The 55,331-nt window shown below is 62.1% G+C and carries 55 protein-coding genes, 2 tRNA genes and 1 pseudogene (2 of these 58 running past the window's edge); 34 read left to right on the top strand and 24 right to left on the bottom strand.

Annotated elements, in window-relative coordinates:
• Both katG and AC0L24_RS27805 read left to right on the top strand, forming a co-directional pair.
• A protein-coding gene (gene katG, locus AC0L24_RS27810) for a catalase/peroxidase HPI (protein WP_127809613.1) crosses the window boundary here: on the top strand, positions 1-203 show its 3' portion. It extends 1,993 nt beyond the left edge of the window; the window shows 203 of its 2,196 coding nt (coding positions 1,994-2,196); its start codon lies beyond the left edge, outside the window; it ends in the stop codon at positions 201-203.
• A gap of 181 nt (positions 204-384) precedes the next feature.
• Positions 385-942: a GNAT family N-acetyltransferase gene (locus AC0L24_RS27805; RefSeq protein WP_127811351.1), complete on the top strand. Its 558-nt coding sequence runs from the start codon at positions 385-387 to the stop codon at positions 940-942.
• A gap of 44 nt (positions 943-986) precedes the next feature.
• On the opposite strand, the gene AC0L24_RS27800 is transcribed toward AC0L24_RS27805, so the two are convergent.
• Complete coding sequence (locus AC0L24_RS27800; RefSeq protein WP_164873808.1) at positions 987-1,235, bottom strand: hypothetical protein; 249 nt, start codon at positions 1,233-1,235, stop codon at positions 987-989.
• Between the two features lie 178 nt (positions 1,236-1,413).
• Positions 1,414-1,830: a MerR family transcriptional regulator gene (locus AC0L24_RS27795; RefSeq protein WP_127396412.1), complete on the bottom strand. Its 417-nt coding sequence runs from the start codon at positions 1,828-1,830 to the stop codon at positions 1,414-1,416.
• A gap of 107 nt (positions 1,831-1,937) precedes the next feature.
• On the opposite strand from AC0L24_RS27795, the gene AC0L24_RS27790 reads away from it, so the two are divergent.
• Complete coding sequence (locus tag AC0L24_RS27790) at positions 1,938-4,112, top strand: heavy metal translocating P-type ATPase (RefSeq protein WP_127809614.1); 2,175 nt, start codon at positions 1,938-1,940, stop codon at positions 4,110-4,112.
• 6 nt (positions 4,113-4,118) lie between these two features.
• Here AC0L24_RS27790 and AC0L24_RS27785 read toward each other — a convergent pair whose 3' ends face one another.
• Together AC0L24_RS27785 and AC0L24_RS27780 are read right to left on the bottom strand one after the other, a co-directional pair.
• Positions 4,119-5,303: an MFS transporter gene (locus tag AC0L24_RS27785; RefSeq protein WP_127809615.1), complete on the bottom strand. Its 1,185-nt coding sequence runs from the start codon at positions 5,301-5,303 to the stop codon at positions 4,119-4,121.
• 146 nt (positions 5,304-5,449) lie between these two features.
• A complete protein-coding gene (locus AC0L24_RS27780; protein WP_127809616.1) occupies positions 5,450-7,114 on the bottom strand; it encodes a Na/Pi cotransporter family protein in 1,665 nt (554 codons plus the stop codon).
• 387 nt (positions 7,115-7,501) lie between these two features.
• Here AC0L24_RS27780 and AC0L24_RS27775 point away from each other — a divergent pair.
• From AC0L24_RS27775 to AC0L24_RS27745, 7 genes and pseudogenes are all read left to right on the top strand, one after another.
• Positions 7,502-7,881: pseudogene (locus tag AC0L24_RS27775) on the top strand (RcnB family protein).
• A 136-nt stretch (positions 7,882-8,017) separates the two neighbouring features.
• Positions 8,018-9,952: a DNA primase gene (gene dnaG / locus AC0L24_RS27770; protein WP_292679765.1), complete on the top strand. Its 1,935-nt coding sequence runs from the start codon at positions 8,018-8,020 to the stop codon at positions 9,950-9,952.
• Positions 9,953-10,373: 421 nt separating this feature from the next.
• Positions 10,374-12,395, top strand: coding sequence for an RNA polymerase sigma factor RpoD (rpoD, locus tag AC0L24_RS27765; protein ID WP_013530149.1), 2,022 nt, complete (start codon positions 10,374-10,376; stop codon positions 12,393-12,395).
• Positions 12,396-12,575: 180 nt separating this feature from the next.
• A complete protein-coding gene (locus AC0L24_RS27760; protein ID WP_127396265.1) occupies positions 12,576-12,869 on the top strand; it encodes a GYD domain-containing protein in 294 nt (97 codons plus the stop codon).
• A gap of 106 nt (positions 12,870-12,975) precedes the next feature.
• Complete coding sequence (locus AC0L24_RS27755; protein WP_127809618.1) at positions 12,976-13,245, top strand: putative hemolysin; 270 nt, start codon at positions 12,976-12,978, stop codon at positions 13,243-13,245.
• A gap of 26 nt (positions 13,246-13,271) precedes the next feature.
• On the top strand, positions 13,272-14,336 hold the full coding sequence (locus AC0L24_RS27750; protein WP_127809619.1) for a DMT family transporter: 1,065 nt from the start codon (positions 13,272-13,274) through the stop codon (positions 14,334-14,336).
• Complete coding sequence (locus tag AC0L24_RS27745) at positions 14,337-14,705, top strand: thiol-disulfide oxidoreductase DCC family protein (protein ID WP_127809620.1); 369 nt, start codon at positions 14,337-14,339, stop codon at positions 14,703-14,705.
• A gap of 66 nt (positions 14,706-14,771) precedes the next feature.
• Here AC0L24_RS27745 and AC0L24_RS27740 read toward each other — a convergent pair whose 3' ends face one another.
• Positions 14,772-15,029: a DUF2798 domain-containing protein gene (locus AC0L24_RS27740; protein WP_127396261.1), complete on the bottom strand. Its 258-nt coding sequence runs from the start codon at positions 15,027-15,029 to the stop codon at positions 14,772-14,774.
• A gap of 269 nt (positions 15,030-15,298) precedes the next feature.
• On the opposite strand from AC0L24_RS27740, the gene AC0L24_RS27735 reads away from it, so the two are divergent.
• Both AC0L24_RS27735 and AC0L24_RS27730 read left to right on the top strand, forming a co-directional pair.
• Positions 15,299-15,988, top strand: a complete 690-nt coding sequence (locus tag AC0L24_RS27735) for a PadR family transcriptional regulator (protein ID WP_127326293.1) — start codon at positions 15,299-15,301, stop codon at positions 15,986-15,988.
• Between the two features lie 112 nt (positions 15,989-16,100).
• A complete protein-coding gene (locus tag AC0L24_RS27730; RefSeq protein WP_127326294.1) occupies positions 16,101-16,400 on the top strand; it encodes an HlyU family transcriptional regulator in 300 nt (99 codons plus the stop codon).
• A gap of 387 nt (positions 16,401-16,787) precedes the next feature.
• Here the strand turns inward: AC0L24_RS27730 and AC0L24_RS27725 are convergent, their stop codons facing one another.
• From AC0L24_RS27725 to AC0L24_RS27710, 4 genes are all read right to left on the bottom strand, one after another.
• Positions 16,788-17,423, bottom strand: coding sequence for an outer-membrane lipoprotein carrier protein LolA (locus AC0L24_RS27725; RefSeq protein ID WP_127396260.1), 636 nt, complete (start codon positions 17,421-17,423; stop codon positions 16,788-16,790).
• Between the two features lie 51 nt (positions 17,424-17,474).
• Complete coding sequence (locus AC0L24_RS27720; protein ID WP_127268100.1) at positions 17,475-17,738, bottom strand: YMGG-like glycine zipper-containing protein; 264 nt, start codon at positions 17,736-17,738, stop codon at positions 17,475-17,477.
• Positions 17,739-18,034: 296 nt separating this feature from the next.
• Complete coding sequence (locus tag AC0L24_RS27715) at positions 18,035-19,237, bottom strand: MFS transporter (RefSeq protein ID WP_128288897.1); 1,203 nt, start codon at positions 19,235-19,237, stop codon at positions 18,035-18,037.
• Positions 19,238-19,361: 124 nt separating this feature from the next.
• Positions 19,362-19,820, bottom strand: coding sequence for an Lrp/AsnC family transcriptional regulator (locus AC0L24_RS27710; protein ID WP_127268102.1), 459 nt, complete (start codon positions 19,818-19,820; stop codon positions 19,362-19,364).
• Positions 19,821-19,990: 170 nt separating this feature from the next.
• Between AC0L24_RS27710 and AC0L24_RS27705 the strand changes: the two genes are divergently transcribed.
• Both AC0L24_RS27705 and AC0L24_RS27700 read left to right on the top strand, forming a co-directional pair.
• The gene (locus AC0L24_RS27705) at positions 19,991-20,725 is read left to right on the top strand and encodes an AzlC family ABC transporter permease (RefSeq protein ID WP_127399415.1); all 735 of its coding nucleotides are present in this window, start codon (positions 19,991-19,993) and stop codon (positions 20,723-20,725) included.
• The gene (locus AC0L24_RS27700) at positions 20,722-21,021 is read left to right on the top strand and encodes an AzlD family protein (RefSeq protein WP_127326299.1); all 300 of its coding nucleotides are present in this window, start codon (positions 20,722-20,724) and stop codon (positions 21,019-21,021) included. Before AC0L24_RS27705 ends, AC0L24_RS27700 begins: the two co-directional genes overlap by 4 nt.
• Positions 21,022-21,041: 20 nt before the next feature.
• On the opposite strand, the gene AC0L24_RS27695 is transcribed toward AC0L24_RS27700, so the two are convergent.
• From AC0L24_RS27695 to AC0L24_RS27685, 3 genes are all read right to left on the bottom strand, one after another.
• The gene (locus AC0L24_RS27695) at positions 21,042-21,335 is read right to left on the bottom strand and encodes a type II toxin-antitoxin system RelE/ParE family toxin (RefSeq protein ID WP_127268105.1); all 294 of its coding nucleotides are present in this window, start codon (positions 21,333-21,335) and stop codon (positions 21,042-21,044) included.
• A gap of 3 nt (positions 21,336-21,338) precedes the next feature.
• Complete coding sequence (locus AC0L24_RS27690; RefSeq protein WP_127256140.1) at positions 21,339-21,578, bottom strand: CopG family ribbon-helix-helix protein; 240 nt, start codon at positions 21,576-21,578, stop codon at positions 21,339-21,341.
• Positions 21,579-21,748: 170 nt separating this feature from the next.
• Positions 21,749-22,384 carry an FMN-dependent NADH-azoreductase gene (locus tag AC0L24_RS27685; RefSeq protein ID WP_127268106.1) on the bottom strand — a complete coding sequence of 212 codons (636 nt, stop codon included), beginning with the start codon at positions 22,382-22,384 and terminating at the stop codon, positions 21,749-21,751.
• 111 nt (positions 22,385-22,495) lie between these two features.
• Between AC0L24_RS27685 and AC0L24_RS27680 the strand changes: the two genes are divergently transcribed.
• Positions 22,496-23,446: a LysR family transcriptional regulator gene (locus AC0L24_RS27680; protein ID WP_127326301.1), complete on the top strand. Its 951-nt coding sequence runs from the start codon at positions 22,496-22,498 to the stop codon at positions 23,444-23,446.
• Here the strand turns inward: AC0L24_RS27680 and AC0L24_RS27675 are convergent.
• Entirely contained in the window at positions 23,385-24,005 is a 621-nt protein-coding gene (locus AC0L24_RS27675) for a TetR/AcrR family transcriptional regulator (RefSeq protein WP_127809622.1), read from the bottom strand. The two genes, AC0L24_RS27680 and AC0L24_RS27675, sit on opposite strands and share 62 nt — an antisense overlap.
• Before the next feature lie 66 nt (positions 24,006-24,071).
• On the opposite strand from AC0L24_RS27675, the gene AC0L24_RS27670 reads away from it, so the two are divergent.
• Entirely contained in the window at positions 24,072-24,497 is a 426-nt protein-coding gene (locus AC0L24_RS27670; protein ID WP_127809623.1) for a VOC family protein, read from the top strand.
• A 130-nt stretch (positions 24,498-24,627) separates the two neighbouring features.
• Positions 24,628-25,731: a helix-turn-helix transcriptional regulator gene (locus AC0L24_RS27665; protein WP_473564424.1), complete on the top strand. Its 1,104-nt coding sequence runs from the start codon at positions 24,628-24,630 to the stop codon at positions 25,729-25,731.
• A 76-nt stretch (positions 25,732-25,807) separates the two neighbouring features.
• Here the strand turns inward: AC0L24_RS27665 and AC0L24_RS27660 are convergent, their stop codons facing one another.
• Positions 25,808-26,755, bottom strand: a complete 948-nt coding sequence (locus AC0L24_RS27660) for a S1C family serine protease (RefSeq protein ID WP_473564423.1) — start codon at positions 26,753-26,755, stop codon at positions 25,808-25,810.
• Positions 26,756-26,923: 168 nt separating this feature from the next.
• Between AC0L24_RS27660 and AC0L24_RS27655 the strand changes: the two genes are divergently transcribed.
• From AC0L24_RS27655 to AC0L24_RS27645, 3 genes are all read left to right on the top strand, one after another.
• Positions 26,924-27,796: a S1C family serine protease gene (locus AC0L24_RS27655; RefSeq protein WP_127271164.1), complete on the top strand. Its 873-nt coding sequence runs from the start codon at positions 26,924-26,926 to the stop codon at positions 27,794-27,796.
• 8 nt (positions 27,797-27,804) lie between these two features.
• Positions 27,805-28,440 (top strand): helix-turn-helix transcriptional regulator, encoded by a 636-nt coding sequence (locus AC0L24_RS27650; RefSeq protein ID WP_473564422.1) that lies wholly within the window; start codon positions 27,805-27,807, stop codon positions 28,438-28,440.
• 110 nt (positions 28,441-28,550) lie between these two features.
• Positions 28,551-29,417: an SDR family oxidoreductase gene (locus AC0L24_RS27645; RefSeq protein WP_127269031.1), complete on the top strand. Its 867-nt coding sequence runs from the start codon at positions 28,551-28,553 to the stop codon at positions 29,415-29,417.
• Positions 29,418-29,542: 125 nt separating this feature from the next.
• Here AC0L24_RS27645 and AC0L24_RS27640 read toward each other — a convergent pair whose 3' ends face one another.
• Both AC0L24_RS27640 and AC0L24_RS27635 read right to left on the bottom strand, forming a co-directional pair.
• Positions 29,543-30,058, bottom strand: coding sequence for a TIGR00645 family protein (locus AC0L24_RS27640; RefSeq protein ID WP_127269030.1), 516 nt, complete (start codon positions 30,056-30,058; stop codon positions 29,543-29,545).
• Positions 30,059-30,363: 305 nt separating this feature from the next.
• Positions 30,364-32,442: an OmpA family protein gene (locus AC0L24_RS27635; protein ID WP_473564420.1), complete on the bottom strand. Its 2,079-nt coding sequence runs from the start codon at positions 32,440-32,442 to the stop codon at positions 30,364-30,366.
• A gap of 197 nt (positions 32,443-32,639) precedes the next feature.
• Here AC0L24_RS27635 and AC0L24_RS27630 point away from each other — a divergent pair, with 197 nt between their 5' ends.
• Both AC0L24_RS27630 and AC0L24_RS27625 read left to right on the top strand, forming a co-directional pair.
• Positions 32,640-33,086, top strand: coding sequence for a YcgN family cysteine cluster protein (locus AC0L24_RS27630; RefSeq protein ID WP_127318366.1), 447 nt, complete (start codon positions 32,640-32,642; stop codon positions 33,084-33,086).
• Between the two features lie 255 nt (positions 33,087-33,341).
• A complete protein-coding gene (locus AC0L24_RS27625; protein ID WP_127326311.1) occupies positions 33,342-33,698 on the top strand; it encodes a hypothetical protein in 357 nt (118 codons plus the stop codon).
• A gap of 213 nt (positions 33,699-33,911) precedes the next feature.
• Here the strand turns inward: AC0L24_RS27625 and AC0L24_RS27620 are convergent, their stop codons facing one another.
• Entirely contained in the window at positions 33,912-34,622 is a 711-nt protein-coding gene (locus AC0L24_RS27620; RefSeq protein WP_127809630.1) for an SIMPL domain-containing protein, read from the bottom strand.
• 135 nt (positions 34,623-34,757) lie between these two features.
• Here AC0L24_RS27620 and AC0L24_RS27615 point away from each other — a divergent pair.
• Positions 34,758-34,833 (top strand) — tRNA-Ile (locus AC0L24_RS27615).
• A gap of 107 nt (positions 34,834-34,940) precedes the next feature.
• On the opposite strand, the gene AC0L24_RS27610 is transcribed toward AC0L24_RS27615, so the two are convergent.
• The 3 genes from AC0L24_RS27610 to AC0L24_RS27600 all read right to left on the bottom strand — a co-directional run bounded on the left by AC0L24_RS27610 (position 34,941) and on the right by AC0L24_RS27600 (position 36,699).
• Positions 34,941-36,131 carry a site-specific integrase gene (locus AC0L24_RS27610; protein WP_473564418.1) on the bottom strand — a complete coding sequence of 397 codons (1,191 nt, stop codon included), beginning with the start codon at positions 36,129-36,131 and terminating at the stop codon, positions 34,941-34,943.
• Between the two features lie 29 nt (positions 36,132-36,160).
• Positions 36,161-36,382 (bottom strand): helix-turn-helix domain-containing protein, encoded by a 222-nt coding sequence (locus tag AC0L24_RS27605; RefSeq protein WP_473564416.1) that lies wholly within the window; start codon positions 36,380-36,382, stop codon positions 36,161-36,163.
• Positions 36,383-36,444: 62 nt separating this feature from the next.
• Positions 36,445-36,699: a helix-turn-helix transcriptional regulator gene (locus AC0L24_RS27600; RefSeq protein ID WP_473564414.1), complete on the bottom strand. Its 255-nt coding sequence runs from the start codon at positions 36,697-36,699 to the stop codon at positions 36,445-36,447.
• A gap of 604 nt (positions 36,700-37,303) precedes the next feature.
• On the opposite strand from AC0L24_RS27600, the gene AC0L24_RS27595 reads away from it, so the two are divergent.
• The 4 genes from AC0L24_RS27595 (at position 37,304) to AC0L24_RS27580 (ending at position 43,002) form a co-directional block, all read left to right on the top strand.
• Positions 37,304-38,389 carry an AAA family ATPase gene (locus AC0L24_RS27595; protein WP_473564412.1) on the top strand — a complete coding sequence of 362 codons (1,086 nt, stop codon included), beginning with the start codon at positions 37,304-37,306 and terminating at the stop codon, positions 38,387-38,389.
• Positions 38,271-40,871 carry a S8 family serine peptidase gene (locus AC0L24_RS27590; protein WP_473564411.1) on the top strand — a complete coding sequence of 867 codons (2,601 nt, stop codon included), beginning with the start codon at positions 38,271-38,273 and terminating at the stop codon, positions 40,869-40,871. Before AC0L24_RS27595 ends, AC0L24_RS27590 begins: the two co-directional genes overlap by 119 nt.
• A gap of 1 nt (position 40,872) precedes the next feature.
• Positions 40,873-41,745 (top strand): hypothetical protein, encoded by an 873-nt coding sequence (locus tag AC0L24_RS27585; protein ID WP_473564410.1) that lies wholly within the window; start codon positions 40,873-40,875, stop codon positions 41,743-41,745.
• Between the two features lie 96 nt (positions 41,746-41,841).
• Positions 41,842-43,002 (top strand): DUF2235 domain-containing protein, encoded by a 1,161-nt coding sequence (locus tag AC0L24_RS27580; protein WP_473564409.1) that lies wholly within the window; start codon positions 41,842-41,844, stop codon positions 43,000-43,002.
• A gap of 80 nt (positions 43,003-43,082) precedes the next feature.
• Here the strand turns inward: AC0L24_RS27580 and AC0L24_RS27575 are convergent, their stop codons facing one another.
• The 3 genes from AC0L24_RS27575 to AC0L24_RS27565 form a co-directional block, all read right to left on the bottom strand.
• The gene (locus tag AC0L24_RS27575) at positions 43,083-44,270 is read right to left on the bottom strand and encodes a tyrosine-type recombinase/integrase (protein WP_473564408.1); all 1,188 of its coding nucleotides are present in this window, start codon (positions 44,268-44,270) and stop codon (positions 43,083-43,085) included.
• A 212-nt stretch (positions 44,271-44,482) separates the two neighbouring features.
• Positions 44,483-44,558 (bottom strand) — tRNA-Phe (locus tag AC0L24_RS27570).
• Positions 44,559-44,877: 319 nt separating this feature from the next.
• On the bottom strand, positions 44,878-45,771 hold the full coding sequence (locus AC0L24_RS27565) for a helix-turn-helix domain-containing protein (RefSeq protein ID WP_024504770.1): 894 nt from the start codon (positions 45,769-45,771) through the stop codon (positions 44,878-44,880).
• Positions 45,772-45,856: 85 nt separating this feature from the next.
• Here AC0L24_RS27565 and AC0L24_RS27560 point away from each other — a divergent pair, with 85 nt between their 5' ends.
• The 5 genes from AC0L24_RS27560 to AC0L24_RS27540 all read left to right on the top strand — a co-directional run bounded on the left by AC0L24_RS27560 (position 45,857) and on the right by AC0L24_RS27540 (position 52,193).
• Positions 45,857-47,128, top strand: a complete 1,272-nt coding sequence (locus AC0L24_RS27560; RefSeq protein WP_127396935.1) for an extracellular solute-binding protein — start codon at positions 45,857-45,859, stop codon at positions 47,126-47,128.
• A 205-nt stretch (positions 47,129-47,333) separates the two neighbouring features.
• On the top strand, positions 47,334-48,194 hold the full coding sequence (locus AC0L24_RS27555; RefSeq protein ID WP_013530184.1) for a carbohydrate ABC transporter permease: 861 nt from the start codon (positions 47,334-47,336) through the stop codon (positions 48,192-48,194).
• Positions 48,191-49,027, top strand: a complete 837-nt coding sequence (locus tag AC0L24_RS27550; RefSeq protein ID WP_127256867.1) for a carbohydrate ABC transporter permease — start codon at positions 48,191-48,193, stop codon at positions 49,025-49,027. Before AC0L24_RS27555 ends, AC0L24_RS27550 begins: the two co-directional genes overlap by 4 nt.
• Before the next feature lie 8 nt (positions 49,028-49,035).
• Positions 49,036-50,130: an ABC transporter ATP-binding protein gene (locus AC0L24_RS27545; RefSeq protein ID WP_127807907.1), complete on the top strand. Its 1,095-nt coding sequence runs from the start codon at positions 49,036-49,038 to the stop codon at positions 50,128-50,130.
• A gap of 35 nt (positions 50,131-50,165) precedes the next feature.
• A complete protein-coding gene (locus tag AC0L24_RS27540; protein WP_292693719.1) occupies positions 50,166-52,193 on the top strand; it encodes an aldo/keto reductase in 2,028 nt (675 codons plus the stop codon).
• Positions 52,194-52,220: 27 nt separating this feature from the next.
• On the opposite strand, the gene AC0L24_RS27535 is transcribed toward AC0L24_RS27540, so the two are convergent.
• Positions 52,221-53,096 carry an AraC family transcriptional regulator gene (locus AC0L24_RS27535; RefSeq protein ID WP_127397671.1) on the bottom strand — a complete coding sequence of 292 codons (876 nt, stop codon included), beginning with the start codon at positions 53,094-53,096 and terminating at the stop codon, positions 52,221-52,223.
• A 247-nt stretch (positions 53,097-53,343) separates the two neighbouring features.
• On the opposite strand from AC0L24_RS27535, the gene melA reads away from it, so the two are divergent.
• Both melA and AC0L24_RS27525 read left to right on the top strand, forming a co-directional pair.
• Positions 53,344-54,810 carry an alpha-glucosidase/alpha-galactosidase gene (gene melA / locus AC0L24_RS27530; RefSeq protein ID WP_127807906.1) on the top strand — a complete coding sequence of 489 codons (1,467 nt, stop codon included), beginning with the start codon at positions 53,344-53,346 and terminating at the stop codon, positions 54,808-54,810.
• A 159-nt stretch (positions 54,811-54,969) separates the two neighbouring features.
• Positions 54,970-55,331 carry the start of an ABC transporter substrate-binding protein gene (locus tag AC0L24_RS27525; RefSeq protein ID WP_127807905.1) on the top strand. The gene runs 1,723 nt beyond the window's last position, so 362 of the gene's 2,085 nt are visible here — the first part of the coding sequence; its start codon is at positions 54,970-54,972; its stop codon lies off the right edge, out of view.

Raw genomic sequence — 55,331 nt, 5'->3', positions numbered from 1 at the left:
ACGAAGTCTACGAGGCGCGTGACCGCAAGACCAAGGCGGTCAAGTGGACCGGCACCCGTGCCGACCTGATCTTCGGCTCGCACGCCCAGCTCCGCGCGCTTGCCGAGGTCTACGGGTCGGCGGACGCCAAGGCGAAATTCACCAGGGATTTCGTCGCGGCATGGACCAAGGTGATGAACGCCGACCGCTTCGACATCGCCTGAGATCGCTAAAGGTGATCCGGCGCGGCCGCGCCGGATCACCGGTCCTCCCAAGGACCCAACGCCAGGGCCGTGTTTCCAGCGATGGGAGCGCGGCCTTGTCGTAAGAGATTGCGCTTTGGTGGACCGTGCCTTCCTGGGCAGGGATGCTATCTTGCCGGTGTCGCGTCTCCGCCAGTGCACCATGATCGAAATCGTCAAACCCGCGCTCGAACATCTGCCGTCCTACAAGGCGGCGCTCGAACGCGGCTGGTCGCCGGACAATGTGCGGCTGATGGAGGCGACGCGCGAGCAGCTCGCGGCCATCGAAAAGGATCCCGTGGCCTTTCTTGCCGACCTCGACGATCCCCAGGCCAAGGGTGGCGCGATCAGTTTGCCAGACGGCAAAAAGGTGCCGCGCCTACCGGGCTTCCGCCGCTGGATCTGGGACGGCGAGGCGTCGGGCTCGATCGGCTTTCGCTGGCAGAAGGGCACGTCGGAATTGCCGCCGCATGTGCTCGGCCATATCGGCTATGCGGTGGTGCCGTGGAAGCGGCGGCGCGGCTACGCCACCGAGGCGCTGCGGCTGATGCTGGACGAGGCGAGGGCGGTCGGCCTGGCTCACGTCGAGATCACCGCCAAGCCGGGCAATCCGGCCTCGCACAAGGTGATCCTGGCCAATGGTGGCAAGCTGGTCGAACGCTTTTTCGAGGATGCTGCCTACGGCGGGGCGGAAAGTTTGCGGTTCAGGATCGAGTTGTAGGGGCGCGGGGCGCCGCGGCCGGAGGGGTGGTTAGTTCTGCAGCATTAGTAATTGTAGGTCTTCACATGCGCCGTCATCGGAGTTCGTCCGGAAGCGCCAATAGCGGCCATCACGTCGAGTAAATCCGATACAATACCATGGCGATGAGCATCACCACGAGCGCGATGAAAATGCGTTCCACCCACCGCATCAGCTTCGACTTCGAGGGGTTGCCCGATATCGCGTTTCCCAATATGTCCCCAAGAAAATGAAGCAAATTGTCCATCGCGTGGTTGGCCTCCGATTTTATACATTTTGCCGTCAGTGATTGTACTGGATCAACCACTTTAACGTTAGCATGTCTGCGAAAAGTCAAAGCAGAAATATGCTCGTTTTTACGTCGCCCAGTGCCGGTGGTTCTGCAGCGCTGCGACTCTCTAAGGTCACTGCACGGAACCCATAAGGCTGCGCCGCGTCGCTCCTTGTTCCGCCTCACCCATGTTCGTCAGCGCACAGCGCGTGATCGGACAGCGCGCGGATGACGTAGCAGTCGCCAACCGTCTTGCCACTGCAGCACGTGGCGATGCGTTCGAGCTCGGCCTCCAGCCGCTTTAGCTGAGTGATCTTCTCCCGTACCGAGATCAATTGTTCTTCGGCGATCCGGTCGGCGTGGCCGCAGGGCTGCTCGGGGTGGCTGCTCAATTCGATCAGCGAGCGGATGTCGTCGACGGCGAAGCCGAGGTCGCGGGCGTGGCGGATGAAGGCCAGCCGCTCCAGTTCCTGCCTGGAATAGCGGCGCTGGTTGCCTTCCGAGCGCTCGGGTGCCGCAACAAGGCCCATCTGCTCGTAGTAGCGGATGGTCGGCACCTTGACCCCGGTTCGGCGCGAGAGATCACCGATCGAAAACATGAAATTTTCCTCTTGAAGCTCTAGTGACTAGAGCAATTACAGTGCTGGACATCAGGATTCAAGACCCATGCGGCGACGCCGCGCGGGCAAGGCAGACAGGTAATGTGGTGACGGCACCCCTCAAGCAGGAAACAATCGGGCAGACACGGTTCAAGATCGGCGGCATGGACTGCGCCTCCTGCGCGGCCAAGATCGATACGGTGGTGCGCCGCCTCGACGGCGTCGCCGATGTCTCGGTTTCAGTGACCGGCGCCAGCATGACGGTCAGCCATGGCGGTTCGCTCAACGATGGCAAGGTGCTGCAGCAGGTGGCGCGGCTCGGCTACGGCATCGTCAAGGCGGAAGGCGGGGCCGATGGGCGTGCTTCAGTGGCCAAGGCACATGACCATGCTGATCATGATCACAGCGATGCCGAGCCGGGGCAGGCGTGGTGGCGCTCCCGCCGGACGGTGTTGACGCTGGCCTGCGCGGCAGCGCTTCTCGCCGCCTATGGCATCGGCCATCTGTTTCCGACGGGCGAGCGCTGGGTGTTCCTGGGCGCGTTGCTGGTCGGCCTGGTGCCGATCGCGCGGCGCGCGCTGATGGCGGCATTGGCCGGCACGCCGTTCTCGATCGAGATGCTGATGACCATAGCGGCGATAGGCGCCGTGATGATCGGCGCCACGGAAGAAGCCGCCGCCGTGGTGGTGCTGTTCCTGATCGGCGAACTTCTGGAAGGTGTCGCCGCCGGCCGCGCGCGGGCGAGCATCCAGGGGCTTGCCGACCTGGTGCCGAAGACAGCTCTGGTCGAGCGGGCAGGCGGCACATCGGAGGTTCCCGCCGAAGATCTCGCGGTCGGCGATGTCATCGTGGTGCGGCCGGGTGACCGCATCCCGGCCGACGGCGAGATCGTCGAGGGGTCGAGCTATATCGACGAGGCGCCGGTGACCGGCGAGAGCACACCGAAGCGCAAGGGTGTCGCTGACGCCGTCTTTGCCGGCACGATCAGCACCGACGGCGTGCTCAAGGTGCGGGTGACGGCGGCCGCGTCCGACAACACCATCGCCCGCATCGTGCGGCTTGTGGAGGAGGCGCAGGAAGCAAAGGCACCGACCGAACGCTTCATCGACCGCTTCTCGCGCACCTACACCCCGGCGGTGCTGGCGGTCGGCGCGCTGGTTGCGCTGTTGCCGCCGCTGCTCATTGGCGGCGACTGGAACGAATGGATCTACAAGGGCCTGGCGATCCTGCTGATCGGTTGCCCCTGCGCGCTCGTCATCTCGACGCCGGCGGCGATAGCCGCAGGTCTTGCGACCGGCGCGCGCCGTGGCCTGTTGATGAAAGGTGGTGCGGTGCTGGAAGGGTTTCGCCGGGTCACGGCGGTGGCCTTCGACAAGACGGGCACGCTGACCGCGGGCAGGCCCGTGGTGACCGACATCATGGCCTATGGCCGCGATGAACGCACCGTGCTGGCGCTGGCGGCGGCGCTCGAGCAGGGTTCCAGCCATCCGCTAGCCATGGCGATCCTCGACAGGGCCAAGGCTGATGGTGCGCCGGTGCCGCCGGCTCTGGCGGCGAAGGCGATCTCGGGCAAAGGTGTCGAGGGCAGCGTCGGTGGCGTCGCCGTCTTCCTCGGCTCCGGTCCAGCGGCGGGCGAACGCGCCGACATGACGCAAGTGCAGCGCCTCGCCGTCGACAGCCTCAACGGGCAGGGCAAGACCGTCTCAGTGCTGGTCGCCGACGGCGTGGTGGCAGGACTGATCGCCATGCGCGACGAGCCGCGGCCGGATGCGGCGGCCGGCATTGCGGCGCTGAAGGCCGAGGGCATCCGCACGATCATGCTGACCGGCGACAATCGCCGCACGGCCGAAGCCATCGCCGCTTCCCTCGGGATCGAGGCGCGGGCGGAGTTGTTGCCTCAGGACAAGCAGCGCATCATCGGTGAATTGCAGCGCGAAGGGCTGAAGGTCGCCAAGGTCGGCGATGGCATCAACGATGCGCCGGCGCTCGCCGCCGCCGACATCGGAATCGCCATTGGCGGCGGCACCGATGTGGCGCTGGAGACGGCGGACGCGGCGATCCTGCATGGCCGCGTCATGGACGTCGCGCGCATGGTAAGACTGTCGCGGGCGGTGATGGCCAATATCGGCCAGAACATCAGCGTTGCGCTCGGGCTGAAGGCGGTGTTCCTGGTCACCACCATTTTGGGCATCACCGGCCTGTGGCCGGCGATCCTGGCCGATACCGGCGCCACGGTGCTGGTCACCGCCAACGCCATGCGCCTGCTGCGCTGGCGCGGGTGAAGTGGTCTATTCCGCCGGAGCCGTCAGCGGCGGCGTGGCGTTGCTGCGCCCTTCCCAGACATAGGATGCCAGCGCCACCGCGACGGCGACCAGCATGGCGATGGCGCCCAGCAGCGGCAGGCTGCGGTAGCCATAGCCGCTGTTCAGCATCGCGGCGCCCAACGACGCGGCCAGCGCGATGCCGACATTGAAGCCGGACGGAATGAGCGACGAGGCGAGGTTCGAGGCGTCCGCCGTCCAGGCCAGGATGCGGGTCTGGATCGGTGTGCCGATGGCGAAGTTGAGGCCGCCCCAGATGACGATCGCCACAACCATCGGCAGGGGATAGGGGCTGACGGCGTAGATGACGGCCAGCGTCACCGCCTGCAAGGCCAGCATGGTGATTAGCGACGGCATCAGCTTCCAGTCGGACAGCTTGCCGCCGAGGAAGACGCCGAGCGTGGCGCCGACGCCGTTGAGCAGCAGCACCCACGGCACCAGGTTCTCGTCGAGCCCGGTGACCTCCAGCAGTGTCGGGGTGATGTAGGTGAACAGGCCGAACTGGCCGATCATCAGCATCAGCATCAGGATCAGCGAAGTCCAGACCTGCTGGCGGGCCAGCACACGGACCTCGCGGGCGAAACCGGCAGGCTTGGCCGATGAGCCGGTGGTGCGCGGCAACAGGGCTGCCATGGCAAGCGTCGCCGCCACGCCGAGCGCGCACATCACCCAGAAGGTGGCGCGCCAGCCCCAGATGTTGCCGATCGCGGTGCCGGCCGGCACGCCGATGACGTTGGAGACGGTGAGGCCGGACAGGATGACGGCGACAGCCATGCCGCGCTGGTCCTCGCGCACGAGACCGACGGCGACGACCATGGCGACGCCGAAATAGGCGCCATGCGCGACCGCCACGGCAATGCGCAACAGTAGCATCGAGGTGAAGTCGGGCGCCAGCGCGCAAGCCGCCTGGCCGATGGTGAAGGCGATGGCGAGGCCGAGCAGCAGGCTCTTGCGCGACAGCGACTTGGTGGCGAGCGCCAGCAGTGGACCGCCGATGGCGATGCCGCAGGCATAGCCGGAGACGAGATAGCCGGCCGAGGGAACCGAGACGCCGAGCCCCTCCGCCACTTGCGGCAGCACGCCGGCAATGACGAATTCAGTGGTGCCGAAAGCAAAGGCGGCGATGAACAGGGCGATGAGCGGAAGCGACATGGGGGAAGCCTTAGCTGGAAGGGCCTCAAACCACGGATGGGCGTCGCGGGCAATCCAGAAATTTTTGTCGCTGGTTTAGGTTTTCTTGAGTGGGGCGAGGCGGTGAAGCGCCAATCTCCCTCACGAGGGGGGAGATCGGCTGCTTCTCAGCTCGCCTTCAACCTGGATCCAGTCAGCAGACCGCGCTCTTCGAGCACCGGATAGGCCATCGAGGCCAGCAGCGAATTGATCTGCTTCAGGTCGCGGATGGTGTCGAGATGGATCGAGCTGGTCTCGACGCTCTTGGCAGTGCCGTCGCGCAGGCGCACGAAATGGCTGGCGCTGGTTTCTTTTTCGCGGTCGCGAAGCCGGTCTTTTTCCAGCACCAACTGGCGCGCGGTCTCGGGATCGCGCGACACCAGAACGTTGAAGGCAAGCCGCGCATTGGCCAGCACCGAGCTATGGAAGGCGCACAGCTCGGCCCAGCCCTCGTCGGTGAATTCCAGTCCGCGCTCGAACTTCTTTTTCACATGCACCAGCATGTTGCGCACGATGATGTCGCCGACCTGCTCCAGCTTGACGCAGGCGCCGATCAGCTCTTGGCAGCGCAGCGCCTCGTCCTCGGTCAGCGCGTTCCTGGTCAACTTGGCGAGGTAGAGCTTGATCGCGGCGTGCTTGCGGTCGACGCGGTCGTCGAGTGCGGCCAGCGCTTTAATCTTGTCGGCGTCGGCGCTTTCATAGAGTTCGATGATGCGCTTGAGCATGATCTCGATCGTCTCGCAGACCCGCACCACCTCGCGGGTGGCATTGGCCAGCGCCTGGCTCGGCACGTCGAGCGCGCTTTCGTTGAGCGCGGACAGCTCGACGATGTCAAGCGAGGCGGCCGGCACGGGCTTGGTGCCAAGTGCGACGATCTTCTCCGAAGCGCGGTAGACGAACCCTGCCAGCGGCAGGCCGGCGAGCAGGACCAGCACGTTGAACAGGATGTGCGCATTGACGATCTGGTCCGCCGCCGTCGAACCGAGAAAGGCGAAGTGCGGCCTGAAGATCATGACCAGGATCAGCATGACAAGCGAGCCAAGCCCGCGCATCAGGAGATTGCCGATCGGTACGACGCGCACTTCGGGGCTTGACGAGCGGGTCAGCATCGGCGCGATGATCGAGGAGCCGAGGTTGACGCCGAGGATAAGAACGACGCCGAGTTCAGGCGTGATCAGGCCGCGGCCTGCCAGCGTCGCCATCAACAGCACCGCCGCGATGCTCGACTGGAACAGCCAGGTGATCAGCGCCGCCAGCAGATAGGCGGTGATGGAATCGGTCGAGAAGTAGTTGATGATGACCGGCATGAGCTGGCTGTTGCGCAGCGGCTCAGACGCCTGTCCGATCATCTCCAGCGACAGGATCAAAAGGCCGATGCCGACCAGAATGCGGCCGGTCTGGCGCCAGTCGCGCCGCTCGGTGGCCATGAACATGACCGTGCCGGTGATCAGGCACAGCGGCACCAGCAAGGTGAGGTCGAAGGTCAGCAGCTTGACCACCAGTGCAGAGCCGATCTCGGCGCCGCGCACTGCCAATTGGCCCGCGGCGCCCGAGACGATGCCGGAGCCGGCGAAGGAGCCGACCAGCAGCGTGACGGCGGTGGAGCTTTGCAGGGCGATCGCAAGGCCGGTGCCGGCCAGCACCGCCATGATCGGATTGCGCATGGTGGCGCGCAGGCGATGGCGCAGCACGTCGCCATAGGCGCGTTCGACGCCGGTCTTCACCATGCGGGTGGCAAACAGCATCAGCGCCACGGCGCCGGCCAGATGCAGAAGGACGACGGACCCGCTCATTTCGTCCCCCGCATGCAAACAGGATGCGCGTCCTGTTTGGCGTGGCGATCAGAAGGGAAAACGAGGGTACGAATCATGTTCATGGCGGTGGCTTATAATAGCTCGAATATTTTAGCCGGATAATAAAATCTTGTCGATTTCAAGGGCCGTTGCCGCGCGACGGGCGGTGTCGGAAAATGGACGGACGCGCAAATGGTTGCATTGCTGGGCGGGCGCGAAGCAACGGATAGGCCAAGTTGGCAGCGCGACCGGCTCCTGCCTTTGCGATTATGTTCAGCACTATTCGGTAAATAGAGGAAATCATTACACAATTGTGATGCAGGCGTTCAGTTTCGGTTCATCGGTGGCCCGCTATTCCTCTGGCATCGACAACCAAGGAGACTTCTCTTGAAACGCATTGTCCTTTCCGCACTCGCTTTCTCGATGCTGGCCGCTACGTCCCTCACCGGCCAAGCCGCACCGCTGAACGCACCGAACGCTCCGCAGTCGAACTACAGCCAGGTCGACTGGCAAAAGCCCACCAACAGGGATGTCAAGAAGCGCTTCATCCAGAAGCGCGTCCTCCATAAGAAGGTCATCGCAAAGCGCAACAACTGGCGCAACGGCCACAAATATTCAGGCTGGAACAGCACCAGCCGATCCGCGACTACGGCCGCTATGGCCTGCATCGTCCCGGCCGCGGCCAGGAATGGATCCGCGTCGGCAACGACTATGTGTTGGTCGGTGTGCTCTCCGGCGTCATTTTCGGCGCGCTTGCCGCGCACTGATCGCTCCCCAGGCGGATATTGGAAAGAGGCGGCCCGCAACGGCCGCCTCTTTTGCCTGTGGAAACCGGGTATGGCCCGCATTAAGGGTCGTCGGATTTCGCGGGTATGATTATATAATCGGGAAACGAGTTCCCCGATGCGCTTTCCACCCGCCTTCCTCGACGAGATACGCGACCGCGTGCCGATTTCATCGGTTATCGGCCAGCGCGTCGCGTGGGATCGCAAGAAGACCAACGCGCCACGCGGCGACTATTGGGCGTGCTGCCCGTTTCATGGCGAGAAGAGCCCATCCTTCCACTGCGAGGACAAAAAGGGCCGCTACCACTGTTTCGGCTGTTCTGTTTCGGGCGATCATTTCAAGTTCCTCACCGAACTCGACGGGATGAGCTTTCCCGAAGCGGTCGAAAAGATCGCCGACATGGCCGGTGTGCCGATGCCGGTTCGCGATGCGCAGGAGGAGCGGCGCGAAAAGGAACGCGCCAGCCTGACCGACGTCATGGAGATGGCCACCGCCTTCTTCCAGGAACGGCTGCAGGGGCCGGAAGGCGCCAAGGCGCGTGCCTATCTGCGCGACCGCGGACTGACGCCGGCGACGCAGCAATCGTTCCGGCTCGGTTTTGCGCCCGACAGCCGCAATGCGCTGAAGGAGCATCTCGCCGCCAAGGGCGTGCCCAAGGCCGACATCGAGGCTTGTGGACTGGTGCGCCACGGTGACGACATCCCGGTTTCCTATGACTGGTTCCGCGACCGCATCATGTTCCCGATTCCGGATTCCCGGGGCAAGATCATCGCCTTCGGCGGCCGTGCTTTGCAGCCGGACGCGCTGGCCAAATACATGAACTCGCCTGACACCGAGCTCTTCCACAAGGGCAATGTGCTCTATAATTTCGCCCGCGCCCGCAAGGCCTTGGCCAAGGGCGGCACGGTCATCGCCGTCGAAGGCTATATGGACGTGATCGCACTGGCGCAGGCCGGCTTCGAGAATGTCGTGGCGCCGCTCGGCACCGCGCTTACCGAGAACCAGCTCGAACTGCTCTGGCGCATGGCGCCGGAGCCGATGCTGTGCTTCGACGGCGACAAGGCCGGGCTGAAGGCAGCGTGGCGGGCCGCCGATATGGCGCTGCCATCTGTGCAGGCCGGCCGTTCGGCGCGCTTCGCGCTGCTGCCGGAAGGCAAGGATCCCGACGATCTGGTCAAGACCGAAGGACCGGATGCTTTTCGTCGCGTGCTGGCCGAGGCGCGGCCGCTGGTCGACCTTTTGTGGATGCGTGAGACGGCGGGCGGCGTCTTCGATACGCCGGAGCGGCGGGCCGAACTCGAGAAGACGCTGCGCGAGCTGACCAGCCGCATCCGCGACGAAAGCCTGCGCTACCACTACCAGCAGGAGATGCGCGAGCGTGTGCTGAGCTTCTTCGGCTCGCAGCGCAGTGGGCGTCAAGGTCGGCAGGACTGGAAACAGGGCCAGGGCAAGACGGCCGCGCCCGGCGGGCAGTTCGCCAAAGGCGGTGGCGGCCGCATTGCGATCACCGAAAGCCTCGGCCAGTCGGCTTTGGTCAAACGCGGCGGCGAGGGGATGTCGGTGCGCGAGGCGACGATCATCGTCGCGTTGATCAACCATCCGGCGCTGATCGACGAGAATTTCGCCCATATCGAGTTCCTCGATCTCGCCAACTCCGACCTGAGGCGGCTGCATGCGGCAATCCTAGATGCGATGGCGCATGACATGGCCAATGACCGGCAGGCGGTGATTGCGACGATCGAACGCGCTGGCTGCGCCGAGATCTGGGAGCGGGCCGTCGGGCTGATCCGGCGGATGCGGCAATGGCCGGCGCTGGAGACCGCCGCCCTTGAAGATGCCCGCGATGCTTTCAGCCAGGCGCTGCACTTGCAGCGCAGCGCGCGCACCTTACATAAGGAACTGAAACAGGCGGAAGCGGCGCTCGCCACCGATCCCACAGACGAAAACTACCGGCATCTGATCGAAATTCAGGCGCAATTCCAGGATGTGCAGGCCACGGAAGCGCTGATCGAAGGGTTTGGCGTCTCCTCGGGCAGGGCTGGGCGAGCTTAGTTGGAGCGAGTGAATTGAGAAAGCGTCGTTGCGCGTCCAAATGGCGCGTAACGGGCTAAGTCGGGTAATTGATTCGCTTTTTTCATGCGAATCATGCGAGAGGCGCTTGACCTTCTGGCAGATTGGCGGAATCAGGACGATTCGAAACGTTAACCCGAACCCGCGTCGACGGGAAATAAGCGATGTGAGGTACTGGTCACTGGACAGGCAGCCCGCCTGCCACAGATATCAGGGTTAATCTGGACTTAATGCATGTCGCCCAAAAGGGGAAACCGATTTGGGCAACGACATACACCAAACGAAACGAGTTGATGCAGTTACTGGCCCGGTGAAGCGCGTTTCATAAGCGAGCGCATCCGATTTGACTGGTCCGACAGCTTACGCGGCTTTGAAGTTCGGCCGCTAGGAGAAGATAAAGACTATGGCGACAAAGGAAAAGGAAGAGGTCGAAACCGAACGCGAAGGCGCCACCGATGGCCCTCTGCTCGACCTTTCCGATGATGCTGTCAAGAAGATGATCAAGGCCGCCAAGAAGCGCGGCTATGTCACCATGGACGAGCTGAATTCGGTGCTGCCCTCAGAGGAAGTGACCTCCGAGCAGATCGAGGACACGATGGCGATGCTGTCCGACATGGGCATCAACGTGGTCGAGGACGACGAGCAGGGCGAGGAGCCCGAGGCCGCCGACACCGCGGCCGATGCCGAGGAAGACGCCAACGAGTTGGCTGAGCAGACCGGCACCGCGGTCGCCGCCACCACCACCAAGAAAGAACCGACCGATCGCACCGACGATCCGGTGCGCATGTATCTGCGCGAGATGGGCTCGGTCGAGCTGTTGTCGCGCGAGGGCGAAATTGCCATCGCCAAGCGCATCGAGGCCGGCCGCGAGACGATGATCGCGGGTCTGTGCGAAAGCCCGCTGACCTTCCAGGCCATCATCATCTGGCGCGACGAACTCAACGAATCCAAGATCCTGCTGCGCGAGATCATCGATCTCGAAGCCACCTATGCCGGCCCCGAGGCCAAGCAGGCGCCGGTGGTCGAGCGCGTCGAGGAAGCCAAGGTCGAGGACAAGCCGCGCCGTTCGCGCGACGACGAAGACGACATCACGAATGTCGGCGCCGATACGCGTGGGCTGACGGATGACGACGACGAAGACGAGGACGAAGCGAGCCTGTCGCTGGCCGCGATGGAAGCGGAACTCCGCCCGCAGGTGATGGAGACGCTCGACGTTATCGCCGACACCTACAAAAAGCTGCGCAAGCTGCAGGACCAGCAGGTCGAGAACCGTCTGGCCGCCGCCGGCACGCTGTCGCCCAGCCAGGACCGCCGGCTGAAGGAGCTCAAGGACCAGCTGATCAAGGCGGTGAAGTCGCTGTCGCTCAACACGGCGCGCATCGAGGCGCTGGTCGAGCAGCTCTACGACATCAACAAGCGCCTGGTGCAGAACGAAGGCAAGCTGCTCAGGCTGGCCGAAAGCTACGGCGTGCGCCGCGAAGAGTTCCTGAAGGAATATCAGGGTTCCGAGCTCGACCCGAACTGGACGCGCTCGATCGGCAATCTGACCTCGCGCGGCTGGAAGGAATTCACCAAGAACGAGAAGGATGCGATCAAGGACCTGCGCGCCGAGATCCAGAACCTCGCCACCGAAACGGCGATCTCGATCCTGGAATTCCGCAAGATCGTCAATCAGGTGCAGAAAGGCGAGCGCGAAGCGGCGATCGCCAAGAAGGAAATGGTCGAAGCCAATCTGCGCCTCGTCATCTCCATCGCCAAGAAATACACCAATCGCGGCCTGCAGTTCCTCGACCTGATCCAGGAAGGCAATATCGGCCTGATGAAGGCGGTCGACAAATTCGAATACCGCCGCGGCTACAAGTTCTCGACCTATGCGACGTGGTGGATCCGGCAGGCGATCACGCGTTCGATCGCCGATCAGGCGCGCACCATCCGTATTCCGGTGCACATGATCGAGACGATCAACAAGATCGTGCGCACCTCGCGCCAGATGCTGCACGAGATCGGCCGCGAACCGACGCCGGAAGAACTGGCCGAAAAGCTTGCCATGCCGCTCGAAAAGGTGCGCAAGGTCTTGAAGATCGCCAAGGAGCCGATCTCGCTCGAAACGCCGGTCGGCGACGAGGAGGATTCGCATCTGGGCGATTTCATCGAGGACAAGATGGCGATCCTGCCGATCGACGCGGCGATCCAGGCCAATCTGCGCGAGACCACCACGCGCGTGCTGGCCTCGCTGACGCCGCGCGAGGAGCGCGTGCTCAGAATGCGCTTCGGTATCGGCATGAACACCGACCACACGCTGGAAGAAGTCGGCCAGCAGTTCTCGGTCACCCGCGAGCGTATCCGCCAGATCGAAGCCAAGGCGCTGCGCAAGCTCAAGCACCCGAGCAGGTCGCGCAAGCTGCGCAGCTTCCTGGATAGCTGAGACTTACCGATGCAAAAAGTTCAAGGGCGCCGATGGCGCCCTTTTTTGTTGTGGGACGCACTCTTGCGGGCGAGGCCCTTCGGGAGGATAATTCGGTGTCGGATGCATTTTCTGGGCGACAACCCGGATGCCCGCCCCGGCGAAGCCGCCGTGCTCCGTGGCCCCGGAGGGAGGTGTGCCATGACAAGCTACATCGTGCTGATGAACTGGACGGAGCAAGGTGCCAGGAACATACGCGAGTCACCGAAGCGGCTCGACGCCGCCAGGAGGCAACTGGGAGACATGGGCGGATCGTTCAAGACGTTCTACCTGACCATGGGCGAATACGATATGGTGGCGGTGGTCGAAGCGCCCGACGACGCGGTGCTGGCGCGCTTCTCGCTGATGCTGGCGGCAGCGGGCAATGTCAGGACGCGGACGCTGAAGGCCTTTCCCGAATTAGCCTACCGCGAGATCATCACCTCGCTCGGGTGAAGGAATCGGCAGGGTTTCTCGAAGTCGCTGGTTGGTGCCGGCCTGGTGGCGCTTTGCCGCAAGACGGGGCGCTTCGCCGTGATAGAATGTGGCCGGGGAGATCGCGATGAAGAAGGTTTCGATATTGGTCGCCAGCTTTGCCGCTTTGTCGTCGCTGCCGTTTTCCGCCGGCGCCAGTGCGCAAAAACCGGTCGGCATGGCCAATCCGGCATCCGTCCATTGTGTCGATATCGGCGGGCGCCTGGTGATCAGGAAGGACAAGGCCGGTAATGAATATGGATTCTGCGGCTTGCCCAATGGGCGCCTTTGCGAGGAGTGGGCGCTGTTTCGCGACAACAAGTGCATCGGGCCGAAGGCGGCCATGCGCCGCAAGTGACACACCTGCCATCATAGGGTGAGATCATGTCCGAACCGCATTCCCATTCGCATCTGTGGCCCGGCGTGCCACTCGCGCTTGGCTCGGCCGCCCTGTTCGGGGCGACGCCGCCGCTCAGCAAGCTGCTGCTCAATGGCGTCAATCCCTTCATGCTGGCCGGCCTGCTCTATCTCGGTGCCGGTCTTGGCCTCGCTTTGTACCGCCTGCTTCGGGGCAGGCAGGCCGCGGCCGGGGAGGCGCAACTGACCGCTGGGGATATTCCCTGGCTGGCGCTGGCGATCGGCATGGGCGGCGTTATCGCGCCGGTGCTGCTGCTGTTCGGATTGACCCTCAACACGGCGTCCAGTTCGGCGCTGCTGCTCAACCTGGAAGGGCTGGCGACGATGGCGATCGCCTGGCTCGTCTATCGCGAGAATGTCGACCGGCGCCTGCTTTTTGGCGCCTTCGCCATTCTGGCGGGTGCCATTCTTCTGTCGTGGCAAGGTGAGGGCGTCGCCTTCAACCGTGGCGCCCTGATGGTGGCAGGGGCTTGTCTGGCCTGGGGGATCGACAACAATTTCACGCGCAGGATCTCCGCCACCGACCCGGTGGTGATCGCCATGCTCAAAGGGCTGGTGGCGGGTGTCGTCAATGTCGGGCTGGCGCTTGCCGGCGGGGCCTTGTTTCCCCCGGCGTCGGTCATTGCAGCGACCGCCGCAGTCGGTTTCTTCGGCATCGGGGTCAGCCTGGTGATGTTCATCGTGGCGCTGCGTCATCTGGGCACCGCGCGGACAGGGGCCTATTACTCGCTCGCTCCCTTCATCGGCGCGTTGCTGGCAATCGCCATCCTGGGTGACGCCGTCACGCTCAAGCTGGCTGTCGCCGGACTTCTGATGGGCGTTGGCCTGTGGCTGCATCTGTCGGAACACCATGAGCACGAGCACGATCATGAGGAACTGGAACACGAGCACAGCCATTTGCATGACGAGCACCACCAGCACCATCATGACGGGCCGGTGAGCGAGCCGCATTCGCACTGGCACCGGCATGCCCCGATGCGCCACCGGCATCCGCATTATCCCGACCTGCACCACAGGCATGGCCACGGATAGATGCTGACCGTCTGGTACAACACGCGCTGCCCGGTCTGCGATGCCGGAATCAGCAGGCAGAAGCGGCGGCTGATCGAGGCGGTCAAGGCCGGGCGGATCGAGTTCCGAGATATCAATCTTGAACCGGCAGCGCTTGCCGGACTTGGCGCGTCGCTTGAGGATATCCGCCGCCGGCTGCACGCCACCGATGCGGCGGGCAGGCTGCTGGTCGGCGCCGACGTTGCCATCGCCGTGTGGAAGGTCACGCCGGGCGAAGGCTGGCTGGCGATGGTGTTCGGCAATCCGTTTGTCTTGCCGCTGACACGCTTTGCCTACGACCGCTTCGCCGATCTTCTCTATGCCTGGAACCGCCGCAAGGGCCGCTGGTAGCGGTTCGTCATTGATGACCGCAGGGCAAAAGGTCCGGAGGACATCTCCGGACCTTTTTCGTGCGCGCTATCGGCTGGCCGGCTTGCACAGCGCGCCGACGATGCGGCGCACTATCGGCAGCACCAGCAGCAGCGTCGGAAACGCCACCAGCCACGACAGACCCCAGGCGGTCAGCCAGATGGACGGCAGGTCGGGGTGGAAGCCAAGGCTTTTCAACGTCGAGATCAACGAGACGATGAAGGTCATCAACAGCGACAGCACCAGCGGGCTGAGAACAGCGGCATAGCGCGCAGGCAGTTTCCTGCGCTGATATCTTGCATTCATTTCGGGTGTTCCCTGAAAGTGTCCGGTCCGTCGCATTGGCATCCATTCGCCGGTGGCCGGCAAAATTGCCCGGAAGACCGGGTTGGATGCGTTGCTTGACGTCAGACGCTTACGGAGCAGCCGAGGCGCTCGCCGGCCTTCTAGCGGCACGTTCCAATGAAAGCAAGCCTCTGGCGCCGCATTCAGATACATCGTAAGATATATCTTGACTCCGTCGATTGGCTTGCCTAATTAAGACATATCGTAAGATACAACTCAAGGAGCAATCAATGCACAAACATTTTGGGAACAATCATTTCGGCGAACGGATGTTCATGCACATGGCCGGCAAATTCGGTGGCAGAGGGGGCGGCGGTTTTGGCCCGTTCGGGCAGGGCGGTCGCGGTGGCGGGCGCGGAGGCCCGGGCGACATGTTCCGCGCCGGGCGCATGCTGGCCGACGGCGACCTCAAGCTGATCACGCTGTCGCTGCTGGCCGAGGCACCGCGCCACGGCTACGACATCATCAAGGCCCTGGAGGAGCGCACCAGCGGCATCTACAGCCCGAGCCCGGGCGTGGTCTACCCGACGCTGACCTTCCTGGAAGAGGCCGGCTATGCCGCCTCCGCCGCCGACGGCAACAAGAAGGTGTTTTCGATCACCGAAGCTGGTCAGGCGCATCTCGCCGACAACCGCGAGATGATCGATGGCGTGCTCGACCATCTCGAGCGCTTCGGCCGCAAAATGGCCAAGGCGCGCGACTGGTTCGGCTGGAACGACGAGAGTGAAGAGGGCGGGCGTCGTGGCGGCCGGGGTAGCCGCGGGGATCGTTCGGAAGCGCGCGACGAATTCCGCGCAGTCCGCCACCGACTGCGCGCGGCTCTGGGTGACTTCGTCGACGCCCCGGCCGACAAGCAGGCCGAGGCGATCGCCATCCTCGAAGGCGCCGCCGAGGCGCTGGAAGCGCTGTCGCACAAGTAAGCTTGTCCAGCCGACCGGACGCAGCCCTTGCCCGCTGGGCCAAGGACCGATAGTGAAATTCATCCCGCGTCACTCTACATGGTGCGGGATGAATGCTGTTGGAGGAAGCCCGATGTCTTTTCTGAAGCGTCTTTTCGGCGGTGGTGGCGGCGGAACCCAGGCGGCTGAGCCGACGAGTGCAGCGCCAGCCAAGCAGGTCGAGCACAAGGGCTTCCTGATCAGCGCCACGCCCTACAAGGCGGATGGCCAGTACCAGACGTGCGGCGTCGTCTCCAAGGAGATCGACGGTGTGGTGAAGGAACACAAATTCATCCGCGCAGACCGTTTCGCCGGGCTCGACGATGCCGTCGACATCTCGATCAAAAAGGGCATCCAACTGGTCGACGAGCAGGGCGACCGGATTTTTGGGTAGATCCCAGCAGGGCACTGCCTAACCATGCCGGTCTTTGCACCACGATGGACCTCTCGGTCCGGGTTGACCTACGACCGCCGGCGGATCAACTCGTCCTGGCGGGATCGATCGTCATCAGGCGGGTCCTGGCCTCGATCAGATGCCTTCTCGCGGCCCTTATCCGGCCGCACAATGCCAGATTAAGAGCGACGCCGCCTTCCTCGTCCAGCAAGTCATTCGCGCGCTTCAGAGAGTGCTCAGCTCTCCTTATGCGCAGTCTGGCGTTGGCCGCTTCGATGCTGTGAATTTCAATCATTGTGCCGCGTCCTTTGCGGTTCCGGTCCCTTCACGGATTAAACCGCCGCTGATCATATTGGTTCCGGTGCTGTGACCATTCTGCGGCCGCCGCTATTTCGTTGTGGTGTTGAATTCACGGTTCGCCGCATAATCGATAACGAAGGTGCCCTCGGGAGCGCGAACGCCCTGCTTCACATTTGATATAGTCACCGTTGTGGTAAGTCCCTTCTCGTCGGTGAGGCTCCATCTGCGCAGATCGAGCGATTTTCTGTCGAACACCATGGAGATGTTCGAGTTGCCGAAAGCCGATCTGTCGGCCAGCTTGACGGTAACTTGGGCGCCGTCGTCTCTGATGCTCTTGAGGCGACTGCCGGAGAAGTCGACCTTGTTGTCGAGCAGCAGCTTCAGCGGCGTCTTCGAGAGAGCATAGAGCCGCGATGTCTTCAGTTTCCTGTTGTAAACCACCAGGGATTTACCATCCGCAATCACGCTGATCCCAGATTGGCCAGCATAATTGAACCGGATCTTGCCCGGGCGTTGGAGAAAAAACCTGCCATGTTTTCTTTCCGCCTTCGGGCCCGACTGCACGAAATCCCCTGACATAGATTTCACCGATGAGAAGTGATCGGCAATCGTCTTCGCATCAACCAGCGCGGCCGAAATCGCAATCGTGGACGCGATATTCAACGCGGCAGCGCCGACAGCGGCAAACAAGAAACCCGGCAACTTTTTGATCCGATAGGCCATTCGATTAACCCCAAGCAGACGCGTGATCGAAGGAGATCACGCGTCTTGAGATCAGTAGCCGTCCGGGCACCGCGCGACGTAAACCCGGCCGTACCGATCACGATATCTGCACTGGCCGGCTTCGCTGGCGTGGCCGATGACGGCCCCGGCTATCGCTCCCACCGCACCGCCAACAACCGCCCCTTCCACAGGGTCTCCGGCCACTGCGGCGCCTACGGCCGCGCCACCCAAGCCGCCGACGGCGGCGCCTTGTTCGGTACGGGAGCACGCCGAGAGCGGAATGAGCAGGCTCAAAATGAGCAGCGTCTTTTTCATCGTTTCTCTCCTGAGGCTACTATTAGCCAAAGCTTAAATGCTTAAGAGAGCTTTTCGATCCATCGACCGTTGCCTGCCATTCAAGCCTGGCCGTGGCGGAGCCGCGCGCCTTCGGCTCAAGTGGTACCCTCACTGTGTGGACGGGTGCGCGAAGGTCGCGCTTGGTGCAAACGTGGCCGGGGACTTCCGCACTCGCACAAGGGGGAGCGGATGAAACAGGGGACAGGATCCGCGGCGAACCGAACGGGCCAGGCTGATTGCGCGCCTGGCCAGCAAGGTTTGGAAGTCGACCCGAACTAAGCCGGCTGCAGTTCCCTGCGTGGCAGTGGCGGGAACGCGATGGCGATGCCGACCGCGCCGAGCCCGATAAGAGCCGAGCCGATGAACAGCCAGGAATAGTTGGCGTAGGCATCGAACACCATGCCGCCGGCAAGCGGTCCCAATGCCATGCCGAGGCTGGACAGCATGGTGGCGGCGCCGAACACGGTGCCGAGGATGCGCTGGCCGAAATATTCGCGCGCCAGCACCGCATAGAGCGGCATGACGCCGCCATAGGTGGCACCGAAGATAACGGCCAGCATGTAGAACTGCTCAAGCTGGCTGATCGACAGATAGGCGGCAATGACGATCGCCTGGATCGCCAGGCCCGCGATCAGCACCGGCTTGACGCCCAGCCGGTCGGCCAGCACGCCGTAGAAGAGCCGGCCGCCAAGGCCTGCCAGACCTTCGACACTGTAGATCGAGACCGCTGCCATGGGGGCGACGCCGCACAGCATGGCATAGCTGACCATATGGAAGATCGGTCCGGAATGCGCCGCGCAGCAGGCAAAGAAGGTCAGCCCGAGCACGATGAATTGCGGCGAGCGCAGCGCCTGGCCGACTGTCAGGCCGGCACCTTCGGCAACCGGCGCGGAGCCGGTGTCGACCAGGACGGGCTTCGGCGGCTGGCGCACCAGCAGCACCACCGGCAACAGCAGCACCCAGGCGGTAATGCCGATGTCGAACATGGCGGTGCGCCAGTCATAGGCGGAGATCAACCAGCGGGCGAAGGGCGAGATCGTCATCGGCGCCACGCCCATGCCGGCCGAGACCAGTGAGACGGCAAGGCTGCGGTTGGTGTCGAACCAGCCCGTGGTCAGCGCGATCATCGGCGCGAAAAAGGCGCTTGCCGCGAGACCGACCAGCACGCCATAGGTGATCTGGAAGCTCAGCAGCGAACCGGCGCGGCTGGCCAGCACCAGCGCCAACCCGAGCAGCACCGCGCCGATCATCACGACGATGCGGGCGCCAAAACGGTCCGATATCGCGCCCCAGGCGAAGCCACCAAGGCCCATCACCAGGAAGTTGAGCGTCATGGCGCTGGAAATGCCGGCGCGCGACCAGTTGGTGTCGATCGCCATCGGCTCCAGGAATATCGCCAGCGAAAACATCGTCCCGATGGCGACACAGGACATCAGCGCGCCAGCGGCGACGATGACCCAACGATAGGAAAGGCTCATTCAAATCTCCCATGCCTAAAGGCAGCGCTGCGCGCTGCTTGCACGAAGGACGCCGGCACCGGGTTCGATCCTACAATCCGGTTGCATTTTTTATCCAGTTTGATGTGACGCCGTTTTCGGCAGCTCAGATCGGCAGTTCCGACGTGTATTTGATCGTCTGGCTGGGGACGTCGGTCTTGACGTTCTGCACGCCCTTGATGCGGCTCAGATGCTCCGACTGGAAGCGGCGGTAATCGTCGATGCCGGCCGCCACCACGCGCACCATGGCGTCGCAATCGCCGAGCATCAAATAGCACTCCATCACCTGCGGCAGCTTGGCGACTTCGGTGGCGAAATGCTCGATCGTGTCCTCATCCTGCGTTTTCAGCCAGATGCGGGTGAAGAAGGTGAGGCCCTTGCCGATGCTGCCGGGGTTCAGCACTGCGACGTAGCGATCGATGATGCCGGCTTCCTCCAGCAGCTTCACGCGCCGCAGGCAAGGCGAGGGCGACAGGCCGACCTCTTTGGCCAGATCGTTGTTGGCCATGCGGCCGTCGCGCTGCAGCGCCCGCAGGATCCGCTTGTCGATCTCATCCAGCTTCATGGCTCTAGATTCCATCTATTTTGAAATTAATGGCACTCAATGCCGAACCTAGTTGAAGTACAACAATATTCGCAACCATATTGCTGAGAATTGTGGGTATGTTTGCCGCCAGTGTCATGAGAGTTCAAACGCAGGGCAGCGGCGGCCGCGAGGCGCGCCAGTGGAGACACATGAGCATTTCACAGGCAGTCGAGGCGGCGGGCAATGGTTCGCGATCCGAATTCCGCCGTGGCGTGGCGTCCTGCGCGCCGGTGCTGTTCGGCACCATACCCTATGCGCTGGTGCTCGGCGCCCAGGCCACGCAAAAAGGGCTGAGCACGGTCGAACTGTCCGCGATGACAGGGCTGAATTTCGCCGGCGGTTCGGAATTCGCGGCGATCCAATTGTGGACGTCGCCGCCGCACATCGTGCTCATCGTCGCCATCACCTTCCTGGTCAACAGCCGTCATTTGCTGATGGGTGCGGCACTAGCGCCGTTCCTGCGCCACCTGCCGCGGCGCAAGGTGTTTCCGGCGCTTTTCTTTATGTGCGACGAGAGCTGGGCGCTGGGCCTGGCCGATGCCAGACAGCGCACTGCTGCCGGCATCATGCCGGCCTTCAGCCCGCGCTACTATATGGGCGCGGCGCTGGCGATGTATCTCACCTGGGTGGTCTTCACCACGCTGGGTGCCTTGCTCGGTCCGATGCTCGGCGACGTCGGGGCCTATGGTTTCGACATGGCGTTCCCGGCTGTCTTCCTGGTGCTGATGCGCGGCATGTGGACGGGGATGGCGGCGGCGCGACCCTGGCTGGTCAGCCTGGTCGTGGCGGCACTGGTCTATCTCTTCGTTCCCGGCGCCTGGTATGTCGCCGCGGGCGCCATGTCGGGTCTGGTCGCGGCCTGGCTGATGGCGAGTGATGCATGATCGATGCAACGACCTTTTTCACCATCGTGCTGATGGCCGGCGTCACTTATCTCACGCGCATCGGCGGCTATGTCGTGCTGCGCAACCGTACGCTCAGCGGGCGTGCCACGGCTGTGATGGAAGCTGCGCCCGGTTGCGTGCTGATTGCGGTCATCGCACCGGCCTTCGTGTCGAAGTCCCCGGCGGATATTCTGGCGCTGGCTGTTACGCTGGTGGCCGCCACGCGGCTTTCCATGCTGCCGACTGTGCTGATCGGAGTCGCTTCGGCGGGGTTGCTCAGGCATTTCATCGGCTAGAAAGGCAGCGGCCAGTTGGCTTAGAGGCTCTTTGGCCACTGTTGGGCGGCATGTATGACGGTAAGTATTTCGACGGCATCTTCGCTTACGCGATAGGGGACGATATATGGGATATCGGCCAAAACGAGTTCTCGCGTCGCCTTGATGCGTCCAACGCGACCCATAGCCGGCTGTTCGGTAAGCAACTCCGCTGCGGACAAGATGCGCCCAATGACACGGGCGGCAGCTTCGGGACTGTCTTTCTCGATATGCGCGCCGATTTCGCCAAGCCGACGCAAAGCCCGCTTGGTCCAACGGATTGTCTTGCGGCTCATGGATCAGCCGGCGGGCTTGACGTATTTCCCGATCACGGCGGCCAACTCTTGTTCGCTGGCGAACTCACCGCGCTCGGCCTCGGCCAATCCGGCCTCTATCTCAGCGAGTTGCCACTCTTGACGAGCTACAAAGTCTTCGATGGCCTTGGCGGCCACATAAGAGCGCGAGCGATCGAGCTTTTCGGCAAGTTGGTCGAGCCTGTTTGTCGTGTCGTCGGGGAGGCGTACGGTGAAAGCCGTCATGGTTTCGATCCACTTGGTTCATTGTGATTGTGAGTGAACCAAGGTGGATCGTCAAGTCACACCCAAAGGACTCTGGTCGCTTCGCGCTGTTTACTGTCAGGAAAACAAGCGGGGAGCGCATTGAAAAAGGGCGGGCGCCAAGCGCCTGCCCTCCAATTTAAGTCTTTTCCCTATGCGGCAGCCGCGACACCCTGGCTGGCTGCCACCACGGCATCGACCTTGGCGGTCGCCTTGGCGAGCGCTGCGGTCACCGCGTCAGGACCCATGCCGACGCCTTCGATACGGATGACATCGACATCGGTCATGCCGAGGAAGCCGAGCACGCCGCGCAGGTAGGGAATGGCGTGATCGAACTGCACGGCCGCACCTTCGGAATAGATGCCGCCCGAAGCCAGCACGATATAGACCTTCTTGCCGGTGACGAGACCCTTGGGGCCGTTCTCGCCATAGGAAAAGCTCTTGCCGGAACGAGAGATATGATCGACCCAGGACTTCAGCGTCGAGGAGATGTTGAAGTTGATGAAGCCTGTGGCCAGGATCACGGTGTCGGCAGCAAACAGCTCGTCGAGCACGACATCGGAGACGCCGACGACCTCAGCCTGGCGCGCAGTGCGCGCTTCCGCCGGCACGTAGATGCCGCTCGCGTAGTCGGCGTCGATATGGGGGAGCGGATTGGCGACGAGGTCGCGCACGACGAGCGTGTTCGACGGATCGGCGGCGACGAGCTTTTCAGCGAATTCGGTAGCGATGCGGGTCGAATGGGAGGCGGCGCCGCGCGGGCTCGAAGTGATGAGAAGAATGGACATTTTGGGCTCTCCAGCGGTTGGAATGATTTGTCCCGCCAGATATGGGGCTTTCGATCCATTCAATAAACTGGTATATTTTCTATACGATCCATCTATAAGTTAGATATCACGATGCAGCCCAATCCGACGCTCGATCAACTTCAGATCTTTGTGACAGTCGCCGAAGCCGGCAGCTTCTCGGCCGCCGGCCGCAGGCTCAACCGGGCACAGTCCGTCATCAGCTACGGCATAGCCAATCTCGAGGCGCAGCTGGGGCTGAAACTGTTCGAGCGCGAGGGTACCCGCGAGCCGCAACTGACCGAGATCGGCCGGGCGATGCTGGAGGATGCGCGGCGCATGATCGGCGTGCTGCAGCGCATCCGTTCGCGCGTCGACGGCCATCACCAAGGGCTCGAGGCTGAAGTCGCGCTGTCGGTCGACGCAGCGTTGCCGTCGCCGGTGCTGGTGCGGGTGCTGAAGGCGTTCGAGGCGCAGTTTCCGACCGTGATGCTGCGCCTGCATATCGGTACGCTCGGCCTGATCCCCGATCATGTCGTCAGCGGGCAGGCCGACCTTGGTATTGGCGGCCTGCTGGGCGATGTCGATGTGCATCTCGTGCGCATCGGCTTCATGTCGATCGTGCTGGCCGCCGCGCCCAGCCATCCGCTGGCCCTGCTGCCGAAGCCGGTGGCGATCGAGGATGCGCGCGAACACACGCAGCTTGTCGTCACCGACCAGTCGGAGCGCACCAAGGGGCGCGACTTCGGCGTCTTCGCCTACCGCACCTGGCGGCTGACGGATGTGCGCACCAAGCATATGCTGATGCGCGAGGGGCTGGGCTGGGGCGGGCTGCCGCGCTGGCTGATAGCAGACGACCTGGCGAGTGGCCGGCTGGTCGAAATCGACCTCGAATCCTTCAGGGAGGTGAGTTCGCCGCTGTTTGCCATGCACCGCAACGATCGCAGCCCGAAGCCCGCGGCGGCCTGGCTGATCGACCAGTTCAAGCGCCAGCTCGGCTGCTTCAACGAGTTCGAACCGGGCGAGGTGCCTGAGGAAGAGACAGGCCATCGATCAGTGCCATGAGCACGGCGCGGTAGTCCTGAGCTGACGCACCGGCCTCGATGGCCAGGGCGGCACGATCGAAGGCGGAGCCGAGCAGCGCGGTCAGCGCGTCGGCCGGCAATCTCGTCATCGTCTGCGCCCGCATCGCCGCGACCAGCCCTTCGCGCAGTGAGCGGTTGCCGTGGCGGTTGTCGATCGCGTCCATGGCGGCGCGGCCAAGCACGGCCGGGCCGTCGAGCAGCAGTAGCCGCGTGCGGCCGGGTGCGCGCATCGCAGTGAGATAGGCGTCGGAGCCGGCAATGAGCGCGTCGCGGGCATTGAGCGATGGCGGCGAAGCGCGCTCGATCTCCTCAGCCACCGCCATCGCCTCCTGCTCGACCACGGCGGCAAACAGCGCCTGCTTGTCGGCGAAGTGATGATAGAGCGCGCCGCGCGTCACGCCGGCGGCAGCGACGATCTCCGGCGTGCTGGTCTCGGCATAGGATTTTTCGGTGAACAGCTTTCGTGCCGCGGCAATCAGGTCGGCGCGCGTCGCCTCGGTGCGGTCACGGTTGGAACGACGCGCGGAATCGCGTTGCATACATACAGCCTGTATGTTAATTGAAGTTACATGCAGACTGTATGTTAATCGACGGGAGAAGGAAAGATGAAGACGACGAGCTATTACCCGGTGCTGATGACCGGCGACGTCGCCGGCACGACGGCGTTCTATGTCGAGCATTTTCGCTTCCAGCCGCTATTCGAAAGCGACTGGTATGTGCATCTGCAATCGGTGGAGGACAGAAGAGTCAATCTCGGCATCGTCCAGGGCGATCATGAGACGATCCCGGAAGAGGGGCGAGGCCGCGCGTCGGGCCTGCTGATCAACTTCGAGGTGAGGGACCCGGATGCGGTCTATGAACGGATCGTCGCGGCCGGGCTGCCGATCCTGCGCTCTCTACGCGACGAACCCTTCGGCCAGCGCCATTTCATCACCCGGGATCCCAATGGCGTGCTGATCGACGTCATCAAGCCGATTCCGCCCAGCGAGGCGTTTCTGGCGCAGTACGCGGAGGGGGCGGTGGGCACCTGAACGGTGTTTTCGTGTTGGCTGTTCCCTACGCAATTTATGATCATCCGGTAATGCCAAGCCGAGAAAGTTTTGCTTTCTGAGCAGAGGTGCGATGCAATCATGCGAGTGCAGGTGGCGAGCGGACCATTGAATGACCGAAGATCTTGTCGATCGAATTTATGAAGCGGCGTTCGTCCCCGATTTATGGCCAGACGTCTTCGACAGGTTGAGCGAACTGTCGAACTCGGCCGGAGGCGGTATGGGTTTGTTCGATGATCGGCTGGACCCGATGCTCATCGCGTCGGACCTGGTCCGGCCGATACTGGAGGGCATCTCTGCGGAAGGCGGGTTCAAGAGCAGCAGTGTCTCCCAACTCCTGCTGACGCTGCCCCCACCCTCGGAATTCGTCTACGACGAGGATTACTTCCCCAAGGAGGCGCTCGAGAACAATCGGACGCGGCTCGACCGGACGCTGCCATTGGGAATCGGTGGCGAAGTCGGTACGTTCATACCCCTGCCTACAGGCGAAGTTCTGTTGTTTACGATGGAGCGTTGGCTGACCAATGATCGGCCATCCCGAGACGAATTGGACCAGCTCAACCGCATGAGGCCGCATCTGGCGCGCGCCGGCCTGATTGGTGCGCGCCAGCGGCTGGAACGAGCGCGCGCTACGACTACGGCGCTTGCGGCGATCGGCCTGCCGGCCGCGGTGATGACGAGCAGGGGACGCGTTCTGGCGACCAATCAACTGCTTGACGCTCTGCCCCTTGTGTTCGTGCCGACGGCCCGTGATGGGCTCGCCCTTGCCGATGCCAAGGCAAACAAGTTGTTTCAGCAGGCGATTGCAAGCGGGACTGGTGACGCTGCGTCGGGTCGCTCCGTGCCCATAGCGCCAAGCGAGAATAGCGAGGCCATGATCGTTCACCTCATCCCTCTTCGCCGTCTGGCGCACGAACTTCTCTCAGGCGCCGACATACTGATCGCAGCCACGGCTCTCAACCCGACGAATCTGGTGCCTTCGCCGACCATCCCTACGGGCCTTTTCGACCTCTCGCCGGCCGAGGCGCGATTGGCAGCGGCATTGGCATCGGGGGATAGCCTTGGTGTGGCGGCGACAAGCGCCAACATCACCTATCGCACGGCCAGCACGTATCTTGGTCGTATCTTCGACAAGACAGGCACGCATCATCAGGCGCAACTCGTAGCTCTCCTGAAGGGAGCCTATGTCCCCGTTGCTCCCTCGAAGGGGGAGTGAGCAACGGCGGCCTTAAAGTCTTTCTTTTGATACATGTCGTTGTCCCAGAACCGCGGCACACTTCTGGGCGACTGCACTAGCTTCGCGCAACCGGCATCACCGTCACCTGGCTGACGCCGGTGCGGCGCACCACGGTGCATTGTGTCTCGCGGCCGATGCGCTCGGCGTCGAGCACGCGCACCAGGTCGTCGACGCCGGTGACCGGGCGGCCGTCTATTGCGGCGATGATGTCGCCCTCCTTCAAGCCGGCCTTGGTCGCCGGGCCATCCTTCTCGACGCTGCGCAGCCGCACCGCGGTATTGGTCGACACTTGCGACAGGAGCGCGGCGCGTCGCGGCAGATTGACGGTGTCGGCCGAGACGCCGATGAAGGCGCGGCGCACGCGGCCGAAGCGGATGATCTCGGAAATGACGAAATTGGCGGTGTTGGAGGCAACAGCGAAGGCGATGCCTTGCGCGCCGTGGATCATGGCGGTGTTGACGCCGATGACCTCGCCGGCCGACGACACCAGCGGTCCGCCGGAATTGCCGGGATTGAGCGCTGCGTCGGTCTGGATAACGTCGTCGATCAGCCGGCCGGTGGAGGCGCGCATCGAGCGGCCGAGCGCGGAGACGACGCCGGAGGTGACGGTCCATTCGAAACCGAGCGGGTTGCCGATTGCAATGGCGATCTGGCCGCGCCGCAGCCGCTTGGAATCGCCCAGCGGTGCGACGTCGGCAAAGCTGCCGTCGGCGCGCACCAGCGCGATGTCGGTGTCGGGATCGCGGCCAAGAACACGACCCTCTCTCGAGGCGCCGTCCGGCATCGAGACGCGCACTGTCCTGGCATCGCCGACGACATGGAAGTTGGTGACCACCAGCCCGTCCGGCGCAATGACGAAGCCGGAGCCATGGCCGCCCTGACCGCCAACGCGCTCGATGCGGCAGACGGCCGGACCAATGCGGTCGACAGCGTCGGCAACCGTCGTCGAATAGGCGTCGAGCAGCGTATCATCGGTTTGGAATTTGGCGGCGGCGAGGGCCATGGGAGGGCTCCGTGTGTTCAGGCTTGATCGTGACTATATGTGCGGAGCGGCTGGAACCGCAGCGACCTGACCAGATGGCCAGTCAAACCGGCAACTAGCCGTCAGGCGAGTACCCGCGGACGCGCTGTCGAGCGATATCTGGGGCATGGATGAACCCAGGAGACCATTATGAGCGATTTCAATCTGAGCGCGTTTTCGCAAGCCGTCGCCGATCTCGCCGCCAAGGCCGCGCCGGCGACGGCTGGCTTCGCCACGCATCATCACCGCACGGCAAGCGCCTTCCACTGGCGTGACGGCTATTTCGTCACCGCTGAAGAGGCTGTCGAGGCCGGCGAGGAGATCGATCTGGTGTTGGCCTCGGGGGAAACGGTGAAGGCCGAGCTGGTTGGCCGCGACCCTTCGACCGGTGTTGCCCTGCTGAAGCCGGCGGAGGCCGTCAGCGCCGCGCCGCTGGCCAAGGCCGATGCGGTGCGGCCGGGCAACATCGCCATTGCCATCGGCAGCAGCGACGGTTCGGCTTTGGCTGTTTCGGGCTCGGTGGGCGAAGTCGGCCCGGCCTGGCGCTCGATGCGCGGCGGCACCATCGACCGGCGCATCAATCTTGCCGTCGGCGCCGGCGGCCGTTTCGAGGGCGGCCCGGTTCTCGACGCCAAGGGTGCGCTGATCGGCATGCTGTTGTTTGGACCGCGCCACCGGGCGCTGGTCATGCCTTACGAGACGATCGAGCGGGCGGTCGCGACCTTGCGCGAAAAGGGCCATGTCGCGCGCGGCTATCTCGGCGCCGGCCTGCACCCGGTACGCGACCGCGACGCGCAGGGCGCAATGGTGATGAGCCTCGATGACGAGGGTCCCGCGAAGGCCGCCGGTCTCTCTCTTGGCGATATCATCGTGGCGTGGAACGGTGAGGCGGTGCACGGCCCGCGGGACCTGATCCGCAGGCTCGGACCCGACAGTGCCGGCGCTTCGGTGACGCTCGGTGTCGTGCGCGGCGGCGAACAGCGCGATGTCGTGCTGACAATCGGCGAAAAGCCGCTGAGCTGAGGGCATCCATGGACACGCTCACCAGCGACAGGATCATGCATGACGGTGCCGTCTCGCGGCGGCTGGTGGTGCTGATTGCACTTGGCGATGCGTCACGCGCCGAGCGCCTGGCGGCCTCGCTGGCCGCGAGCGATGACCTGCTGCCGGTCGTGGCCGGCGGTGGAAGAGCCGACGTCGCCATCGTTGACGACAGCATTGCTGATGGCGTGCCGGCGCTCATTCCACGGGTGCTGCTGACCGGACGCGCTGGCGGCGAGCGGCCCGCCGGTGAGGTGCTGGCCGTGATGTCCGCTGGCGCGGACGATTTGTTGATCGCCGCGGCGGCGCGGCTGGCCGCGGCCGGCTATCGCGTCTCGGGCGAGCGCGGAAGCGGACGCCATGAGGATTTCCGTGCCGGCGATGGCGAGCCGTTCGAGGAGGAGGCCTCCGACGAGCATGCCGCCCGCCCAACGCTGTCGCCGCGCGAGGCGGAAGTGTTGGCGCTGCTGGCCGAGGGCGCCCCAAACAAGGTGATCGCGCGGCGGCTGAACATTTCGGTGCACACCGCGAAGTTCCATGTCGCCGCAATCCTGATCAAGCTCGGTGCGGCCAACCGCACCGATGCGATTGCCATTGCGATGCGCCAAGGGTTGGTGCTGGTTTAGTCATAAACCCTACGCTGCGTAACGCGGTGTCCAGCGTGTCGGGTCTTGCGCTGCGGTCGCCCGCCGCGCAAAGGTTTGCGCCTGTTGTGTTGCAAGGGAGGCGCAAGGAAATGTCGCTCAAGGGAAAGACGCTGTTCATCTCCGGCGGGTCGCGCGGCATCGGGCTGGCGATCGCGCTGCGCGCGGCGCGCGACGGCGCCAATGTGACGATCGCGGCCAAGACCGCCGAACCGCATCCGAAGCTGCCGGGCACGATTTATAGCGCTGCCGAAGAGATCGAGCAGGCTGGCGGCAAGGCGCTGCCTGTTTTGTGCGACATCCGCGAGGAGGCGCAGGTGGCCGAGGCGGTCGCCAGGACCGTGGAAAAATTCGGCGGCATCGACATCTGCGTCAACAATGCCAGCGCCATCCAACTCACCGGCACGCTCGAGACCGACATGAAACGCTACGATCTGATGCATCAGATCAACACGCGCGGTACCTTCCTGGTCTCGAAAATGTGCATTCCTCACCTGAAGTTGGCGCAAAATGCTCACATCCTGAATCTGGCGCCGCCGCTCGACATGAAGGCCAAGTGGTTCAGGAACCACGTCGCCTACACGATGGCCAAGTTCGGCATGTCGATGTGCACGCTGGGCATGAGTGCGGAGTTCGCCAAGGACGGCATCGCCGTCAATTCACTGTGGCCGATCTCGACCATCGACACGGCGGCGGTGCGCAATCTGCTCGGCGGCGCGACGGTGGCGGCGATGAGCCGTTTGCCCGACATCATGGCCGACGCCGCGCATGCCATCTTCATGCGCCCGGCGCGCGAGACAACAGGTAATTTCTACATCGACGAGGAGGTGCTGCGCGCCGAGGGCGTCAGCGACTTTTCAGCCTATGCGCCAGGTGCGACAGGGCCTCTGGCCGGTGACTTTTTTGTCCCTGACGAGGTGTTTGCCCGCACGGACAGCAAGATCAAGAGCATCTACTAGATCCGCGTCATTGTGAGCGTCGAGCTAAGCCGTCCGCCGTGGCTGAGCCACGGCAAAGCCTAGTTCAAACAAAGCGATAGTGCGCAAACCCTGCCGGGGTGATTCAAGGTCCGGCAGGCGCTTGCTTACGCCTCATCCTTCTTGCCTTTGCCGAGGCCCATCAGCCGGTCGATATAGGCGAGCATGAGGGCCGAGACGACGAAGGCGAGATGGATGATGGTCAGCCACATCAGCTGGTCGGTCGTGTAGGTCGACGAGTTCAAAAACACCTGCAAAAGGTGGATGGACGAGATGGCGACGATGGTCGAGGCAACCTTGACCTTCAGCGAGCCGACATCGATGGTGCCCAGCCAGTGCACGCCACCCTCCTGGTCGTCGAAGCGGCTGACGAAGTTCTCGTAGCCCGAGATGATGACCATCACCACCAGCGAGGCAACCAGTGCGGCATCGATCAGGCCGAGCATCTTGAGGATAGTGTCGGTGTCACCGAGCGTGAACGCCAGGGTAATGAACTCATAAAGCTTCTTGCCGAATGACAGCGCATAGACGGCCAATGCCAGGGCCAGGCCGATATAGAAAACGACGAGCAACCAGCGTGAAGCGAGAATGATCGATTCGATGGCGAGTTCGAGACGCTTCATGGGATGATTCCGGCTGGTTATCTCTCAGACAATGGCCGTATTCGGCCAGGCCGCCACCGTTTGCAAGACAAAAAACCCCGCCGAACAAGGTCCGGCGGGGTTCAATGCGTCCCGCTGGAGTCGGGACGGGGCAGGGAACGCCCAGCACCGAATCTGGGGTGGCTGGGCCCACGATTCAATGAGCCGTGTCTAATGCCCGTACAATTCTTGTTGAACCCGTCACATCCATCCATCCCCGGCGGTGCCGGGGATGGATGCTTCTCGTGCCGATTCCACAAACCGGGACATGATTTTGAAATCATGACCTAATTGTTGCTGGCCACAGGTGCCACCAGCGAGGTGATGCGGCGAATGCCGACGCGCCGGTTCTCGCGGTTCGGCGCCGACGTATTGACCTTCAGATACTCCTCGCCATAGCCCTGTGTCGTCAGGTTCTCCGGCGGGATGCCGAAGGCGTTGGTCAAGGCCTCGGCCACCGATTCCGCGCGGCGATCGGAAAGAGCCAGGTTAGCCTCCGGTGTGCCGACGGCGTCGGTGTGACCTTCGATCAGGAAGGTCTCGGCAGGGTTCTTCTTCAACAGCTTCTCCATGGCCGTCGCGACGCCCTCGAGCTTCTGCACCTCGGTGTCGGAGATCGAGGCCGAGCCGAATTCGAAGTTGAGCGTGTCGAGATCGACGCGCCGTGCGATGTCGCGCACGCGGGCCGAACGTTTGACCTCGTCGATCGAGTAGAGGCGCTGGACCTTCTCCACCGGTGGCTGTTCGAGGAAGGTGTAGTAGTCGTCCGGATCTTCGACATCCTCGGAGTCCAGAATGTACTCCTCGCGCGGGATTGTCAGCCGCATCGGCGGCAGATCATCGCCGGGATCGCGCCAGTCGCTGTCGTCCTCATAGTGCCGCTCATCGACATAGCTCAGCACATATTCGCGTCCATCCGGCGCAATGCGCGAACGCTGGATCACGTCGCCATAGCGGTTGCGGATGGTGACGATCTGAACACCGTTGTCACGCTCGACGATTTCCCGGGTGCGGTCGCCCGACAGATCCTCATAGTAGACGTTCCTGGCGCCGCGGGTCATGCGCGGGGCGTCATTGCTCTCGACGAATGTCTGGTTGTTGAACTGCAGGATGACGCGGTCGCCGAGTTCCCTGACGACGTCGACGCCTTTCGGACGCCGGCGGTCACGGACGTTCTCATCGGGCGCACGCTCTACGCGCGTGCCCTTTTCCTCGGTCACCGGCGCGATCTTCTCGGGCTTGATCTCCTGTTGTGCGGCCCTGTCGTCGGTGGGCGGCGGACCTTGGTCGATGGGAGCAGCCACCGGCTTGCGGCCCTGATCGCCACCTTGCTGGGCGTTTTGCCCGCCATTCTGCTGCTCGCCATCCTGGGGGACGATCTTGTCGCCCTGCTTGCGGCCGCCCCTGCGCTCGGCGTCCTTCTGGCTGTCCAGGATGGGAGCGGCGTTTGGATCGGCCGGTGCTTCGCCTTGCACCGGGTTTTCGCCCTGTGCCGGTGCTGCCGTCTCACCATTGGCCGGTTGTTCGCCGGTGGCTGGCTGTTCGGCTGTGGCCGGCTGCTCGCCAACAGGTTTCCTGACACGCTTCTTCGTCGTGTCCTGGGGCTGCTCGCCCTGGGCCTGGGGCTGCTCGCCCTGGGTCGCGGGCTGTTCGCCGGCAGGGGCCGTCGCCTCTCCAGCGGGAGCCTCTTTCGGTGCCGGGGCGACTTCAGGTTGGGCCTGCTGGTCCTGCCTGTTCTTCTTGCGCGGCTTGGCCTGCTCGCCGGGCTGGTTGTCGTTGGCCGGTTCCGCCTGGTTGGCCGGCGCCTGCTCGGTTTGCTGCTGCTGGTCGCGCTTCTTCCTGCGCGGCTGCTGTTCCTCGGCTGGCGCTGCCTGTTCGGCCGGCGCCTGCTCGGTTTGCTGCTGCTGGTCGCGCTTCTTTCTGCGCGGCTGCTGTTCCTCGGCTGGCGCTGCCTGTTCGGCCGGCGCCTGTTCGGTCTGTTGCTGCTGGTCGCGCTTCTTTCTGCGCGGCTGCTGTTCCTCGGCTGGCGCTGCCTGTTCGGCCGGCGCCTGCTCAGCCTGCTGCTGCTGGTCGCGCTTCTTCCGGCGTGGCTGCTGCTCCTCGGCGGGCTGTTCGCTCTGGGCAGGCGCGGCCTGCTGTTCAGGCTCGGCCTTCTTGCGCTCGCGCTTCTGTTCGGGTTCCGCCTGCTGCTGTTGTGCGCAGGCTTCGCCTTCGGCGCATGCTGCTTGCGCCAGGATGAATGGGGCTGCCGTGCGCTGGGCAAGGCCGGACGCGACACTTCCCTGAAGCGGGAACGCGCCCAACGGCGCGGATGCCATAAGCAGGCCGAGTGCCGTGCCTGCCAGAATCCGTGGTTGGCGTTTCATCGAAATTCTCCTTGTGGGGTCCCATCCTTGCCGAAACCGATCTTGTGCCGATTGGTTCCAGTCTGGCACGGATAGAGGCCGTACGGGGCGATTGACCGACCTTTTGAAGGCAACTTCATGTCATTCACCTGGCGATAGCCGCAATTGCGACCATTGCCGCGCTTGACCTTGCCCGCGGCTGGGGCCACATCCCGGAAATGGAAACGCCATTCTGGAAAACCAAGGCGCTGGAGGCGATGAGCCCGGCCGAGTGGGAATCGCTGTGCGACGGCTGCGGTAAATGCTGCCTTTCGAAGCTTGAGGACGAGGACACCGGCGAGATATACTGGACCAGCGTCGGCTGTCGGCTGTTCGATGCCGAGACCTGCCGCTGTTCGGACTACGTCAACCGGCTGGCGCGCGTTCCCGACTGCGTCGGGCTGACGCCGCAGAATGTGCGAACCATCAGCTGGCTGCCCAGCACCTGTGCCTATCGGCTGGTGGCCGAGGGCCGCGACCTCTACTGGTGGCACCGGCTGGTGTCGGGCAGCGCCGAGACCGTGCATGAAGCCGGCATCTCGATGCGCGGCCGGGTCAAGGCGAGCGAAACCGATCTTGCCGAGCCGGAAGACTATTTTGACTATGTGCTGGACGAGGAGCCGTAGGACCAGCGGCGGTGAGCAAGAACCTCGCGTTTGAAGACATTCGGCCAATCCGCGGGGTCGGAACCGGGGCGCCGGGTCAGGCGTTCTGGCCTTCACCAAGGGCTGGGGACGATGGCGAATGGCCGGAACTTTCCTTTTCCCGCCATATGAACCGGAGATGAACGGCAGGTTCGTAAAGAGTTCAGACAGGCAGGCGCATTCTCCCACCATCGGTTCACGAGGACGGGCGAAGGCCCGCAAAAAGGAGAGAAGACGATGTTCAACACGATCAAGACGGCAGCCCTTTCGGCCCTGGTCGGTCTCGGCACGCTGGCGGCCGTTCCCGCTCACGCCGACAGCCTCTATCTCGGCTTCGGCAACAACAACGACCCGCGTTTCGGCGTCTATACCGGTGACGACGGTTATCGCCATCGCCGTGACGAGCGCCGTGGCAACTGGCGCCGTGGCTGCTCGCCGGACCGCGCCCTCGACAAGGCCGAACGCATGGGCCTCCACCGCGTCCGGATCGTCGACGTCAACCGTCGTACGGTAAAAGTGGCGGGCCGCCAGGATGGCGACCGCGTCGTCGTCGTGTTCGCCAATGAGCGCGGCTGCCCGGTCATCTATCGCTAAGCTCGGGTTTGGCCGATCAAGAGGCATGATCCTCTGCGAAGATCAGCCGGGAGACACAATCTTCTGCGAAGATTGGTCTGGATTAGCCGAGCCCCTTTCCGTTTGAAGGGTGTGGCTCGAAAAAACCCGCGGGAGCAATCCCGCGGGTTTTTCATGCACGCTATTGGTTGATGATTGCCGTGGCCAGGCTCAGCCACAGATCGTCAGAGCCGCTTATTTCAGTTCGAAGGTGACGGTGACCTGCACATTGTAGGCGTTCTCACCGGCCTGTACCGGAGCCGCGCCGGCCGCGGCATCGAAGGCTTTGGCATTGATCGGCATCGGCGCCGGCCTGATGTTCTGGTCTGTGATCTCGAGCACCCGGCCCAGGCTGACGCCGGCGGCTTCGGCCAGCGTCTTGGCCTTGGCCATGGCGTCGGCGACCGCCTTCTTGCGCGCCTCGGTGACCGTGGCTGCCGGGTTGTCATTGGTGAAGGCAATGCCGCCGCCCTGGTTGACGCCCAGCGACACCGCCTTATCGAGGACCTCGCCTGTCTTGTCGACGTCGCGCACCCGCACCGAAAGCGTGTTGGTCACCTGGTAGGCGACGAGTTCGGCTTCCTGACTGCCGTCCGGCTTGTTGGTGTAGTTGTAGCGCGGGTTGATCTGGATGCCAGCGGTCTGCAGATCGCGGTCCTTGATGCCGGCGGACTTCATCGCCGCGATCACGGCGGCCATGGCGTCATTGTTGGCATCGAGCGCGGCGCGCGCCGTTTTGGCCTCGCGCATGACGCTCAGCGTCAGGACCGCCAGATCGGGGGCTACGGTTGCTTCGCCTTCGCCCGACACGATGATGCGGGGCGGCGTCGGCAGATCGGCGGCTCCAGCCATCGCCGGAAAAGCGATTGCAGTGGCGAGCGCGAGAGGCAAAAGATGTCTGGTCATGAAAATCTCCTTGGTCTGCGATCAAGTCGCAAGGGGTCGCGTAGAGCGCGATTATGGGTTGATTTGGGCGATCTGCGGAAGCCCGTCGGGAAAGCCTTGTGCCGCGATGCGAAAAACATTAATCCAGCCCGCGTGGGGCCTGTAGCTCAATGGTTAGAGCCGGCGGCTCATAACCGCTTGGTTGGGGGTTCGAGTCCCTCCGGGCCCACCATAACCATTGATTTTATTGACAAAAAGTGCCCTGGGCCCAAAACGTTTTGGGCCCATTATGGGCCCAAAGCAAAGACCGTGGTCCCGGTTTGTTCCGACTCGATTTGATTATCTGACAATGCGGAGGTTTGCCCGCCGCTTCATGGCGTCACGTTTGGCCTCGCGCTCGTTGATGGCACGAGCAATATCAACCGCGATCCGCTTTTTGTTGGCCTCACGTACATAATCATCTGTTACCGTCATGGAGGAATGGCCCATTGCCTCCATGATGGCTCGCGCTTGGATGTTGCATTCAGCAAGGTAGGTGCCGAAAGTGCGGCGTAGGCCATGGAGCGTGTAGCCGCCAGGAATTCCCGCCTGCCGTGTCCAGTGCTGCATCATGCCCGTTAGGCTCTTTTCCGAAAATGACCTGCCATAGGCGTTCTTTAAGACAGTGCCGCCTTGCGAGCGATCAAGCGGCTCCAGGGCCGCTGCTAGCTTGTCTACGACCGGAATGAACATCTCGCGCCCGCCATGGCGGTTGCGGTTCTTCTTCTGGCGGAAATCAAAGGCCTCGATCAGCACGAGCGAGCCGTCGAACAGTTCGATCTCTTCGGTTAAAAGATCATCCCACTCAAGAGCAGCGATATCGCCGCGCCGATTTCCAAGCCAAAAGCCGAGTGCATAGCAGGTGCGTGCGGCTGTGCCGATGGGGTGTCGCTCCTCGAACCTTTCGCGCATCACGATCGGCCAAGCCGGGTTCCTGGTCGATTTGGGCACTCGCACGCGGATGGACAACGAGGGATCGTCGTGCGGCTTTATCCATTTTTCGACATCGGTCGCGACCCATACAAGCTTCTTGATGGCAACCAGCATGTGTTTGGCGACTGTGCGATTGGTCCTGAAGATGCTTTCGATGATGGCGCGAAGCCTATCCGCGTCGAGATGTTCCACCGGAGTATCGCGCCAAGTGAGTGGGTAGTTTGGATCGACCCGCAGGTTGAGAAAACGCTCAATCAGTCTTGCATTCTTCTGCTGCGTCGCTTCATCAAAATCCAACCACTCCATTGTCGTTTCAAGCCGGCGCGCGGCATGGCCAAAAGTTTTTGGCAGTGCCCGACCGGGCAAATCGATGATAACCGCGTTCTTATGTTGGCCCTGCGTGGCCTTCTCGTAAGCCGCCTCGAACTCGGGATCGCCGGGTTTGCCGGGAAGGCGGATTTCGGGCATGCCCTTTGCCCGATAGCGATAAACGATCCTGCCGTTCTTGATGCGCGAAGAGACGCCTGGGTAGCGGGCATCCTTGAAGGGTCTGGCCATCAAAGTCTCCTCCGGCACTTCTACCGTAGCTAATCCTTACGGCGCGATTTCTCCTGCACTCCCGTAAGCGAAAGAGCGTTGCTTTCCATGGCAACGCGCAGGAGGAGGGGATAGGGGAAGCCTCTTCCTTGCTCGATGCCCTCAAACGTGCGCCTTGGTATTCCCAACGCCTTGGCCGCGGCTTCTGCAGTGAACCCTTCCTTGGCCCGCCAGGCTTTCACCTCCTGCGCAAGTTTCTCATTCTCGTTCATGTCGTGCCTTTCGCCCGGCAATGCTCATACTACGCCTACGTCGCATACGCAAATAGCGTATTTTACCTTTTTCTTTGACTGTCCAGTTTGCTTCTTTCCAGCAGTTCTTTAAGACCGCCATCTTTATCGGGCAACGAGGTGAAAGCTATGTCGAGGGCCACACGGTCCCAGACAGCACGGCTGTTGATGCGCTTGGGCTTCGGCATGCGGCCATCGGCAACCATTTCATCAAATAGCGACGATCCGACGCCGATGTAGCGAGCTGCTTCCTCACGAGTTAGACCTCGTGGGGGATACGAGATTGCATCACTCTTCATAGCGCTGTCTCGCTCCTGAGCCTCCTGGTGGCGAAGCACAAAGTTAAGTCGTCGGTGCCGTTCGGCATCCGTGCCGACTTAGAGAGGAAGAGCGCCGAAGGGAAAGGGGCCGACTAGGTTTGTTCGGCTTAAGCTGGCGGCAAGGTGTGAACGGGTGGCAGGAGAGGCTACCGGTGGGGCACTTAAGCTGGCGGCTCCGGGTTGCATTGCACGACCGGGGCTAAACTGACTGCGAGTGCTCCGTTGGCCTTCTTCGCGGTTTTATTTTATTGTCGAATTTAGAGCTGTTGCGCGGAATGTGACCCGCAGGCAGGCATAGTCCGCGGTTAAATGCGCGTGACGCTTCCAATCTCGATATCCCTGGTCGGCGGTTCCACTGGGGGGCTACGTTCGATTTACGGTGTCGTAGCGCGTCGGCCTGCTCTCCTGACGTACCGTGTTATGGAGTTCGTGAGACAGTAGGGGCACCATGGTGTTGCATAGTTCCGGGGTTTCAGCATTGATCGGCTTGCGTGCCGTGCAGCAGTCGTTAATGATATCGAGGCAAAGTGGTTCTGGCGGATGGAACCGTAGGCCGCGCCGAGCTGTGGCGAAGGAAGATTAGATGGCCAAACACACACCCGTTCACAAGCTGCGACCGGAAAGTGGGGATGGCAAGGCAACCCGCGATGCCCTGACGGCACTTATCGAAGAGGCTCATCGTCAGAACAAACGCGACAATCTCGGACGAACCTTGGTGCGCGAGCAGTCGCCGGCGCGATTCTACGGCGGAGGTTCGAGCATGTTACCCGAAAGTCTCCAGCCACTGCTACGTGAGGTCACGCCAACGCGTCGGTTGGAGCAACTCGTCCTTGTAAAAGAGATTCTTTGTGAAATTCAGGATCTGATTCACGAAGTCCGGCAGACCGGGTTGCTGCGCTCGCATTCGCTCGAGCCGCGCCATACGATAATGTTGGTGGGTCCGCCTGGCACCGGAAAGACGAGCCTTGCCGAGGCGGTCGCCACAGAACTCGCGCTCCCGTTTTTAACCGTTCGCTACGATGGCCTGGTTGGCAGTTATCTAGGCGAGACGGCCTCGAGGCTTCAATCAGTTGTCGAATATGCTACCCGGACGCCTTGTGTCCTCTTCTTTGATGAGTTCGACAGTGTTGGGAAGGAACGTGCTGATGCTCACGAAACCGGGGAGATTAAGCGGGTCGTCAGCTCTTTGCTGCTGAACATGGACGCGCTGCCGAGTAGTTGCATCGTGATTTGCGCGACCAATCATCCCGAGCTCCTCGACAGGGCGGTTTGGCGCAGATTCGAAATACGCTTAACCCTTCCAAAACCCGGAGCGCCTGAACTGCGGGAGTGGTACCTGAAGACGGAAAACGCCCTCGGTGAATTAGGTATAACCGCCGAGAATTTTGTGAAAATATTTCAGGGAGAGACATTCTCTGAAATAGAGGCCGTAACACTCGACGCTCGCAGAAAAGTTGTGCTATCGCATGGGAAGTTGAGGCCCAGCGATGCATTCGCCCAAGCACTCGACAGGTGGAATAGACGTCGAGGCGTTGGGGGGGCTCAGTCGGGTGGCACAGAAACCGATAGTAAGAATAAGCAGAGAACCGGCAAGGCTAGAGCGAATCAAAGGTCAACGGGCGAGGTTCCCGAAGGCGATCTCTTGGGGAGAGCAAGCAAGGCGCCATGACGCAAAATTCGGCGAGATAGAAAGTGGCCTTGGGCGGATTCTGAGCGGCGCGGACCTTTCAACGTCCCCTAGTGAAGTAACCCCCGACCGCGCGCTCGTTTTCGAAGTGATCGGCCCCCTGTCGAACGTGGCGAAGTTTGTCGCGGCGGTACGCGCAGCCGGGTTTGAGTGGCTCGGCGAAGACTTCGATGACGATACTAGCGACGAAGAGGAAGGCGACGAAACAGACGAGCCTGCCGCCGACAGCGGACAGAGCATGCTCTATGTCACCATGCCGACCGTTCGCGGTCTTCAGAAGGTGCTTTCCCTATGGAAGCAGTATTCCACCAATCTGCCAAAGCCTAAGACTCACGACCGGGAGTGGTGGCCCCTTTTCGCATACCTGAACGACGTCAGGACATGGTCAGCTAAAGACAGGGTCGACCCCGCGCTCTCCCGTTTTGTCGACCGTATGACGCGAAAATTTCCAGATCGACCGATCCGGTTGGAAATTGATCTCTGGTTCCGAAGCGACCTCAGTTTGAGAGCGGCGGCACGCGATTATGTTACCGATCTAATGTCACTGGTGACCGGAACCGTCCTCGACTTCGTTACAATTCCAGAAATTCAATACCAGGCAGCTCTAGTCGAGCTACCAAACGATCAGGCGCTTCGCCTCGGCTCACTCCAGGGGCCTCTGTCGACTGCCGACCGCGTGATGCGCGTCCGACCGCAGTCGCTTTATACAAGCGAAGCCGCGGATGCGGCATTCTCCGACCCTGATCATCGTGACCCTCCGTCGACACCTGACGCAAGACCTGCAGTGGTAGCGCTACTCGATGGCTACCCAGTCGAGAACCACGTCCTGCTGAGGAACAGACTGCGAGTGAGCGAAGTGGACGTTCATGCTGTAAATGTCCCGGTGGCTAGGCGCAGGCACGGTACCGCTATGGCATCTCTCATTATCCATGGTGATTTGGGTGACGATACTGTTCCTATCGATCGGCTACTGCAAGTGGTGCCGATACTTGGCGCGCCGCAGAACCTCGCAGAAGAATGCACACCGCAGGATCAGCTTCCGCTTGGTCTCGTTTATCGCGCGGTCTTGTCGTTGGTCGAAGGGTCTGATGGCGTGGGACCCATGGCCGAAAACGTCGTCGTTATCAACCATTCGATCTGTGATCGAGAAGCGCCGTTCAGTCAGCGCGCGAGCTACTGGGCGAAGCTGCTCGACCACCTTAGCCATTGTTTCAGGCTGCTTTTTGTCGTCAGCGCCGGAAACAACATGGAGCCTTTTGCGGTAGACACTTATGCCGACTGCAATGCATTCGAAACGGCCAATCCAGTAGAGCGGCAGATCGCGCTGCTTAGCGCTCTGAATCGGAGCAGGGGGAGCAGGATAATGTTGAGTCCTGCGGAAACCGTCAACGGACTAACTGTGGGCGCGGTACATGGAGACAGTTCCGTCGGAGCGCCCGTCGGTTTCGTGGACCCCTTTGACACAATGTCGGGCGTAGCAAACCTCGCGTCGAGCGTTGGGCTTGGAATTAATAGAGCAGTGAAACCCGATATAGTCGAACTCGGCGGCCGGCAACTGGCACGTTCGGAAGACGATGCAGGCTTCGTTTCGGCCTGGGCAATTGAGCACCCGGACGTCGGTCAGGTGACTGCGGCGCCTGGGGTCGGCATTGCCCAAAACCTAATAAGGCGCAGTACGGGTACAAGTAACGCTGCGGCTCTCACCACACGAACAGCCGCGCGGCTGGTGGACGTTCTGGAGGACCTCTTCGACGAAAACGGCGAGCAGTGGCTAGAGGCGAAAACGCGCGCGGTCGTCTTGAAGGCACTGCTCGCTCACGGCTGCACGTGGGGCGGCGCAGGCGAGATATTGTACGAACTTTATCCGGGTGGGGCTCTCCGAAAGAAAGAAGCCATCAGCAGCGTGCTAGGGTATGGCCGTCCCGATCATTCGAGGGTCTTCAGTGCTCAAGGGAATCGCATCACTCTGCTTGCTGACGACATAATTTTCCCCGATACGCTCCACGAGTACAGACTTCCCATCCCCCGCGCGATGGTCAACAATCGCGAGCTTCGCCGGGCCGTGGTCACACTCGCCTGGAGCAGTCCGATCGATCCTATATCGCGACGTTACCGGGGTGTCCGTCTCGAGGTTGTCGATGGCGATGGGAAGCGGGATTTCTGGAAAGGGATCAAACGCACACTCTCCCCGGACGGGCGCGCCGCGCGACGCGGTACACTCCAACACCTTGTATTCGAGGGCAAAAACCTGATTCCGCAGGGAGGGTCGGGTGATATTTTCCTAGGTGTTCAGGCAATGGCGGAAATGACGTCCTTTGCGGGGGCGGAAGTGCCTTATGGCCTGGCCGTGACTCTTGAGATGAGCCAACCCGTGAGGACAGACGTTTTCGCAGACGTAGAGGCGCGCGTGAGAGCTAAGCGAGTCGACGTGATGCAGCGAGTCCCAACCCGGGTGAGGACCTAAGATGTCAGGGGAGAAAAACAGTATCGGCTACAAGAGTCGCGCGACGATCAAGAGCTATCTCCAAGACATCGGGGACGATGAAGCGGTGGAAGAGCTGTTCCCCAGCGGCGGGGTTGGACAAGGTCTCGGCAACCCTTGGGGCAATCAGGTCTGGGCGCATACGGGAATGATGTGCGGCTTCCTGCCTCCTGAATCGGGCGGTAAACTGGCGCCTATCCAGAGCGCGTTCTCTCTCGTACCTGACGAGGCCCTGAAGAACTCGAGGGTTAAGATTACGCTCGAAAAGTTTTGGATTCACAGGTACCCAGGTACCGGCACTCACCAGATACTGTGCGAGTTCACCGGAAAAAATCAGCTCCAGAATGAGCCGGAAGAATTGCGTTTCGCGCTGACCACGGAAGCCAAGGATGGGGCAAGCGCAGCAATCAGCGGATCGCCTATCTTTCTTGGTGTGTCGGTCGGTCAAAACGGAATAGCGTTCGAAGGAAAGACCATCAACGTCATCAGTAAAGGCGATGAAACCATTCTTAACGCAATCGGGAGCGGTCCGTTTAAAGAAGGTCTAGGGCTCTTGACCAAGGCTCAACCCGCTCTCAGACCGTTCGTGGGCCTAACATCCAGCGTGGTTCAGTCCGTTCTCAGTAGGAACAAGAACAAGCAGGTATTCTATTTCAAGCTCGGACTTGATTTCGCGAAGAGCCAAACTTCCGTGCCGCTCCGGCATGGCTCGTTCATTGTCGCGCAGGGAGATTCTTCGGGGTGGGATTGGAACGCCTTGGCGTGGAACACGAGCTCCGGCCAACTCGTCGACAGATCAACGAACGGCCCAATTTTGTTCAACTATATCGTTTTCAGGGTGTCTGCTTACACCTAGGTGCGGGTTTGCAAGGTTCTGTTGGCGCAACATCGACCTGACATCGAGTGGCTCGACCATTGGATGCACGCGGCAAGTTTGAAGGGGCGGGTAACTATGAGCAATCCGAGACGCGTGGCCGTCTTTCTCGACGGCACCTGGAACACTGTCGGCGACAACACAAATGTCTGGCGCATCAAATCTCTGTGTGACCCGGATGATCCGCAGCAACTTGTCTATTATAGCGTTGGCGTCGGGACCACCTATGGAGAGAAGGTGAGGGGAGGTCTCTTCGGCTACGGCCTCGATCACGAGATCACCGACGCATATCAGTGGCTAATCGACCATTACAACGAGGGCGACCAGCTGTTCATTTTCGGCTTCAGCCGGGGAGCCTACACCGCTAGAAGCCTGTCAGGTTTCATATCAAAATGCGGATTGCTCAAGCCAGGATCCCCCATTTCGGTCAAACAGCTTTATGAGCGTTACCGCCGAAGAACCGACAGCACCATCCGCGACCTTCTCAAGCGCGTGAAAGACGGCAAGATCAAGCCCGCCGATCTGGAGACGGAGGAGCGCTGGATCCTCCGTTATTCCGACGCGGTCGATATTGATTTTATAGGCATCTGGGACACTGTGGGCTCATTGGGAATTCCGTTCCTCGTGAAGTTCAACATCGCAAAACATCTCTTTCTCGATACTCATCTGAGACTTAGCAATCGTCATGCCTACCACGCCTTGGCGATCGACGAGCATCGCAACTCGTTCAGGCCAACGCTCTGGACCCGGACAACGCCTCTGGGCGCAACCCCAGCCCCGCCTCGTCCTCTTGAGGAGGTCGAACAGCGCTGGTTTGTCGGCGCTCATGCGAATGTCGGGGGCGGGTATGCAAGTGACCTGCTGGCCCAGATTCCACTGAAGTGGCTCATGGCCAAGGCTGCGCCGCTCGGTCTCAAGTTTCGCTGGGGCGTGGATGTTGACCAAACCAACGTCGTACCACGCATTTCCGACTCCTATGCCAGTTTCCTACGTGGCACATATCAGTTCTTCAGCAGCCGGTATTTTAGAACGGTCGGCGTACAACCGGCTGAGGGAACCAAAGCTCGGACGTCGACGATCAACGAAACCATCGATAGCAGCGTATTCGATCGTTGGCGGGCAGACCCTTCCTATCGACCCCAGAATATCGTGGAGTGGTCGAAACGCATGGCGGTCGACCCGGCTGCATTGAGCCAGTCAGTTTTAGCCGTGGACCCGAAAATACTTGCACCGACTTAATGTAACCCATCCCACAGCAGGCGTTCATGTATGTTATGATAAGTGCGGGAATCGGGGTTGCTCCCATACTTGGTTGAAGTTCAACCGAAAGGTTTTGCGTTCTCGATTTCCTCCAGATAGTCGGCCCACCATTGCATCATCTTGACGCGCTCTTCCCAGTGCTCTGCTCGGGCGTAGGCGCGACGAACGTCGTTGTTCTCAACATGGGCCAGTTGCCGCTCTATGGCGTCGGGGTGCCATTTTCCGCATTCGTTTAGCAGAGTTGATGCCGTTGCTCGAAATCCGTGTGCGGTCGCTTCTTCCTTGCCGTAGCCCATACGGCGAAGGGCGGCGTTAAGCGTGTTGTCGGAAATCGGACGCGAACCCGATCGAACACTGGGAAACAGCAGTGATCCATCACCAGAGATTTCGCTAAGTGAGGTCAGGACGCTGACGGCCTGCCTCGAAAGAGGTACGCGGTGCGGCCGTCGCATCTTCATGCGTCCTTCAGGGATGCTCCACACGGAGCTCTCGAAATCGAACTCGTCCCATCCGGCCGCGCGCAGCTCGCCGGGGCGGGGAAACAGCAGGGCCATCAGCTGCAGGGCGGATCGGGTTGTAGGCTGTCCGTCAAATGCATTGATCGCCCTCAGCAAGCCTCCCAAGGCCTTAGGATCGGTTACCGCGGCACGTGGCGTGACCGTCGGACCGACAAGTGCGCCCCTCAGGGCGACCGTCGGATCTATATCGGCGCGTGCGGTTGCGATTGCATATCGAAACACGCTGCCGATTGTGGAGCGTAGTCGCCTGGCCGACTCGTATCGACCGCGAACCTCCACGCTGCGGAGAGCGACAAGAATTGTGGCCGGATCGATTTCCCGAACGCCTTTGTCCCCAAACGTTGGATAGGCAAAGTCAAGCAACCATTTGACCTTTGTGATGGTCCGGTCGGCACGTCCCTCCTTCTTCAGCTTGTCGACATAGTCCTCCGCGATTGACCGAAAGGTGTCTTCTGCCGAAGCCTTTTGCGACTTACGCTCCTGTGCGGGGTCGATGCCACGTAGGAGGAGACGTTTGGCGGTATCCCGCGCCTCGCGTGCCTCAGCGAGGGAGATGAGTGGATAGCTGCCCAACGCCAGAAGCTTCTGCTTGCCGCCAAAACGATAGGCGAGGCGCCATAGGCGAGATCCAGTAGGCTGCACCCAAAGCTGCAGCCCGCCACCGTCAGTCAATTTCACGAGCTTTGAAGCGGGTCGGGCATTTCGGCATTTCACGTCGGAAAGGGCCATTTTCGGGACGTCCATTTGGCTGCATCGATACCATCAGGATCTCCAATACCAGCGAAAATACCAGCCCTCCGCCTCGTTGGACCAACTACGCCGAAATCCCACAAAACCCGACCAACCGCGCCAAACGCACCAAGAAAATCAACGATTTCAGGTATTTGCACAAACAGAAGCGTAGAGGCTTCGGCGAAAGGGACTGTCGGGAGAAGAGGGAATGGTGCCCAGAGGCGGATTCGAACCACCGACACGCGGATTTTCAGTCCGCTGCTCTACCAACTGAGCTATCTGGGCCTGTTCCGGCAAACGAAAACTCGCAGACCGGAATTCATCGAGGCGCCGTGGGGCGCCCCTTGAAAGCGCGTGGGTTATAGCACGGGAATTCGGCCTGTCCAGCGCCTAGTGGGCGATTTCAGGCAGGAAAAGCGACGCCGTGCGGTGCCCCGGTTTCCATGCCGCTTGCGGGCCGGAATCGGGCACGGCATGGCACGATCCGGCCTTCGCCATCCCTGTCCGTGCCGCTGTTGCCGGCTGACATGCCGTGGCACTGCCTTTAGCCGGCGATCGAGGCGCACAATGCTTCGCGGCTCAGACCCGCATTGGTCGCCGCTACCTATCTGGCGCCGGTCACGCCTCTACGAAAATCGGAGGGCGACATGCCGGCGAGCTTGCGGAACGACTTGTTGAAGGCGCTGAGCGAGCCGAAGCCCGAATCCATGGCGACGCGCAGCACATTGGCGTCCTGATGCATCAAAAGCGCCTGCGCATAGCTCAGCCGCAACAGGTTCACATACTCGTTGAGCGTCATGCCGGTGGATTTCTTGAACAGGCTCATGGCATATTTGGGATGGATGTCGGCGGCCGCCGCGATGTTCACGCAATCGATGTCGTAGAGGAAGTTTTCGGCGATGAAATCGCACATGCGACCGACATTGCGCGACGATTGCTGGTCGAAGGGGCTGCCTGTTTCCTGGTCGGTCGGAGTTGCGGATACCAGCCGGTAGGGCTCGAACCGCACCCGCTCCAGCCGCAGCAGCAATTCGTTGACGGCATGTTCGGCCTTGGCCTGGTCGCCGGACCGGGCGTAGCGGTTCCAGCGCTCGAAATTATGGTTGTCGGACTGGTCGGTGGCTGATGTCACCAGTGTCGCGCCGGTCATCAGCCGGTGCCTGATATCCGTGGGCAGGTGCAGCCGGAAGAAATGCACCAGCGGCAGATGCGCCCCGGCATAGATGGCGTCGTCGGACAAATCGTCCATCTGGTGCGGCAGGCCACCCCAGAACAGGCACATCTCGCCGGCCGAAAGCGAAATCTCGTGGTCGTTCATGCGGTAATGCACGCTGCCGCGCACGATGAAATTAACCTCGACCTGGGCGTGCCAGTGCGGCTTGAGCATCACCAACGGATTGGTGTGAAACATCTGCAGGAGCAGCGGCAGGCCTTCCACGCTGCTGGCCCCAGGCTGGTAGAACGGCCGTTCAGGCATCTTACTTTCCGCCAATTTCATATTCCTTTTGACGGCGACAGGCCTTGCCCACTGCATAGTCTAGCCACGCTCACAGTGAGAGAGCAAATGAAATGGGAGGATTTCAATGCGCATCACAATGACCTGCGCCGCGCTCGCGCTTGCCCTGGGCTCAGCCCCGGCCTTCGCGCAATCCGGCGAAATCACCATCTGGAGCTGGAATGTCGCGGCTTCATCGCTGAAGGCGACCATTGCCGGCTTCAACAAGCAATTTCCCGAGGTCAAGGTCACCGTCCAGGATCTCGGCAACCAGCCGACCTATGACAAGTCGATCGCCGGCTGCGCCGCCGGCGGCGTCGGGCTGCCCGACATCGTCACCGTCGAGAACGGTGAGGCCGAGAATTACTGGAGCCAGTTCCCCGACTGCTTCGTCGACCTGCATACGCTCGGCTACACAGCCGACGACCAGAAAAAGTTCCCCGATTTCAAGCGCACCGAGCTGGAAGTGGGCGACAAGGCCTACGCGATGCCGTGGGATTCCGGCCCGGTTGCCGCGTTCTATCGCCGCGATTTCTACGAAAAGGCCGGCGTCGATCCGGCTTCGATCAAGACCTGGGACGATTTCATCGCCGCGGGCAAGAAGATCCAGTCCGCCAATCCTGGCGTCTCGATGACCAATGCCGATTTCAACGGTGACTCGGAATTCTTCCGCATGATCTCCAACGAACAGGGCTGCGCCTATTTCTCCGAGGACGGACAATCGATCACGGTCAACCAGCCCAAATGCGTCGATGCCATGACCAAGGTCAAGGAGATGAAGGACGCCGGCATCATCTCGTCGGCCGACTGGGGCACCAAGATCACCAACAACACCGCCGGCACCGTCGCCACCCAGATCTATGGCGGCTGGTATGAGGGCACCATTCGCACCGAATCTGCCGGTGAAAACGGCAAATGGGGCGTCTATCTGATGCCGAGCCTCACCGCCGACGGGCCGCGCGCCGCCAATCTCGGCGGTTCCTCGCTGGCTATCACCTCGGCGTCGAAGAACAAGGAGGCAGCCTACGCCTATCTGAAATACACGCTCGGAACCAATGAAGGCCAGATCACGATGCTGAAGGAGTTCGGCCTGGTGCCGTCCCTGATCTCGGCGCTCAATGACCCCTACGTCTCGGAAGGTCTGCCCTATTGGGGCGGCCAGGCGGTGTGGAAGGATATTCTCGGCACCTTGCCGAAGGTTGTTCCGAGCCGCGGCACGCAGTTCCAGAGCGACGCCGAAATCATCGTCCGCGCCGTGCAGACCAAGTATCTGGCCGGCGGCTATCCCGACGCCAAGACGGCACTCGACGATGCCGCAAGCCAGATCGCGGCGGCGACCGGACTGCCCGTCAAATCATAACCACCGCTTCTCCTTCTCCCCTTGTGGGAGAAGGTGGATCGGCACGATAGCGCCGAGACGGATGAGGGGTGCTCCAGCGGAGTGAGACGTTGGCATTCCCTGGAACACGCCTCATCCGTCGCCTTCGGCGACACCTTCTCCCACAAGGGAGAAGGGAAGACCCAGGCGATGGCGTGAAACAACAATCGATAGAAGGAGGATGAGGATGCGCAACCGCAACGCCACGGCCTATCGCTTCCTCACGCCCTATCTGCTGATCTTCGCGATCTTCTGGGTGTGGCCGATCATCAGCTCCTTCATGATCTCCTTCCAGGCGACGCGTACCGTGCCGTGGCGGTTCGCGCCGAGCTTCAACTGGGGCCGGTTGATCGGCGATCCGGCCTTCTTCAACGCCCTGAAGAACACGCTGCTCATCCTTGTCATCCAGGTGCCGGTGATGATCTCGCTGGCGCTTGTCATGGCGGTGCTGTTGAACTCGCCGCTCTTGAAGGCGCGCGGCCTCTACCGCTTTGCCTTCTTCGCCCCGGTGGTGGTCGGCGAGGTCGCCTATTCGGCGGTGTTCCGGCTGATGTTCAACCTCGATTTCGGCATCATCAACAAGCTTTTGAACAGCGTCGGCCTGCCCAAGATCGACTGGTTTTCCAACGTCACGCCGGCGATGGCGCTGATCATGATCGCGGTGACCTGGCGCTGGGCCGGCTACAACGCCATCATTCTGCTCGCCGGCATGCAGTCCATTCCCGAAGATGTCTACGAGGCGGCGACGCTCGACCGCGTCAGCAAGCTCAAGCAGTTCTTCTACATCACCCTGCCGCTCTTGAAGCCGGTCATCGTATTCTGCCTCGTGCTGTCGATCATCGGCACCATGCAGCTGTTCACCGAGCCGTTCCTGATCACCGAACGCGGCGGACCTGGCGGCGGTACGGAGACGCTTGGCCTGCTGCTCTATCGCCAGGGTTTTCGGTCGCTCAATTTCGGCTATGCGTCGGCCGTCGCCTACACCATGGCCGGGCTGGCGATCGCCATCACGCTGGCGCAGCTGTGGCTGACGAGGGAACCGAAATGAGTTCGCGCTCCTCCGCCAGACTGGGACGCAGCATCGCTCTGCATCTGTTCCTGACGCCGCTGGCGCTGATCTGGCTGTTTCCGCTGTGGATGATGGTGGTGTTCTCGACCATGCCGGACAACGGCATCTTCAGCCCCGGCATCGAGCTTTTGCCGCACGGCAATTTCATCGACAATTTCAACAATCTGCAGCGTGACACGAACTTCGTCGGCGCCATCGGCATTTCGGTCTCGGTGGCGGTGACCTACACCATCCTGTCGGTGCTGCTGACGTCGATGGCCGGCTGGGCGCTGGCCCGCTACCAGTTCTTCGGCAAGGGCGTGGTTGTCGCCATCATCCTCGGCACCATCACGCTTCCCTATGCGGTCGTGCTGATCCCGCAATTCATCATGGTGGCGCGCGACTTCAAGCTCGCCAACACCTGGGTGGCGCTGATCGTGCCGCCGCTGTTCAATTCGCTCGGCGTGCTGTTCATGCGGCAGAGTTTTTCGATGATGCCGGACGACCTCTTCGATGCGGCGCGCGTCGAAGGCGTCAAGGAATGGCGCATCTTCCTCTTCGTCGCGCTGCCTTTGGCGCGGCCGATGCTGGCGGCACTCGCCATCATCCTGTTCCTCGCCTCCTGGAACAATTATCTGTGGCCGCTTTTGATCAACAGCCAACCCGGTTCGATGACGGCGCCGGTGGCGCTCGGCACGCTGATCGGCCTCACCAAGGTGTCATGGGGCGGCATCATGGCGGGCGCGGTGATGCTGACGGTGCCGATGCTCGTCGTCTTCGTGCTGCTGCAGCGCCATTTCATCGCGGGCATCGCCGCCGGCGCGGTCAAGTAAGGGGCAGCATGGCAACGGTCACGCTCAACAATGTCGTCAAGCGCTTCGGTGTCTTCGAGGTCGTCCATGGCGCCAGCATCGACATCAAGGACGGCGAGTTCGTCGTCTTCGTCGGGCCCTCCGGCTGCGGAAAATCGACGCTGCTCAGGATGATCGCCGGGCTCGAGGACATCAGCGGCGGCGAGATCGCCATCGGCGGCAAGGTGGTCAACGATGTCGAGCCGGCCGACCGCGGCATCGCCATGGTGTTCCAGTCCTACGCGCTCTATCCGCATATGAGCGTCGAACAGAACCTCTCTTTCGGCTTGCGCATGACCGGCAATCCAAAGGCCGACACCGAACGGCGGGTGAAGCGGGCGGCCGAGATCCTGCGCATCAGCGAATTGATGGACAGGCGCCCGAAAAAACTCTCCGGCGGACAGCGCCAGCGCGTCGCCATCGGCCGCGCCATCGTGCGCGAACCGCAGGTGTTCCTGTTCGACGAGCCGCTCTCCAACCTCGACGCCGAATTGCGCGTTCAGATGCGCGTCGAGATCTCCCGGCTGCACAAGGAGCTCGGCACGACAATGATCTATGTCACGCACGACCAGACCGAGGCGATGACGCTCGCCGACAGGATCGTCGTGATGCGCGCCGGCCATATCGAGCAGATCGGCCGCCCGCTCGATCTCTACGACAACCCCGACAATCAGTTCGTCGCGGGCTTTGTCGGCTCGCCGAAGATGAACTTCATCAAAGGCCGGGTCGTCGGGCACGATGCGCGTGGTGTCGTGGTCGAGCTGGCGGGTCAGGAGAAGACCTGCATCACGCAACCGCTGACCGGCGCTGCACCTGAAATGGGCAGCCCAAAAATCGGCAGCAAGGTCATTGTCGGCGTGCGGCCCGAACATTTCGGCAATGCCGGAGAGGGCGACGCCGACCTCGTGGTTGCCATCGACGTGGTCGAGCACCTGGGCGGCACAAGTTTCCTCTACGCCAGAACGGCCAACGGTGACGACGTGGTGATCCAGCGCGACGCGACGAAGGTTCCCGACACATCAGAGATCACCGTTTCCATCCGCAAATCCTACCTGTTCGACGAAAAAGGACTGCGGCTGCGCTGACCGCCGGCCCTTTCCAGCCTTCAAGGAGAATGACAATGACCGCAACCACGCCCATTCGCTGGGGCATCCTCGGCCCGGGCAGCATCGCCCAGTCCTTTGCCGGTGGCGTGGCCGCTTCGCGCACCGGAAAGCTGGTCGCCATCGGCGCGCGAAATCCCGCCAAGCCCGGCCTCGCCGAGAGTTTTCCCGGCGCCCGCATTCTCGACGGCTACGACGCGCTGCTCGCCGATCCCGACATCGATGCCTTCTACATTTCGATACCGCATCCCGGTCATGCGCAATGGGCGATCAAGGCGGCCGAGGCCGGAAAGCATGTGCTGTGCGAAAAGCCGCTTGCGCTGACCGCCTTCGAAGCCGACGCCATGATGCACGCCGCACGCAAGGCCGGCACATTCCTCGGCGAAGCCTTCATGTACCGGCTGCACCCGCAGACGCTGAAGCTGGTGGACCTGATCAGGTCCGGTGTCATCGGCGACATCAGGATGATCAAATCGAGCTTCGGCTTCGCCATGCCGGGCTTCATGCCGCAGCACCGGCTCTATGCCAACGATCTCGCCGGCGGCGGCATTCTCGACGTTGGCGGCTATCCCGTCTCGATGGTTCGGCTGATTGCCGGCGCGGCGCTAGGACAACCTTTCGCTGAGCCGGACAAGGTGGTCGGCACCGCCCATCTGGGCCAGTCCGGCGTCGACGAATGGGCGTCCGCGCTGCTGCATTTCCCAGGCGGCATTGTCGCCGAAGTCTCCTGCAGCATTTCGCTCAACCAGGACAATGTGCTGCGCGTCCTGGGCACAAAGGGCCGTATCGAAGTGCCGGACTTCTGGTTCGCCGGCGGCAACCGCGACGTCGGCCTCGGCCGGATCGACATCATCGCATTCACCGGCGCGCGCCAGACCATCAGCGTCGACGAGAAGCGCCATGTCTATTCCTTCGAGGTCGACGCAGCCGGTGAGGCGATCCGAGCCGGCGGCCAAGAATTCGCCTGGCCGGGCATGGCATGGGCGGAAAGCCTCGGCACCTTGCGCGTGCTGGATAAATGGCGGGCGGCAGCCGGCCTGGAATACGCGATCGAGAAAGCCGCGCAGCGCACCAACACCATCTCCGGCCGGCCTTTGCGGTCCGGCGGCACGGCGATCGCCAAGCGCACCATTCCCGGCCTGTCGAAGCCGGCATCGGTGGTGGCGCTCGGCTTCGAGGATTTCCGTACCTTTTCCTCAGGCTCGATCCTGCTCGATGCCTATTTCGAGGCCGGCGGCAATCTCTTCGATACCGGCTATGTCTATGGCGGCGGCTATACCGAGAAGCTGCTTGGCGAGTGGTTGAAAAACCGTGACGTGCGCGCGCAATCGGTGGTCATCGCCAAGGGCGCGCACTCGCCGCTGTGCTATCCCGATGTGATCGGCAAGCAGCTCGACCAGTCGCTCGAACGCCTGCAGACCGATCACGTCGATGTCTACTTCATGCACCGCGACAATCCCGATGTGCCGGTCGGCGAATTCGTCGATGCGATGGATCGTGAGGTCAAGGCCGGCCGCATCCGCGGCCCGTTCGGCGGCTCGAACTGGACAATGGAACGCATGGATGAGGCGATCGCCTATGCCGAACGTACCGGCAAGCAAAAGCCTGGCGCGCTGTCCAACAATTTCTCGCTGGCTGAAATGCTGGAGCCGATCTGGGCAGGCTGCGTCACGTCCTCCACGGATCCATGGAAGGCCTGGCTGACATCCAGGCAGATGCCGAATTTCGCCTGGTCGAGTCAGGGGCGCGGCTTCTTCACCGATCGCGCAGGTCGGGACAAGCAAGACAATGAGGAACTGGTGCGGGTCTGGTACTCCGAGCGGAATTTCGGCCGCCGCGACCGGGCGGTCGAACTCGCCGCGAGACTGGGCAAGAGCCCGATTCATATTGCGCTGGCCTATGTGCTCGCTCAGCCATTCCCATCCATCCCGCTGATCGGGCCACGCACGCTGGACGAGTTGGACGACAGCCTGCGCGCTCTCGACATCACGCTGTCGCAAGCCGATCTCGAATGGCTGGATGGCGGCAGTCGGCGCGCTGCCTAGCTGGCTGCCTTTTTAACCGTCGCGGCGTCAGGTCTCGTCATCAGGCGCCCTGACGCCACGCCTGGCCGGTGTCCGCAAATTGGCATACATGCCGGTGGTGCGGAATTGGCTCGGCGTGATGCCGTAGCAGCGGCGGAAGACTTTTGAAAAATAGTTCGCGTCCTCGAAGCCGCACAGGATGGCGACCTCCTTCACCGGCAGAAAATCCGCCTTGGTCAGCAGCTTCGCCGCGCGTTGCAGACGCTGCTGCAGCACGAACTCGGCCGGCGGCAAGCCTTCGCTCTCGGCGAAACAGCGTGAGAAATGGGCCCGGCTGAGGCCGCTGATCTGGACCAGGTCCGCCACCGGCAGCGGCCTGTCGAGATTGGCATTGATGTGATCGATGACCGGCTGCATGGCGCTCTGTTTTTCGGCAAAGGCATGGGAGCCGAAGACATCGTCATAGAGCGCCATCGCAGCCTCATAGGCGACCGCCGAAGCAGCACCCGGCGAAGCGGCGCCTTTGATCAGGCGCAAGCTGCAATCGGCAAGATGATCGATCGTCGCCTGCTGCAGCCGAAATACCGGACCCGAGACGCTGAGGATCGACTTGTGGATGCGCAGCGCCTCCTCGCCGTTCATCGAAATCCAGAAATATTCCCAGCGCTCATCCCCGGCCAGCCAGTAGCGGTGGTTGTGCGGCACCAGCACCAGCAATGTGTCGTTCTTCTGCAGGCGGTAATTGCGGTTCTCGTAGCGCAGCCGGCCGGTTCCGCTGATCGTGTGCTGGAGCACGGTGAACGGCGTCTGGCCGCGCCTGCGCCCATCCCAGTCGTAGATCTCGTCCTCGCGCACTTCATAGCCCGTGCTCGTCGGCATGGCGTGCAGGCGCTGGCGGCCGCGCGGCAGCGAGATCGTGCGCATGGACTGTCCGTTGTTTATCAAATCCTGCAGCACAAAATTACCCTTGAAAGCATAATCCTTCTCTGGTCGCGCTCGCGAATAAGCGCATAATCGCCGTCGAAAAGCGAGAGAGATCCGCAGTCGAGGAGCGGACAGGGAGGTTGGCGAGCCGGTTTCCGGCTTGTCCTGCACACATGCCACGGCATGTGGCAACAGCTTCCCATTGTCATTCCTTGCCTGCAATTCGAAATGGAATGAGGTGCGGCTGGTGAGTTTCAAAATCGCTATCATCGGTGCCGGCAGCGTCGGCTTCACCAAGAAATTGTTCACCGACATCCTGTGCGTGCCCGAATTCAAGGACATCGAATTTGCGCTCACCGATGTAAGCGAGCACAACCTTCAGATGATCAAGGCGATCCTCGACAGGATCGTCGAGGCAAACAGGTTGCCGACCAGGGTGACGGCGACGACCGACCGCCGCAAGGCGCTCGAAGGCGCACGCTACGTCATCAGTTGCGTGAGGGTCGGCGGTCTCGAAGCCTATGCCGACGATATCCGCATTCCCCTGAAATACGGCATCGACCAATGCGTCGGCGATACGATCTGCGCCGGCGGCATTCTCTATGGACAGCGCAACATCCCGGTGATCCTGGATTTCTGCAAGGACATGCGCGAGGTCGCCGAGACGAACGTCAAATTCCTGAACTACGCCAACCCGATGGCGATGAACACCTGGGCGGCGATCGAATACGGCAAGGTCGACACTGTCGGGCTCTGCCACGGCGTCCAGCACGGCGCCGAACAGATCGCCGAGGTGCTGGGCGCCAAGTCCACGCAGGAACTCGACTATGTCTGTTCCGGCATCAACCACCAGACCTGGTTTATCGACCTGCGCCTGAACGGCCGTCCCATCGGCAAGGACGAACTGGTGGCCGCTTTCGAGGCGCATCCGGTCTATTCCAGGCAGGAGAAGCTGCGCATCGACGTTCTGAAGCGCTTCGGCATCTATTCGACCGAGAGCAACGGCCATCTTTCCGAATATCTGCCCTGGTACCGCAAACGTCCCGACGAGATCACGCGCTGGATCGATATGTCCGACTGGATTCACGGCGAGACAGGCGGCTATCTCCGCTACTCCACCGAAACCCGCAACTGGTTCGAGACGGAATATCCGCAGTTCCTCGAAGCGGCGTCAAAGCCGATCGACCGGGCGAAGCGCTCCAACGAGCATGCCAGCCACATATTGGAGGCGCTGGAGACCAACCGGGTCTATCGCGGCCACTTCAACGTCAAGAACAATGGCGTGATCACCAACCTGCCGCAGGATGCCATCATCGAGTCGCCCGGCTTCGTCGACCGTTTTGGCATCAACATGGCCGCCGGCATCACGTTGCCGGAGGCCTGCGCCGCCACCTGCATCGCCTCGATCAATGTCCAGCGCATGTCGGTGCATACCGCGATATCAGGCGACATCGATCTTCTGAAGCTCGCCGTGCTGCATGACCCGCTGGTCGGCGCGGTTTCGACGCCGGAAGAGGTCTGGCAAATGGTCGACGAAATGGTCGTCGCCCAGGCGGCCTGGCTGCCGCAATATGCCCATGCGGTTCCGGCGGCCAGGGAGCGGCTGTCGACATCCCAGGTGAAGACCCGCGAGTGGGCGGGCGCCGCACGGCGCAGCGTTCGCTCGATCGAGGAATTACGCGCCGAAAAAGCCGCGCTGAAGCAAGCCGGCTGAGACGAGCCGGCTGAGACGGGCCGGCTGAGACGGGCCGGCTGGAATTCATGCGGTGATGGTGGATCCATGGGAGGCGGATCCACTGCCACGAAGCCGTTTGAATTCGAGGAGAGGCGGAGCGGGTGCAAACGCTCCGGACAAACAAGAGGGAGAGAGACCGTGAGGAATTTCCGCAATATCGGCCTTGCTGCCGGACTGACGCTGAGCGTCTCGGTCTCGGCACTCGGTGCTTACGCTTCCGAACCGACGGTTCCGCCGGCGCCGACACCGTTTCCCGCCGAAGGCAAGATCAACTATGTCGCGCGAGACTCGATCCTGGAGTTCAAGGCGCTCCCCGAATATCACGAGCCCGACTGGGTCACCGAGAAATACGTCAAGACCGGCAAGCTGCCGCCGGTGAAGGACAGGCTGCCGAAGGAGCCGCTGGTCTTCAAGAAGGGCAACATGCAGGACGGCATCGGCGTCTATGGCGATACGATGCGCCACGTCATCGGCGGGCGGCCGGAAGGCTGGAACTACGG

The organism is Mesorhizobium sp. WSM4809 (assembly GCF_055811655.1).
This window is presented reverse-complemented; position numbering and strand designations above follow the sequence as displayed.

Bases quoted from the DNA above. Each gene is read 5' to 3' on its own strand.
- AC0L24_RS27580 (WP_473564409.1), top strand. From the start codon at position 41,842: ATGAGCAATCCGAGACGCGTGGCCGTCTTTCTCGACGGCACCTGGAAC.
- AC0L24_RS27805 (WP_127811351.1), top strand. From the start codon at position 385: ATGATCGAAATCGTCAAACCCGCGCTCGAACATCTGCCGTCCTACAAG.
- AC0L24_RS27620 (WP_127809630.1), bottom strand. From the start codon at position 34,622: ATGACCAGACATCTTTTGCCTCTCGCGCTCGCCACTGCAATCGCTTTT.
- AC0L24_RS27605 (WP_473564416.1), bottom strand. From the start codon at position 36,382: ATGAACGAGAATGAGAAACTTGCGCAGGAGGTGAAAGCCTGGCGGGCC.
- AC0L24_RS27600 (WP_473564414.1), bottom strand. From the start codon at position 36,699: ATGAAGAGTGATGCAATCTCGTATCCCCCACGAGGTCTAACTCGTGAG.
- AC0L24_RS27555 (WP_013530184.1), top strand. From the start codon at position 47,334: ATGCGCAACCGCAACGCCACGGCCTATCGCTTCCTCACGCCCTATCTG.
- AC0L24_RS27715 (WP_128288897.1), bottom strand. From the start codon at position 19,237: ATGAGCCTTTCCTATCGTTGGGTCATCGTCGCCGCTGGCGCGCTGATG.
- AC0L24_RS27635 (WP_473564420.1), bottom strand. From the start codon at position 32,442: ATGAAACGCCAACCACGGATTCTGGCAGGCACGGCACTCGGCCTGCTT.
- AC0L24_RS27660 (WP_473564423.1), bottom strand. From the start codon at position 26,755: ATGGCCCTCGCCGCCGCCAAATTCCAAACCGATGATACGCTGCTCGAC.
- AC0L24_RS27560 (WP_127396935.1), top strand. From the start codon at position 45,857: ATGCGCATCACAATGACCTGCGCCGCGCTCGCGCTTGCCCTGGGCTCA.
- AC0L24_RS27720 (WP_127268100.1), bottom strand. From the start codon at position 17,738: ATGAAAAAGACGCTGCTCATTTTGAGCCTGCTCATTCCGCTCTCGGCG.
- AC0L24_RS27745 (WP_127809620.1), top strand. From the start codon at position 14,337: ATGCTGACCGTCTGGTACAACACGCGCTGCCCGGTCTGCGATGCCGGA.
- AC0L24_RS27690 (WP_127256140.1), bottom strand. From the start codon at position 21,578: ATGACGGCTTTCACCGTACGCCTCCCCGACGACACGACAAACAGGCTC.
- AC0L24_RS27650 (WP_473564422.1), top strand. From the start codon at position 27,805: ATGGACACGCTCACCAGCGACAGGATCATGCATGACGGTGCCGTCTCG.
- AC0L24_RS27550 (WP_127256867.1), top strand. From the start codon at position 48,191: ATGAGTTCGCGCTCCTCCGCCAGACTGGGACGCAGCATCGCTCTGCAT.
- AC0L24_RS27610 (WP_473564418.1), bottom strand. From the start codon at position 36,131: ATGGCCAGACCCTTCAAGGATGCCCGCTACCCAGGCGTCTCTTCGCGC.
- AC0L24_RS27630 (WP_127318366.1), top strand. From the start codon at position 32,640: ATGGAAACGCCATTCTGGAAAACCAAGGCGCTGGAGGCGATGAGCCCG.
- AC0L24_RS27665 (WP_473564424.1), top strand. From the start codon at position 24,628: ATGACCGAAGATCTTGTCGATCGAATTTATGAAGCGGCGTTCGTCCCC.
- AC0L24_RS27725 (WP_127396260.1), bottom strand. From the start codon at position 17,423: ATGGCCTATCGGATCAAAAAGTTGCCGGGTTTCTTGTTTGCCGCTGTC.
- AC0L24_RS27755 (WP_127809618.1), top strand. From the start codon at position 12,976: ATGAAGAAGGTTTCGATATTGGTCGCCAGCTTTGCCGCTTTGTCGTCG.
- AC0L24_RS27710 (WP_127268102.1), bottom strand. From the start codon at position 19,820: ATGAAGCTGGATGAGATCGACAAGCGGATCCTGCGGGCGCTGCAGCGC.
- AC0L24_RS27535 (WP_127397671.1), bottom strand. From the start codon at position 53,096: ATGCGCACGATCTCGCTGCCGCGCGGCCGCCAGCGCCTGCACGCCATG.
- dnaG (WP_292679765.1), top strand. From the start codon at position 8,018: ATGCGCTTTCCACCCGCCTTCCTCGACGAGATACGCGACCGCGTGCCG.
- AC0L24_RS27695 (WP_127268105.1), bottom strand. From the start codon at position 21,335: ATGAGCCGCAAGACAATCCGTTGGACCAAGCGGGCTTTGCGTCGGCTT.
- AC0L24_RS27680 (WP_127326301.1), top strand. From the start codon at position 22,496: ATGCAGCCCAATCCGACGCTCGATCAACTTCAGATCTTTGTGACAGTC.
- AC0L24_RS27675 (WP_127809622.1), bottom strand. From the start codon at position 24,005: ATGCAACGCGATTCCGCGCGTCGTTCCAACCGTGACCGCACCGAGGCG.
- AC0L24_RS27740 (WP_127396261.1), bottom strand. From the start codon at position 15,029: ATGAATGCAAGATATCAGCGCAGGAAACTGCCTGCGCGCTATGCCGCT.
- rpoD (WP_013530149.1), top strand. From the start codon at position 10,374: ATGGCGACAAAGGAAAAGGAAGAGGTCGAAACCGAACGCGAAGGCGCC.
- AC0L24_RS27585 (WP_473564410.1), top strand. From the start codon at position 40,873: ATGTCAGGGGAGAAAAACAGTATCGGCTACAAGAGTCGCGCGACGATC.
- AC0L24_RS27780 (WP_127809616.1), bottom strand. From the start codon at position 7,114: ATGAGCGGGTCCGTCGTCCTTCTGCATCTGGCCGGCGCCGTGGCGCTG.
- AC0L24_RS27655 (WP_127271164.1), top strand. From the start codon at position 26,924: ATGAGCGATTTCAATCTGAGCGCGTTTTCGCAAGCCGTCGCCGATCTC.
- AC0L24_RS27575 (WP_473564408.1), bottom strand. From the start codon at position 44,270: ATGGCCCTTTCCGACGTGAAATGCCGAAATGCCCGACCCGCTTCAAAG.
- AC0L24_RS27540 (WP_292693719.1), top strand. From the start codon at position 50,166: ATGACCGCAACCACGCCCATTCGCTGGGGCATCCTCGGCCCGGGCAGC.
- AC0L24_RS27705 (WP_127399415.1), top strand. From the start codon at position 19,991: ATGAGCATTTCACAGGCAGTCGAGGCGGCGGGCAATGGTTCGCGATCC.
- AC0L24_RS27565 (WP_024504770.1), bottom strand. From the start codon at position 45,771: ATGAAATTGGCGGAAAGTAAGATGCCTGAACGGCCGTTCTACCAGCCT.
- AC0L24_RS27685 (WP_127268106.1), bottom strand. From the start codon at position 22,384: ATGTCCATTCTTCTCATCACTTCGAGCCCGCGCGGCGCCGCCTCCCAT.
- AC0L24_RS27700 (WP_127326299.1), top strand. From the start codon at position 20,722: ATGATCGATGCAACGACCTTTTTCACCATCGTGCTGATGGCCGGCGTC.
- AC0L24_RS27750 (WP_127809619.1), top strand. From the start codon at position 13,272: ATGTCCGAACCGCATTCCCATTCGCATCTGTGGCCCGGCGTGCCACTC.
- AC0L24_RS27785 (WP_127809615.1), bottom strand. From the start codon at position 5,303: ATGTCGCTTCCGCTCATCGCCCTGTTCATCGCCGCCTTTGCTTTCGGC.
- AC0L24_RS27545 (WP_127807907.1), top strand. From the start codon at position 49,036: ATGGCAACGGTCACGCTCAACAATGTCGTCAAGCGCTTCGGTGTCTTC.
- AC0L24_RS27625 (WP_127326311.1), top strand. From the start codon at position 33,342: ATGTTCAACACGATCAAGACGGCAGCCCTTTCGGCCCTGGTCGGTCTC.
- AC0L24_RS27645 (WP_127269031.1), top strand. From the start codon at position 28,551: ATGTCGCTCAAGGGAAAGACGCTGTTCATCTCCGGCGGGTCGCGCGGC.
- AC0L24_RS27800 (WP_164873808.1), bottom strand. From the start codon at position 1,235: ATGTATAAAATCGGAGGCCAACCACGCGATGGACAATTTGCTTCATTT.
- AC0L24_RS27670 (WP_127809623.1), top strand. From the start codon at position 24,072: ATGAAGACGACGAGCTATTACCCGGTGCTGATGACCGGCGACGTCGCC.
- AC0L24_RS27735 (WP_127326293.1), top strand. From the start codon at position 15,299: ATGCACAAACATTTTGGGAACAATCATTTCGGCGAACGGATGTTCATG.
- AC0L24_RS27760 (WP_127396265.1), top strand. From the start codon at position 12,576: ATGACAAGCTACATCGTGCTGATGAACTGGACGGAGCAAGGTGCCAGG.
- AC0L24_RS27730 (WP_127326294.1), top strand. From the start codon at position 16,101: ATGTCTTTTCTGAAGCGTCTTTTCGGCGGTGGTGGCGGCGGAACCCAG.
- AC0L24_RS27640 (WP_127269030.1), bottom strand. From the start codon at position 30,058: ATGAAGCGTCTCGAACTCGCCATCGAATCGATCATTCTCGCTTCACGC.
- AC0L24_RS27595 (WP_473564412.1), top strand. From the start codon at position 37,304: ATGGCCAAACACACACCCGTTCACAAGCTGCGACCGGAAAGTGGGGAT.
- AC0L24_RS27795 (WP_127396412.1), bottom strand. From the start codon at position 1,830: ATGTTTTCGATCGGTGATCTCTCGCGCCGAACCGGGGTCAAGGTGCCG.